Raw genomic sequence first — 57,337 nt, forward strand, 5'->3', positions numbered from 1 at the left:
CTGCCGCGGCAATCGCCAATCGCCGGATCTTGCGTGAGCTGATCACCGCCAACAGCGTCACCGGCCAATAGTGACGGCACATCGCCGACGCCAATTGCCAGAACCCACCCACAAATCCTTGGGCAGTGAGAATCGCCGCGATGCGCGTCGGCTGCGTCAGACCAGTGAACATCTTCCGCAACCGGAACACGGTGAACAGCAAAGCGCCGAGCGCTCCGGCCAACCCCGACTTGGTGAGCGTTGCTGCCGCAACACACGCGAACAGCGTCGAGACCGACATCGCCATGGGCGGCACCGAACCCGGATGGCGTGCAGCCAACGGCGCAGCGCCGGTTCCGTAGAAAGCTCGTCTGCTGAACCATTTGCCGAACTGAACCCGATGGTCATGGGCGACATTGGCAACCGGTTCGTAGCGCAGTCGCCAGCCGGCTGACTGCAGGCGCCAACAGAAATCGACGTCCTCGGCCACCTCGAGGTTTTCGTCGAATCCCTCGCAGTCCAGAGCCACGTCGCGCCGCACGATCATGGCCGCACTGGGTACGTACGACACCGGACTGCCGGACTTGACGGCGGCTTCCTTCCGCCCGAGATCCAGGGAGGAACGCATACTTTCATACCGAGCCAGTGACGTCCCGTAAGGATCGAGGGCCACAATTCGCGGCGCTACCAGCGCCACACCAGGATCACTGAAGTGCCCTAGCATCAGCTCGAGCCATCCCGCTCGCGGAATGACGTCGGAGTCGAGGAACGCCACGAAACATGTTTGTGCCGAACGCAATCCCGTATTACGGGCCGACGAGGGACCACGCGCGTACTCGTGCCGGACAACAGTGACAGTTCCCGTACCCGGGTAGTCCCGCCGCGGATCGAGAGGAACGTCGGACCCGTCGTCGACAACGATCACTGCCAGATCCTTGAGCACCGGCAACAACCGCTCGATGCCGGCAACGTTGTCCTTGACCGGAATCACGACAGTGACGTCAGCCGCCGACGGCGTCGACATGGGCCGAGGATTCGCGACGCCCGAATCGAGCAAATGGCGCGCCACCGCGGCGCTCTGGTGGTCGACAACCTCGAGGAAGCCGTCGCCGATCATCGCCGCTGCTGTCGGAGCCAGTTTGAGCATGCGCGTAGGCGAACCGCCGATGAGCACGCGGCCACCCGAGTACGTGCGAACTTTGGGATCCAACCGAATGCCGAAGCCGTCGGGGAGTCGTGCGGGTCGCATCAGGCGATCGTCAGGGAAAACACCGCGAATCGGTTCGGGTAGATCGCCCGCCCCCCATCGGTAACAACCATCACCGAAGCCTCCCATCCGGGCCCGGACTCCACCGGGCCAGTCCATCCGTCACACGTTGCACCAACTCGTCGAAAATGTGCGCGCCGTCCACGGCACTTGCCTGAACTGGATCACCCAGAACACCGTTATCCGACACAGCGACCATACCGCCCGAACGCAATCCTGGCATCAGGTCTGAGATAGGAGAAATATTTCCTACCTCCGCCAGGTTCATATCCACACATTCCGGCGAAAGGTGCAGTAAGAGGCTGGTTTCTGTCTTGCCCGCATGGGCGTCCGCCCCCGGAACCGCGCAAGGCACCCAAGCTGCATCCCGGCCTTCGTATCGCAACAGCGCCACAGCCTTTGCCAACGCCGGACCGTTTCCACCATGACCGTTGACAAACAGCACCCGCTTCGCCCACCGGAATGCCGACCGTCCGTACTCGACAACCACCATTTCCATGACCTCGGCGCCGATGGAAATCGTCCCGGCAAAACCCTCGTGCTCCCCGCTCGCTCCGTACTCGAGGGCCGGGGCAACCACGACGCCAGGAAGCTCGTTCGACACCGCTCTCGCAATTCGGGTATCGGTGTCCAGCGGCAAGTGCGGGCCATGCTGCTCGAAAGAACCGACCGGAACCACGACGGTGTGCGCAGACCCCTCGAGCCCTGGGCTCGGGATAGCGGACAGTTCACGGGTTTCGGTCATGATGAGATCATATTCGTCGGCCGTTCGAGCATGGGCAGCGCACATGGCCGATTTGTATCAATGTATCGAATATTATTGCAAGTCAACATGTCTCGCGAGAATATTGACGGGAATCTGTCCGATATGTCCCTAGGAATCGAAATTATGTTCGACTAAAATTAGTTCATGGACAGTCGGGAAGCGTGGCAATACGACGGCGAGGGCCTCAAGACCGAGGTACTCGACCTCGCTCGCGCCCGGCACGAGATGCAGTCCCGCATGGTTGTGATGATCACGGAAATGTTCACCCGCGACACCCTCGGCGGCAAAGGATTCCGCGCTATCGCACAGTGGCTGCACCTGTCCACCAATCTCGAGATCGGCGAATGCAGCCAACTTGTCGGCCTGGCGCGGTTATTCATGCTCGAACCTGTTGTCGGACAATCCTTTCACGACGGTGATATCGATGCGTTGAAAGCGCGTCAGGTTGCCCACTTCTGTCAGCACCCGCCCAAGAACATGAGCCTCGCCGACGTCGAGAAAGCCCGCGACATCCTCCTGACCCTCGCCTCGAAGAAGGTCACCGACTGCGATTCCGTCCGCGCGGCCATTAGACGGATCCAGAAGCAGTACGGCAACCGCGCCGACGGAGTGCCGGCCGGTGAAGATTCCGAGCTCAACGAGTTCTACGCCTCCCGCGGTTTGTACGGGCGAGTCAGCGTGAAAGGTGACCTCGACGCCGTCAACGGTGCCCGTCTCATCGCACTACTGTCTGCCCTCTCGGCGCCCACACCGGAGAAGGACGGTGTGAAAGACGAACGCACCCCGGCACTTCGAAGCGCCGACGGGTTCTGCGAAATGCTGCGCCGCTACGAAGCCGCGGGTCTCGGTCCCGTCGAAGGTGGCGTGAAACCGCACCTGACGATCACCGCCACCGCAAAAGACATGACCGATCTTCAGGCCCTCAAAGACATGTTGCCTTCCACCGAGGAACTCGGGTACGCGATCACCAACTGGGCCGGCCCCATCAGTCTCGACACTGCCCGGATGCTGGCCTGTGACTGCGAGGTCACCCGAATCCTTCTCGATAGCAACGGTGTTCCGCTCAATCACGGTATGAAAGCGCGCCTTGCCAGTGTCCCGCAGCGGCGGGCCTTGACGGTGCGAGACGGTGGATGCGCCTTCCCCGGTTGCGGCACTCCACCGGGCTGGTGCGACGCCCACCATCTGATCCACTGGCTCGATGACGGCCCCACGGATCTCGATAATTTGATCTTGTTATGCGGTCACCACCATCGGATGATGCATCACACCGAGTGGCGCGTGGATATCGGAGACGATCGAAAAACCCGGTTCTATCCACCGATGTCCGTGGATCCGTATCAAGTTCCCGTTCCCGGGAACACACCACCAACAGCGGCCTGAAAAACCACCGTGTGCACCGGGGATCAAACACGCCCCGGCGCACATGCCTGCGTGCGCTTTAGAGGCTCACTGCAACCCTGTGACCTTCAATGACGGCACTGTGCGAACGTCTCGGCGACAGAGCATCACCAATTCGGTAGACCTCGAAGGAACTGCCACGCAGCCCATTCCACAGTTCATCCACCGGTTCCTGCTGCGTCGCAAACACAACCCAGTCCGCAGCAACAGACTCGGACACTCCCGTCGGATGGTGCACCAGTTCGACAGTCACTGGACCTTCGCCGTGCACCGCGGTCACCATCAGATCCGTACGCTGAACTATCGACTTCTCATGCGCCCGACGGTTCCAGCCTTCGAAATCCAAAGTGATACTCAAATCTTGGGCCACAACCATCCCGTTGGTGGCGATCGTGACGGCGCACCCGCGATCTGCGAGGAACTCCGCCACCGACGCGCCCTGGTGGAATCCCAGTTCGTCGAACACCAATACGGAACCGCTCGGCAGCACCTTCCCGTCGAGCACGTCGCGAACACCCACAACTCTGCGCAGGTCGCCCGCCCACACCGGGCGCACTGGCTTTGCTCCCGTCGCCACCACCACCACATCCGGGGCCAACTCGATCAGCCTCTCCGCTGTCACTTCAGTATCGAGTTCGATGGCGACTCCGTCTCTGCGGCATTCGGATTCGAGGTTTCGGATCAGATCACCCAGTTCCCGGCGAGCAGGCATCACGCAGGCAGTACGGATCTGCCCACCAAGAACGGCGTCGCGCTCGAACAGCGTCACCCGATGCCCACGCTGCGCGGCGGTAGCCGCTGCCTGCAGACCAGCCGGCCCGCCGCCGACAACAACTACGCTGCGGCCCTGCAACCGCGGCCGGGGTAAAGCAACGGACTCTCGTCCGGCCCGCGGGTTCTCCGTGCAACCCAACCAACGGTTGAGCCCCATCCGTCCGACGCATTCCTGGTTGCAGGACAGGCAGGTTCGCACCTGCGAGGGCTTGCCCGCGCGTGCCTTGTTCACAAAATCCGGGTCTGCGATCTGACCACGCACTACCCCCACTAGATCGCACAGACCTTCGTCCAACGCCTGCTCAGCCTGTTCCGGTGACTTGAATCGGCCGACACCGATGACAGGTAGTGAGACCACTTCCTTGATCGCCGATGGAATGAAGTTCGCGTAACCTTTCGGCACCGCCATCGATGCCTCGATCAAATGCAAAGTCTCTGTGGCCATGCCGATAGCGGTGTTGATGTAGTCGACCTGACCGTCGGCTTCCACCAGCTGCGCAGTCAGGACCGCGTCAGGCAACTCGATACCGCCCCGGGTTCCTTCGTAACCGCTCAGCCGAACTCCGAGAATGCGATCAGGGCCAATGGCGCGGCGAAGAATTCGCAATACTTCCAGGAGGAACTGGGCACGGTTCTCAGTAGCACCGCCGTACCGATCCGTTCGCTGGTTTGTCGACCGCGCCAGAAATGCTCGGACAATCGACGACTGCGACGCCTGCAATTCCACGCCGTCGAACCCGCCGGAGATACAGTTGCGCGCGACCAGCGAAAAGCCGTCGAGAATCTCCGCGATATCGCCGTCGTCAACAGCTTTGGGGACTTCCCGGAACAGTGGATCGGCTATAGCACTGGGCGCCCAGAGCGGGAGCCTCGAATACGTTCCGGCGCCCTGTCCTCCATTGTGATTGATCTGAGCGAGGATCACCGACCCGTGCGCGTGCACGGCATCGGTGATCCGGCGATAGCCCTCGACCACCTCGGGCCTGTATCCGGCGATCATCTTCTCGTACGGTCGATCCGACGGATGAGTCGAATGTTCCTCACTGATGATCAACCCGGCGCCACCTCGCGCCCTCGCCTCGTAATACGCGGCATGCTGCGCCGTCGGCAACCCGTTCTCTGCATAGTTGGTCAGGTGCGCAGAGAACACCACCCGATTACGCAGGGTGAAATCGCGCAGGCGCAGCGGCTCGAAGAGACGAGGATATGACGTCATCAGACCTTGGAGTTACCTTGATCAAGAGCGATGTGGCTTGCCGTCACGGTGCGTGAACCGTCACCGGCCAACCACACGACGGTATCGGAGATCTCGTCGGGCTCGGCAAAAGCCGTCTCCGTGAGAATGGGAGTGAAGTTCGGGAGGTATTGCGGGTAGTTCTGGAACACGGCGAGAGCGCCCTGATCAACACCCATCGGGGTATTGACCCCGTACGGATGGATGGAGTTGACGCGGATCCTGTACTCCCCCAGTTCCTTTGCCGCCGCCTGAGTGAGACCGACCAAACCGAACTTTGCGCTTCCGTAGTGCGCCTGACCGGGCATCGCCTTGAGTCCGGCGACCGAACTGATCACGACGATCGAACCACCGCGGCCACCCTCGATGATGGACGGCACCGCCGCTTTGAGCGTTTTCCACACACCGGTGAGGTTGATGTCGATGAGGGTTTCCCACTGCTCGTCCGACATCTCCCAGAATCGATTCCAGTTGCAGACGCCCGCATTGGCCACCACGATGTCCAGTCGACCGAACTGCTCGACACCGTCCTTCACCACAGCGGCGAGCGCGGCACTGTCTCGAACGTCAGCCTCACGCGCGAGGATCTTGCCGCCCTCGGCTTCGACCAGGCGGACGGTCTCAGTGAAATCTTCCGAGGTTGCCGCGTCGTACGTGTTGTGCTCGGCAACCGCACTGCAGACGTCGATCGCAATGATCGACGCGCCCTCCCTGGCCAAGCGAATTGCGTGTGAGCGGCCCTGACCACGCGCCGCGCCGGTAATGAATGCAACACGGCCTTCGAGTGAACGTACCTGGGTCATGAATCGATCCTCTCCACGGAATTGAAACCTGTTCCAGTAGTAAACCCTGCGCGGCGCCCTTCGTGGATGGATTCGAGAACAGTTCTCGGAGCAATCGTGTCGCCGACACCGGTACCTGCCAAATAGCGCAGGGAGTTGTCAGGCAATCGAGGCGAGCAGTCGATCACGGTCGCGCACCGGATTTCTGCAGCGACATCCGTGTAGACGTTCTCGACGTGCACACAGCCGTCGACAACCGCACGTACCCGCGAGGAGCAGATACGGTTCACGCCAGCCTGCTGAAGTCTGGTGTTCGCGCCGACAAGGTCGCCGCTCATTCCCAACCGGGAACCGACGATTGTGTCAGGTGTGACGATCGAGACCTCGAGTCCGCACAGTGCCAATTCCTCTGCAACTGCAACACCTATCGGCCCACCCAACGGATCCACAAGAACAACAGGGCCTTTGATCGAATCGCCGCCAAGCCTCTGCGCCTGCGCCGCGTCCATCCAGAGCACGGATGTGTCCACGGAGTACGTCGGCGGCCTGGAAATGCTGCCCGACGCGATCACCACGCCTCCATGGCCTCGTGCGTCGTCGATCTCCGGTGGGCTGACTGTGTGCTCGGTCAGCATGGTGACGCCGCTGCGACGGCATTCGTCTTCGAGCCACTGCGCAAGCAAGGAAAATCGACTGCGCCCCTTCCCCTGCGCAAAGGTTCGGATCATCCCGCCGAACCGTGACGATTGTTCGGCAACGGTGACGGCAGCGCCGCGCCCGGCCAGGATTCGTGCAGCTTCCAATCCCGCAGGTCCGCCCCCGACCACAAGCACCGGGCCGGTAATCGAATCCTGCTCGCGCTCATCAGGATCGATCGTCTCGAATCCGGCAGTCGGATTTCCGACGCACGTCACCACCGGATTACGCGGATCGCGCACGAGGCACGTTTGATTGCACAGAACGCACGGACGCGGCTGATCTCCGCGGGCTGACTTCACCACCAGGTCCGGGTCGGCGATCTGCGCTCGGGTCATTTCCACAAAATCCACATGCTCGAGCGCGTCATGGGCGTCCGCGATGTCGACGACGCTCCCCTGCAACACAACCGGAATCGAAACTGCGGCCTTGACGGTTCGGCACAGTTCACGATTGAAGTTCGGTTCTGCGTGAAAGTCCGGACGATACCCCGCGGTCGAGTAGAGACCGCCGCGCACCACAACCAGCAGATCGAGATACCGCTCGAGTTCACTGGCATACCCGACCGCGAGCTCTGGTGTGACACCCGCCCACGGCGCCTGCTCGTCGCACGACAACCGCAGGGAAACCACACGGTTCGCACTGACAGAGCCGCGAACTGCGTGCAGGACTTCCCGCAGCAGCGTCAGCCGATCACGTCCGTACCTGTCCGCGCGCGTATTGGTCAACCCCGAAAGGAACTGCCGCAGAATGCTTCGCGGGCCGGCATCTATCTCGATGCCGTCCATCCCGGAGTTCACCGCAAGCGCTGCCGATGTACGGAAACCCTCGACCACAGCATCGATGTCGTTCTGTTCCATCATCATCGGCAACTCGCGTGTCACCGGATCAGCGACCCTCGACGGCCCCCACAGAACCGCCTGCGAGTAGGCGCTCGATCCCTGCATCCCGGTGTGCCCCAGGCTCGCGAGGACCAGGGTGCCGTGCGGCGCGCATGCCGATGAGATCGCTCGCCAACCCGGCCCACACCGAGATGCCAGCGGCGCACGCTCGTATGGCCAGTCGTTCTCCAGAACCGACGCCGTTTCGGTGACTACGATCCCGGCTCCGCCCTCGGCGCGGCGCTGGTAGTACGCGCGGTGCCGATCCGAGAAACCTCTTCCCACAGCAAGATTGGTCTCGTGCGGACCGAAAACAACCCTGGACCGGACAAGGTGTCCGGCCAGGGTTGTGTGTTCCTGAAGGCTCAACTCACAGCTCGATCAGAGCCAGAGGTTCAGCTCGCGCCCAGCGTGCGGGTGAAGCCCTCCGGAATGACCAGGTCATCTTTGCTGAGCTCGGTGATGGACGAGTGGCCGAGACCCATGAGTCCCGAGTCGATGCCCATACGCATGAGGTCGAGCACGTTCTCGACACCGGCCTGACCGTTTGCCGAAAGGCCCCACAGGTACGCGCGGCCGAGCATGACTGCCTTGGCTCCGAGCGCAAGAGCCTTGACGACGTCGCCGCCGCGTCGGATGCCGCCGTCGAGAACAACTTCCACCTGATCGCCCACAGCTTCGGCGATCCCCGGGAGCACACGGATCGGCGCCGGGGTGCCGTCGAGGTTGTTGCCACCGTGGTTGGAGACGGAGATCGCGGAGACACCGGCGTCGACTGCACGCTTGGCGTCGTCGATACGCATGATGCCCTTGAGCATGAACGGGCCACCCCACTGCTCACGCAGCCACGCGATGTCTTCCCACGTCGGAAGCGGAGTCTGCATCCACTCGCCGTACGCGCCGAAGAACGTCGGTGCCGGCTGGCCGGGAGCCGCGAGGTTGGGTGTTGTCAGGTCCGGGATCTTGCCGGTCTTGGCGAACTCCAACAACCACTTCGGGCGCATGATGCCTTCGGGCGCGAACTGGAACATGGCCTTGAGGTCCATCTTTTCGGGGATGGACGGGCTGCCCCAGTCGCGGCCGTACGAGAAGGACCAGTCGGTGGTGATGATCAGGCCCTTGGCGCCGGCAGCGCGAGCGCGCTCCATACGCTGTAGGAGCACGTCGCGGCTACCGACCCAGTACATCTGGAAGAACACCTGCGGGTTGGCCGCAGCGACCTCTTCGATGGACTTGCTGGCAAAAGAACTCAGGCCGATGGCCGTTCCCCGCGCCGCAGCGGCCCGTGCAACCGCCACCTCACCGTCGGGGTGCACTGCCTGCACACCGGTCGGCGAGATCATCACCGGAAGCGAAATGTCCTGCCCCATAATGGTGGTGGCCATGTTCCGCTCGTTCGGCAATCCGGCCGCGTGCGGAGCGAAACCCAGTTCGCTGTATGCCGCGACATTGTCGTCGACGGTCAGACCCTTTTCGGATCCAGCCACCAGCGCTGCATACACGGACTTGGGCAACCTCTTCTGCGCACGTCGCTGTGCTTCAGCGACGGTCTCGAAGAATGCGTTCTTTGCCATCAATCAAACCTCTCGTATCGCAAGTAGCCAGAAAAGCTACTTACATTCCCGCTAGCGGGTTTTCGTCACAAATCTTGGCGGGGGGACGCATCATCAGTGTCAAGGGCACCGATGCGCGCGGGGTTTTACGTTGACCTGATCGTGAGTGGTCGACGCTGGACTTGGGGATCTCTCCCGCGCCGGCCAACGCCATTTCACCGTTTCCGATGACGCATTCGGGATCGGGTCCGTCCATCGGCAGGCCGGTGAAGAACTTGGCTGCCATGCAGCCGCCGCGGCAGGAGTCATAGTGGTTGCACTTGCTGCACGCACCACCGGTCTGCGGCGAACGCAGTTCCTGGAACAGGTCCGAATGCTGCCAGACATGCTGGAAGCCACCGTCTTTCACGATGTTTCCGGCGAGGAACTGATCGTGAATCGCGAACGGGCATGCGTAGACGTCACCGACCGGGTCGATCAAGCACACAACTCGGCCCGCGCCGCACAGGTTCAAACCGGGCAGTGCATCGCCGAACGCAGAGAGATGGAAGAAGGAGTCGCCCGTCAGGACGCCCTCACCGTTGGCGACCAGCCAGTTGTAGAGCTCACGCTGCTGCTCGGGACGCGGATGCAGATCATCCCACACGTCGGCGCCGCGGCCTGAAGGACGCAGGCGAGTGATGCGCAGGGTCGCGTCGTACTTGTCCGCGAGAGCCTTGAACTCGTCGAGCTGGCTGACGTTGTGCCGCGTGACGACTACGGAGATCTTGGCGTCCTTGAAGCCGGCTTCCTTCAGGTTGGCAAGCGCACGCTCGGCCATCGCGAACGAACCAGGCCCGCGCACAGCATCATTGACCTCAGCGGTGGCGCCGTCGATGGAAATCTGCACGTCGACGTAGTCACTGGCCGCAAGGCGCGCAGCAACCTTCTTGTCGATCTTCACGCCGTTGGTGGAGAACTTCACGCCGACCTGGTGGTCCGTCGCGTAGTCGACGAGCTCCCAGAAATCGGAGCGCACGGTCGGCTCGCCGCCACCGATGTTGACGTAGAAAACCTGCATACGCTGCAGTTCGTCGATGATGGCCTTGCACTGCTCGGTGCTCAGCTCGTTGGGGTCGCGGCGACCCGACGACGACAGGCAGTGCACGCAGGACAGGTTGCAGGCGTAGGTGAGTTCCCACGTCAGGCAGATAGGGGCGTCGAGTCCGAGTTCGAACTGATCGACGAGGCGACCCACCGGTGCCGGCGTGGAGGGATGTTCAAGAACTGAGGTCATGGCTGTGTCCTCGCAAAGAAATGAAGCGGGCGAACGTGCAGAGGGCTGTTCCACACGTGGGAGCGAGCGAGCGACTCAGACAGGCACAATCATGTGCGAGTCGGCGAGAGTGCTCAGCGCGCGGGCATATTGGGGAGCCGCGTCATCTTCGATGCCTTGCGCACGCAGTGCGGACCGGACATCAGGATGGTCTGGCAACGCCTTGACCACCGCAACGATGGTCGTGTTCTTCAGGAACGAGAGCTTGCGCGTTCCGAAGTGGTAGAGCAACGCCCCGAAAGGTTCGGGGCGAAGCGCTACCTGCGGGTGGAGTTTCCACCCCGCATCGAGATTCAAAGCAGGCACGGTCAGTACACGCCGCACATGCCGTCGATCGAAACCTCTTCGACCAGCGATTCTTCGATGAGGTCGTTGTCGAGTGCCTTATTGTCACGATCGGACATGGATTCCTCCTGAATCTGTGGTCACGAGTGGGACTTCACTGTGACTCGGTTCACCACTGTAATGGCATCGAGTGCAGAATGACAGACTGGGAGCAGAAAAAGTATGCGAAGCCGCAAAAACCCGTCCGCTCGGATAGGTCGTCGCCCCTCCACTACCAGGGAGGGGATCAGTACGGTCGGCATCGAACTCTTTTCCACGCTCGGCTTCAACGAGGTCAGTGTCGATCAGATCGCCGACGCTGCCGGAATCGCTCGCCGGACGTTCTTCCGCTACTTTCCGTCCAAGAACGCGGTGCCATGGGGCGACTTCGACGGTCATCTGGCTCAGATGCGTGAACACTTCAATTCGCTGCCCGAGGACATGCCGCTTGTCGACGCCCTCGAATCCGCACTACTGACGTTCAACACGTTTCCCCCGGAAGAGACTGCTGTGCACCGTAACCGGATGGAACTCATCCTCACCGTGCCCACACTTCAGGCATACTCGGTGGTGATGTACGAAGGCTGGCGCCAGGTTGTCGCCGAGTACGCTGCCAAGCGAATGAACCTCGAACCGACCGATCACGGTCCGCGGACTGTGGGCTACCTTCTGCTCGGTGTCGCGATGGCCGCCTACGAACAGTGGCTCACCGACGACGCACTGGAACTACCCGAACTTCTGCGAACCGGAACGCAGTCCTTGCGCACCGGTATCAGCATCTGAGGAAGGCCCACCATGTCAGCACCCGCCGCACCGGTCATGGATTCACTTGCGCCCTCGGCGCCCGGGCGATGGTCGTTCGGCCACGTCACGGTCGAGCGGGTGGCGTCAGGTCCCCTCACTCTCGATCGCAGTGACGGCACACTTCTGGTGCGGCATTCCCTGACTGCGGACGACCTCAGCGAACGGCTCGTCGCGGGCGTGACCGCCTCGATCCAGGACGCCGACTTCGGGCAGGACGAATTCGAACTCACGATGGTGGGACTGGTTCGCTCCACCGTCGACGGAGCCCTCGAATCATGGACCACCTACTACCGGAACTCACTGCGCGAACTCCTGGACGGCAGCGCCGATTTTGCGCCCATCCACGAGAAAGCACACGAACTCGTGCGCGGCTCCGTCCTCGACCTCGGGTCGTGTTTCGGATTCCTGCCGTTGCGACTTGCCGACGCCGGAATGGACGTCACTGCGACGGATATCCTGCCCGGAACCATGATCCTGCTCGACGCGGTTGCCCCAGAACTGGGTATCACGATCAACACACTGATCTGCGACGCCGGTGAGGTACCAACACCCGACAAGAGTGCGGATACCGTCACGGCAATTCATCTGCTCGAACATGTCGACAATGCCGTGGGAGAGAAGGTGATCGCGCAGGCCCTGCGGATCGCCCGAGAGCGTGTTGTCATCGCCGTCCCGTTCGAGGACGAGGCAACTGCATGCCACGGGCACATCCGGACCTTCGACCTCGAATCACTGCGCGCCGTTGGCGAGAAGACCGGCTTGCCTTTCGAGGTGTTCGAACATCACGGTGGATGGCTGATACTCGATGCGCGGTAAGTGCTAGCCGGCATCTTCCTTCAGGGTATGCGCCACTAGAGCATTGGCATGTCCGTGCCCCAGCCCGTGCTCGGACTTCAGCCAGGTGACCAGTTCCATGTGCTTTGTCAGGTCGGAACTGCGAATCAGCTCCTGCCACTCGCTGATCGGTCGTCCGTATTTCTTCTCGATCGACGGAAAATACGACGCTGGGCCTTTCACCGGTTCAGTCATGACCCGGAATCTACAGCCGCCATGCATGCGTCGCGCGTCATTTACGACGATCTCGCGAGGTGCGTCGTCATCGTGTAGTCCTTGCTCGGCCCGGTCACCGTCCACTCGACCGACCACGCAGCCTGCGAGTCTGTTGCGGCTTCCTCGACATCGATGTCGATGCGGCCCCGGTATGTATCTGCGCCGCAAAGATGCTCGACGTCGTCTCCCGGCGCCCAATCGTGAAACTCTCGACCGTCCTCGAAGGTGACTGCCCACTCGCCGTCATGCTGCTCGATGAACAGAGTGCGGAAAACCGGCAACTCCAGGTCGCCGTCGAACAATGTCCCGCTTTCGAACCAGCGCAGTCGGCCGTCACCGGCATCTTCGATGGTGGTTGTTCCCGTGACGCGTTTTGTGACTTCTGCACGGCGGTCGACGATCCTTCGTTCGAAGTTCCACTCCCCTACCAGTGCGTTTGGATCGAGGTGCCTGTCGTTGACCATCTCCCGATTCTAGTGGCTCGGTAGGTGGCGTATGTTCCGAGTACAGGCCTACCCGCAGGAGATCCAGAAGAACATGAACGATTCTGCCGCCCTTCACCATCGCTCCGTCTACGCCGAAGATCTTCGGATCGGCCAGATCATGGAGTTGAGTTCATACACGGTCTCGGAGCAGGAAATTGTCGACTTTGCGACGCAATGGGACCCTCAGTGGTTCCACACCGACAAAGAGGCCGCCGAATCCGGCGTGTTCGGCGGCTTGATCGGCAGCGGAGTACACACTTTGGCAATTTGTCAGAAACTTGTGGTCGCAAGCATTTACGACCGATGGAACGTCATTGCCGGCAAGTCCATGCGCGACGTACGGTTCCTGCGCCCACTCCGTCCCGGCGACACCTTGAGCGGCACGCTCACCGTTGACGACGTAGTACTCGACAAGCGCTCGCGTGGACTGGTGACTACAACCGCCGAATTGGTTGATGCGCAGGGTAATCGCATGTTCCAGGTTGTCACAGACGCGTATCTCCACTGTCGACCGACATCGTGACCGAGCCGCTACATTCGGATGTCTCGGCGTGCAAACGCAGCAATCGCCGACGCACCGAGAGCTAGTGCCAGAGCGGTCAACACAACCAGCGGCAAAGCGGTCACGGCTTCGGCGGGTGCGGTGGGAACGTGAGTGAACGGTGAAAGGTCCAGGACTACTTGGGGAAGCTTGAACAGCACGCCGAATTGCCCGAGAACGATGCAGGCCGCAAAAATACCCCAGGACAGCGACGACGCAATCGCCGGAAACAGTCCGAAAACCAAAGCCACGACTGCAAGAACGACCAGCACTGCCGGCAGATAGGCCAGCGCCGCGCCTGCCATCCGCACAGTGTTGCCCGCGATATCGTCGGTAACCAGACCGAACGCGAACCCGGTGAACACGCCCGCAAGAATGTGCGCGAGCACCACCCCGCCGACAACGGTGCTTACGTGCGAAAGCATCCACTTCCAGCGCGGAAGCGCCGTGGACAACAGCGGTTCCAACCTTCCCGAGGATTCTTCGCCATGCATGCGGAGAACGCTCTGAACCGCATATGCCGCAATGACTATCGACAGGAAACCCAACGCGGTCGCCAGGTAGGAATCGACCAAATCGCCTGATCCCCCACCGAGCTGCTCGAAAAGGTCAGCAGTCTGCTGCGACGAACCCACCAACTGGTCGATCTCGTTTCCGACTGCCCCGTACGAGAATCCGAGAATGACTACCGAGAATAGCCACCAGAACATCGTCACTCTCTGCATGCGCCACGCCAGACCCCACGCCGACGGCAACCAGCGCGCCGCAACCGGTGGCCCCGGCCTCGGCTGGACCAGTCCCGCTCCCTGGTCACGATGGCCGATGAGCACAAAGGCAATCGCGATGTGAACTACGGCAAAACCGAAGAGCAGCAGCAGTATCCACCAGGCGTTGTCGTCGTACGGTCGTATCTGCTGCGCCCACCCGATCGGCGAGAGCCACGACATCCACCCACTGACCACGCGGGTACCGTCGTCGACAACGGTGCTGTCGACGTCGCCGATCGCCCGTAGCATGAACGCAATTCCGATGGCCGCGCCCGCGATACCGTTGGCCGTGCGGGCACCGTCCGTGATTTGAGCCGCAACAGCCGCAACGCCGGCAAACGCGATACCGGTGCCGCCGATCGCCGCTCCCAGCGCCAGCGAGCCGTCCGCCGGAAGCCCGATGGCCACCAGACCGATTGCACTGGCAAGAGCCAGAACGATATTCGCACCGATCGTGACAACAAGTGCCGACGTCAGTAGTGCACGCCTACCGACAACCGCCGCACCGATCATCTCGGCGCGCCCGGTCTCCTCGTTCTGCCGAGTGTGGCGCACCACCGCCAGCGTGCTCATCAATGCCGCTGCCAACGCAAACACCAGAACGCCCTGGCTGGCAACAATCGCGCCCTCGGAGTATCCCGACACGATGCCGTTGGTGGCCAACGCCACGGGTGAGACTGCGGATCCGACTGCAACGGAACGCAATTCCTCCGGAGTGCTGTACAGTCCACCCACGCTGGCAGCGACAAATATCAGAAACACGGTCAGCGAAATCAGCCAGACCGGGAGCTGAATTCGATCGCGTCGCAAGGCAAGCCGAACCAACCGTGATGTACCGGTGAACTGGGTACCTTGGTGAACGTCGACCGGGCTGGTCGTGGCAGTCACGGCCGCGCCCCCGATTCCGCTCGCAGATGCTCCGAACTCTCCTTCGCTCGTTCGTCCCCGTAATGACGAAGGAACAGTTCTTCGAGAGTTGGCGGTGTGGACGTCAGCGCCACGATCCCGAAGCCGACAAGATGTTCCATCAGTGCGCCGAGCCGAACACTGTCGACCTCACACTTCGCGTGATCACCATCTACGAGCACGTCGTACGTGCCCTCGAAGGCGTCGAGTCCGGCGACCGGTGTGCGCGTCGTGACCGATACCGATGTACGGGTCAGATGCCGCAGTTCCGACAGCGTTCCGGACTCCACCGTTTGCCCTTCACGAATGATGCTGACACGATCGCACAGCGCTTCCACCTCTGCCAGAATGTGACTCGACAGCAAAACCGTCTTCCCGGCATGGGCCAACTCGTGAACGCAGTCCTGGAAAACCGCCTCCATCAACGGATCGAGACCGGACGTCGGTTCGTCGAGAACATAGAGTTCGACGTCCGAAGCGAACGCGGCAACGAGTGCCACTTTCTGCCGATTGCCTTTCGAGTATGTTCTCGCCTTCTTTCTGGGATCGAGTTCGAAACGATCGAGTAACTCTGCGCGCGTGGACACATCGATCCCGCCTCGCAGGCCGGCGAGCAGGTCGATGGCCTCACCTCCGGTCAAATTCGGCCACAGATTCACCTCGCCCGGCACGTATGCCAGACGCCGATGCAGGGCGACGGAATCACGCCACGGATCGCCGCCGAGGACCGTTGCTTCGCCGGAATCCGAACGCAGCAGGCCGAGCAGTACCCGAATGGTGGTCGACTTGCCTGAACCGTTCGGCCCGAGAAATCCGTGAATCTCGCCTTCGGAAACCTCGAGATCCAAGCCGTCCAACGCTCGGGTTGGTCCGAACGTCTTGACCAGGTCTTTCACCGAAACTGCGGCACCCATGAATTCGACCGTACGCTGATTTCACAAATGTGTGAAGATAGAAAAACGTAAAGATCGGACACTCCCCGATGACCGACATGACCGCCCGACATGAACCGCCCGACCATCCCGACAAGAGCCGGCAGTTGGTCGAGCGCCTCTCGCTGGTGCTGATCGACATGGGCTTCCCGCCCATGCCGGCACGCGTCTGGGCGGCTTTGATGACCAGCAATCAGCCGTCGTCGACTCCCGGTGATCTCGGTGAGGTGCTCGGCGTGAGCGCGGCAGCCATTTCCGGCGCGGTGCGATACCTGCTACAGGTCAGCCTGATCGAACGCGACGCCGTTCCGGGATCAAGGCGTCAGCACTACCGCGTCAGTGTAGACCTGTGGGCCGACGCGTTTGTCACCAAACAGTCTGCGCTGTACCAGGTATCGGAGGTAGCAGCAGAGGGCATTCGCGTCCTTGGCGAAGGCACACGCGGCGGCGACCGGATGGCCGACCTTCGCGACTTCTTCGACTTCATGGCCGCGGAGATGCCGCGGATGCTGGCCGACTGGCGAGCAACACGCGTCTAGATCAATCCTTGTTTGCTGGCCGCGTAGACTGCCTCGGCACGCCGACTCACCTCGAGTTTTCGCATGATATTGCTGACATGGAACTTCACCGTCGTCGGCGAGATGAATAATCTCTCACCGATCCTGATGTTGGACAATCCATTTGCGAGCAGCCGCAGGACCTCGAGTTCGCGATCCGTCAACCGGTCCTTGGTTGTGGACTGGCCGTTCAACGAGCGCACCACAGCGGAAGCACTGCGCGAGTCGAATGCACTCTCGCCGCGAGATACCGCCCGGATTGCCCGGACCAGTTCGGTGGTGTCGACGTCTTTGACAACGTATCCACGCGCCCCGGCGTGCACAGCGCGAACCACCAGTTGGTCGTCGAGAAATGTGGTGAGAACCAGTAACCCGAGTTTCGGATGCGCCACGGACAACTGCGAGCACAACGTCAATCCCTCGTAGTCCGAACTCGCCGAGAGCTTGAGGTCCATGAGGACGATGTCGGGACTCACCCGATCGACAACCGACAATGCCTCCGGCAACGACGATGCCTCGCCGACAATGCGCAGATCGTTTTCCCTCTCGAGCACCGATCGCAGCCCTTGCCGCAGTATCGCGTGGTCGTCGACGAGCACGATACGAACTACGCGACTCTCGGTGGGCCGGACAGGATCTCTGTGCCCGACGTGGCCGGCGGAGACGGGGCGTGCTGTGGTCATCATTCCTCGATCTCGGTTGCGGGACAGGTATCTTCGGCGCCGGTCTCAGTATCACTGTCAGGCTTGTCGGCGAGCGGCACCCGAACCAACACCTGGACTCCGCCGATCCTCGCGCGACGAACATCGAGCGTGCCACCCAATTCGCGTGCCCGGGACTGCATGTTGGCCAAGCCCCTGTGCCGCCCGTCGAGATCGTTGCTCGCCGCCAGTTTGAGGATCAATCGCATCCGCGCGGGGTCTCCGTCACCGTCGTCCGAGATGGACAAGACCACGGTATCGGTGCGATACGTCAACCGGAGAACTGCCCGAGTGGCGTGGGCGTGAACGGCGGCGTTGAAGAGTGCTTCACCCGCGATCCGCAACAATGCATGTTCGGTTTCACCGGGAAGCTCGGCCGGTGTGCCGCCGACACGAAGACTTACGGCCAACTCGTCAGGCATGTGGACCACGCTGAGTTGCTCGAGCATCTCCGGTAACGAGGTCCGGCCTTCATCCGACGAGTGGTTGAGCGCGTAGATCGCCGAGCGCAGTTGCTCCACGGCCCGCCTCGTCAGATCCTTTGCCAGATCCAGTCTTTCACTTCGCTCGGCGTCGGGAATGTCACTGCGGCACACTTCGATCTGCATACCCGCTGACAACACGGCCTGGGTCACACTGTCGTGAAGTTCACGGGCGATGCGGTGCCGTTCGTCGTCGACTACCTGGTGCCGATGCGCCACCCCGAGTTGACGTTGCGTCGATTCCAGCTCACTGTTTCGCACCGCCAGATCGGCGGCAGTTCGATTGGCCTCCGCAAATGCCTCTTCGGCACGCGCCAGCAGCAGTTGCCCGCGCTGATACAGAGCCGAATTCTGCAGCGCAACAGCCGTTTGACTGGCCAAGATGCTGAGAACTGCGCCGTCGGTGGAATCAAGAGTGCGATTCTGCGGAGTCCAGGCCGCAAAGGCGCCGACCACACCACCCCCGAGCACGATCGGCACAAACGCGTAGTGCGGATCGACCACGGAATTCGATTCGATACTGCCGCACCGAATGTCGTTGAGACAATCCACGACGTCGTCCGGCAGCGGTGGACCCTCGACGTTGTCGACCAGGAATGGAGTCGCGTCCGGTCCGAGAACCAACCGTCGCGGCCCCGCGTCAGGCAAGGTGCCATCGGCGAGCGCAAAGACCACCCACTGCGCACTCAAATGCGCACGCGCGGCCTCGGCAACAGCACAGACCAACGTCTCCGGGCCGTCGACTGTTCTCACCAGCGCCCGCGAAATCAACTCCAATGCATGCACGACGCGCTCGAGTCGTTCAGCCGCGCCGCGGTACTGCGGATAGAAAGTGCTCTTCCCCGAACGTAAGCCGGTGAGCCTCGACAGGTCTGCGGTCATGATCTCGCCCGATTCACAGCGCGCTCCGGAACAAGGCCACCATCTGTTCCTGAGTGGCTTCACGGGGATTGGTGGACATACACGCATCACGCAGTGCAAAACTTGCCAAGCGGCTCAAGTCCTGCTCCCGAACACCCAACTCCGCCAAACCCTTCGGGACACCGACCTCACGGGCAAGCCGCTCGACGCGATCCGCCACCGCCAACGCGGCTTCTTGCGCACTGCCACGTTGCTCCGGAAGGTTCAGCGCCGCAGCAATTGCCACGAACGGCGCCGCGTCGGTCGTGGAATTGAAACGAATGACGTGCGGAAGCAAGATCCCGTTGATGACGCCATGTGGGAGATCCAGCATGCCTCCGACTTGATGACTCATCGCATGAGCCGCGCCGAGAATCGCGTTGGTGAAGGCAAGACCGGCCTCGAGACTCGCCTGAGCCATGACGGATCGCGCTTCCATTTCCATCGGCTCATGAATTGTGCGCACCAGGTTCTCGGTGACCAAGCCGACCGCTCGGAGTGCGTGATGATCAGTGAGCGGATTGTGGGCAAGCGATACGAAAGCCTCGATGCCGTGCGTCAACGCATCCAATCCGGTTGCCGCATTGAGCCACTCGGGCATCGTTGTGAGCAAACGTGGATCGATGACCGTGACATCGGGAACCAACGCCCGCCCGATGATCGTGATCTTCGTACCCCGAGCGGTGTCCGTGACTATGCAGAACTGAGAAACATCTGCTCCGGTACCCGACGTGGTCGGGACCATCACCAGGGGCGGAATCGGCTTGGTCGCCTGATCGACCCCCTCGTAGTCGAGGATGTTTCCGCCGTTTGCGGCCAGAACCGCGACGCCCTTTGCCGCATCGATGACAGACCCACCGCCGAGCGCGATGATGACGTCGCACTCGCCCTCCTGGTACACCTCGAAGCCGGCCGCAATCTCGTAGTCCTTGGGATTGGGAGTCAGCCCAGCCCAGACCGTCGGCAGCAGCCCCTGCTCGGCCAAGTGCGCCTCGAGTTCACTGACCCATCCCGATTCGACCAGGCCGGGGTCGGTAACGAGAAAGGGGCGAAAACCGCCGAATCGGAGAGTTGCGTGAGCGGCCTCGACCAGGGAACCGATGCCGAACACAATTTCCGGAGCATGGAACTTCACCAATCTGGCAGCGGCGCCACGGCGGTGTTCACCTGTGTCATGGCGGTGTTCACCTGCGTCACGGCGGTGTTCACCTGCGTCACGGCGGTGTTCACCTGCGTCAACAGCGTCCGGAACATCCACCGACACGGCTCCCACTCTCCTCTCGCCCGGCGCCGAGTCTGTGATCCACTTAACAAGCGCCGGTTCCGAGACTACGCGGGCATCGACGGACACACACCCGCCCAAGGAGAGGTGAATACCTACCCGATCGGGTAGGTACTGTCTTTATGCCTCGACCGTGCGTCCAGGGAGACCCTTACTCCTGACGAGGACGATCCCGCCCGCCGAACAGCACGAACACGATGCCGGCGAGCAAGCCGACCACGGTCGGTCCGAGGACCAATCCGGAATACAACCACGGCGCAGGCTCTGCGGGGTACAGGTCCATAAAGCTGGCTCCGGTGAACCCAGGCTCGGGATCGAAGTATGCGCCGCCAGTGAGGATGTGCGGTGATGCCAACGATTGCCACCACCACTGGAAGACTCCCAGAGCAACAAGGCCGCAGACCGCACCGACTACCGTCAGCAGCAGTATCGGTTTCCAGCGCAGCGCCGACTTCTCGGCCTTCGTCACCGTCATGGATATCAGTACATCACTACTCTCGGATTACCTGTCGCACCTCAGCGAAGCGCGTGACCCAGTTCCGCCGCCTTGGTCATCAACTGCGCGGCATCGCGAGCCACCACCACCTCGTCACAGATCTTCGAGTACTCCGGCATCGCACACGAAGCCTGGTTCCAGTATCGCTGTGGTTCCGGCGTGATCCAGGCCAACCGATGAACCTTGCGTCGTAATTCCTCGAGCTTCTCCACCTGCGGAGGTAATCCGTTGCACCGCCCGTCACCGACGATGATGACGGACGTTCGTGAGTTCAAGGCGTTGCCGTGCTCGTCCAGCAATTCGGTGAGCACTCGCCCGTAATCACTGCTGGCTTCCAGGTCCAGACCAGGATGCGCCAGGACCGCTGCCAGAGCGCCGTCACCACTGCTGGCGAGCAGGGTGTCCGTGACGTCGACGGGTCGATCGACAAAGGCCAGCACCTCACAGCGGTCGGCGCGCCGGTGCATCGCCTGGGCCAGCCTCAAGGTGAACGCGGTAACGGGCCGGACCGACAGCGAGACGTCGGCGATCAGCAACAACCGAACCCGATCGGGGCGAGGAGCTTTCACCACCAGATGGAAGGGAATGCCGTCAGTCCGCAAACTCGACCGTACCGTCCGCCGCATGTCCAAACGCCCACGGGAGCGTTCGCGCGGTCGCGGTCTCGAGGGGCCTCGCATCCGGCGCAACACTTCGTGGCACGCAAGTTCGACGTCGTTATGTGAGGGGCCTGCGGCCGCCTCACTGTCAGGGGCATCGGGAGCGGACTCCGCCAGGGCAGCGGCGGAGAGCGCCTGAACAAATGCTTCGACAGCTTCGACCAGGCGGTTCAACTGCGCCTGCGTCAGCGGTCCGTCATCGGAAACGTCCGCGTAAGCCTTGCTGGGATCGTAGGCGTCTAACCACGCGAGAATAGACGTCGGATCGTCCCAGGACAGCGAACCCACCACAGCGGCAGCAACACTCGTACTGAGATCACCGACTACGGCCGACGACGCTCTGTCCACGTCCACGGTGTAGCTGACCCCCCGTCGCCCCGTTTCGGAACCGGTATCCACCGACAGTTCAGCATCACTTGACGTCATCGACACATCGTCGTCGTCCTTGTGCGGGTTGAATCCCTTCTCCGCCTCCGGAGTATCGAAGTAGTCACCCACCTCGGCGGCACGCTCGTTGTACTCCGCGTAGCGGCCGACTTCCTGATCCTCGTCGATACCGAGTGCGGTCGGCAGACCGTCGGCCACTTCCGCTCTGGACGCAATGCGATCTGCCGTCTTGCCGTCTCGAATCGGACGGAACAACGCGTCGAATGCCCGATCGAAGCCCGGTTGCTCATGAGAGTACTTGGCGCACACCGACCGCAGGCAGGCACGCAAGACATCACGATCCGATGCCCCGACCATCGCCAACACCCGCCGGACCTCGATGACCTCAGCGGGCGACGCCGATACTCCGGCCGCCCTCAGCAATCGGCCGAAGCTCGCCGACACCACGTCGAGGACAAACGACGGCTTTTCGGCAGCGCTGAGCATTGTCATCGCGACGAGCGGAGTCCGCTGCCACCGCGGACCCCTTGTTGATGCGAATCCCGCCCGCCGGTCCCCCGGAACACCGCTGTCGTCGTGTTCGCGGGCTTGCTTGCGACAGTGGCACGTTCGACTGACTCCCCGCCATTGCGCGACGGCGACTCCAGCGCTGTCCCGTCGAATCGTTCCTTCGCGAGCGTCACATCCGACGAGTACTTGAGTAGCGCTGCCAGCAAGATGTCGCGCACCGTGGCGTCCGACGACGCCCCCAGGCCGCTGGCTGCGAGAACCGTTGCCGCCCTTGCCGCATCGATCACCTCGGAGATCGACGGGCTCTTGCGCAGCGGAAGGTCACGCAGGATTCGAGCCAGTTCGACTACTTCGGAGGCGGTGGCTTGATCAACCTCCGGCGCACGGGCGGTGACGATTTCACGCTCGCGCTCGGACGTCGGGTAGCCGAGATGGTAGTGCAGGCACCGACGCTTGAGCGCCGGCGAGAGTTCACGAGTATCGTTGGACGTCAAGATGACCCAGGGCTGCGACCGGGCCACGAATGTACCGACCTCGGGAATCGTGATCTGCTGCTCGGCCAGAATTTCCAGGAGAAGCGCCTCCATTGACTCCTCGGTGCGGTCCACTTCATCGACCAGAAGCACGACCGGTTCCGGTGACAATATCGCCTCGAGCAATGGCCGGACCGACAGAAAATTCTCGGAATACAAACCGAAATCCTGATCTGCCAGAAACTTCGACGCGTCAGCGACGCTGTCGAACTCGGCCACCTGATCGCTGATCCGGTCACGGAGCATCTGCACGTGCAGGAGTTGCTTTGCGTAGTCCCATTCGTAGAGCGCCCGATTGTCATCCAAACCCTCGTAGCACTGCAATCGCACGAGCTTTCGTCCACCGATCGCGGCCAGCGATTTCGCGAGTTCCGTCTTGCCGACCCCGGCCGGTCCTTCGAGCAGGAGTGGACGCCCCAACGCCGTCGCAAGGTGAACTACCACCGCAAACTCGTCGTCCGCGATGTAGTCCTGCTCGCGCAGCGCATCTTTCACTTCGACGCCGGTGGAGAAAGTGCGATTGGACATGGAACACCTTTCAATGGGGGGCAAAGCCCCACGTGCGCCTTTCTGGTAGCGCGGGCTACCAGAAAGGCGCACGGGGCCGAAGGCCCGTTAGAAGTAGGACTTGTTGATCGCGTGATCGACAACCGGGATCATCGACTCCACGGTGACCTCACGGGGATTGCCCGGGGTGCACCAGTCGTCCTGAATGTGCTCGGAGATGGCGCGCACAGTCTTCTCGTCACCCTTGATGACATCACCACGACCCTCGTACTTCTTGGTGTTCATCTGGTTCTTCGCGTACGAATCGGTGCGCACCTGACCGAAGTTGTCAGGGATACCGACATCCTTGGCCAGACGGATCGCGGCCTCGACGGCAGCGTCGGCGGCCTGCACCGTCGTGAGGTTGCGGGTGTCGACACCGAGAGCTCCCGCCAACTGGGCGTAACGCTCGTAGCGCGAGGGCAGGTTGTACTCCCACACCCGAGGCAGCGCGATGGCATTGTTCAGACCGTGGTGGCTGTCGAAGAAAGCGCTCACCGCATGTGAGATCGAGTGAACGATTCCGAGTCCGCCGGAGTTGAAGGCCTGGCCGGCAATGTACTGCGCGTTCATCATTCCCTCGCGGGCCTTGAGGTTCCGCGGCTCGAAGACAGCCTCGCGCAGGTTCTTCGCGACCAACTCGACCGAGTAGATCGCGTTGCCGAGCGACGGCGCAAAATCCAGGCGAGACACGAAAGGCTCACTGCCGTGGGCAAGTACGTCGAAGCCGCAGTACGCGGTGAAGTGCTGAGGGCAGGTGTAGTAGAGCAGCGGGTCGTCGACCGCGAGGGTCACGATGGTCGCCTCGTCGAAGCCCACCCACTTGTGCGGGTTGTTCATGTCAGACGTGTCGGTGATGACGTACGCCCATGACGTCTCGGAACCCGTACCGGCTGTGGTGGAAACGGCGATGTGCGGAGGGTTCTCCTTGTTCGTGGACTTGGCAAATCCCTCGAACTCGTTGATGTTGCGACCGTCGTGCGCGATCACGACGCGGGCACCCTTGGCGGCGTCGTGGCTCGAGCCACCACCGATCGAGATGATCGAGTCGCACTTCTCCTTCTGGTAGAGCGCCGCGGCCTCCATGACGTTGTAGTCCTTGGGGTTGGACTCCACCTTGTCGTAGAGAACCACCTCGACGCCCTGGTACTCGATCTTGCCGATCAGTTCTTCGATGATTCCCGAGCCGCGCAGACCCGTCGTCATCAACAAGGTGCGCTTGAACCCGAGGTTCTTGGCTTCGACGCCGATGATGTCGTGAGCACCCACACCCATGAGTGCGCGGGGGAACGGATGAAATTCCTTGATCGGGAAGTCCCAGATCTGATTGAGCTCGATTGCCATCTTCTTTGCTCCTCGCGAATGCGTGACTGTGACGGTGGGAGTGATTGAAAGCCGCTTGTTTGTGATCGGCATCTCATCTGCACTCCACTGTGGACCGGCCGACAGCCCGAACCCACAGTTCGCTGCGATTACCGCCCGGACGCCGCCCCCGAACCGCCCATTCGGGCAGGTTGTGACCGCCCCGGCCCGCCAGGCGCCCCCATCACGATCGGTCTGATTCCCGCTGATCGGGAACGTTTTGCCGCGCGACTAGGATCCCCAGTAGCTTTTCATCACTGCTAGCATTGAACTAGAACATGTTCTACCTGCAGCATTTCACTGACCTGCGCATTACCCAGCTTCACGAGAGGACTTGCTTCGCGATGACGACAGTCGAGGTACCGCACAGCTCGCGATCGGCGGTACTCACCGTGTCCGGAGTCGTGGAAGAGACTTCGGACGCCCGGTCGCTGGTATTCGAGATCCCCGCAGACCTGAAGGGCAAGTTCGACTACAAGCCCGGACAGTTCCTCACCCTGCGCATCCCCAGCGACCAGACCGGTTCTGTTGCCCGGTGCTACTCCCTGGCCAGCTCACCGTTCACCGACGACGCCCCCAAGGTGACCGTCAAGCGAACCGTCGACGGCTATGGCTCCAACTGGCTGTGCGACAAGGTTCAGGTCGGCGACACCATCGAAGTGCTGCCGCCCTCCGGTGTGTTCACCCCCAAGTCGCTCGATCACGATTTCCTGCTCTTCGGCGCGGGCAGCGGCATCACGCCGGTGATCTCGATCCTCAAGTCCGCTCTCACCCAGGGCAGCGGCAACGTTGTCCTCGTGTACGCCAACCGTGACGAGAAGTCCGTCATCTTCGGTGCAGAGCTTCGCGAACTCGCAACGAAGTACGCCGGTCGCCTGACCGTCATCCACTGGATCGAATCGGTCCAGGGACTCCCGGTCGTTTCGCAGCTGGCAACGCTGGCCAAGCCGTTTGTCGCCTACGAAGCCTTCATGTGTGGCCCCGGCCCCTTCATGGACGCCGTGCACAACGCACTCGCCGAAGCCGGCATGCCCCGCACACAGGTCCACGCCGAGGTCTTCAATTCCCTCGCCGGCGACCCGTTCAAGGACGTCGAGCTCGCCGAGGTCACCGACGAGGAAGCTGCCGACGCCGCCACGGTCGAGGTCGAATTGGACGGCGAAACCCACACACTCGTCTGGCCGCGCAAGCAGACCCTCGTCGACATCATGCTCGCCAAGGGCCTCGACGTGCCGTACTCCTGCCAGGAAGGCGAATGCGGCTCCTGCGCCTGCACCGTCACCGAAGGCGAAGTGCAGATGGACAACTCCGAGATCCTCGACGCCGAGGACATCGCAAACGGGTACATTCTCGGATGCCAGGCAAAGCCTGTCTCCGACAGCCTCAAGATCGAGTTCTGACACCGGATTCTTCGATACTGTTCGGCCCCTGAGTCCCTTCGGATTCGGGGGCCGAACCGTTTTCCCCGAACACCGAATTCTCCCCGAACACAGTGTCCGGGCGTGGCCGCATCTGCCACAAAGCAACAATTGCCGCGGCGCTGACCAGGATGAAACCCTCCCGCAAGATCGCACCGACCGGCACGAGCAGCACCGACGCGTCCATCAACTGCTGTCCCATACTCGGTCCGCAATAGACCACCACCAGAGCTGCAACAAAAACCGCGACACCACGACGCGAACGCAGCCGGAACAGTATCGTGACCGCCGCCGGGATCAGGTACACCCAGTGATGAATCCAGCTGATCGGCGACAGAATCGGCGCGCTCAACCCGATCACCAGTGCCGCGTCGACGCTACGGCCGTCGAGGTATATCCGCCTCGCAATCCACAGTGCCGCTGCGCCGACCAGCACGATCAACGGCATCACCACCGCATCCGTCCAGGAACCCAGCGCAGCCAGAGTGCCCTGCAGCGAGCCGTTACCCGAACTGGCAATCGCCTCGCCCGTAAGATCCACGCGGCCACTCAAACTCCACACGACTTCGGTCCAGAAGGTTCTGCTCAGCGCCGGATCAACCAGTGCGGCAGCAACAGTGGCAGCGGCCGCACCCACTGAACTCCAGATCGCCAGTCGCCATTGCCGTGTCACCACGAAGTAGACGACGAACAACCCCGGAGTCAGCTTGATCGCGGTCGCAACGCCGATCAACAGTCCACGCGGGAAATACCGGCCGAGAATCGAATTGTCATCTCGAGTGATGTCGAACAGCACCAGTGCCATCAACAACAGATTTACCTGACCGAATGAGATGTGCGCGCTGACCGTCGGTGTCACCGACACCCCGATCAGAAGTGCCGCCATCACCAACGGCCGCAAGCGAACCCACCTCGGAGTGAAGCGCGCAACCGTCCACGCCACCAACAGAATGCACAGAAGCGACCACAGAAGGTACGCAGTCCACCAGTCGAAAAACGCTGTCGGCCACAACAACAACACTGCAAACGGCGTGTAGGTGAACGGCATTCCCTCAGGCTCGATCATCGGACCGAACAAGTTCCCGGAATAGATGTCACCGCCACTGGCAAACTTCTCGACAGCGTAGCGATAGACGAGGAAATCGACAGGTTCGACGGCTCGCACGACGTACACCAGATATGCCAGCACCACGCATGCTGCCGCGAGCATCGACGCGATGGTTGTCGCTGTAACTAGTCGAGCTGAGGAGGCCTGCACCTCTCGATCGTGTCACAGACCCTTACGGCAAAGTCTCACACCGGCGCACGGAGCGACCGAAAATGCGTCCGCTCCTCCGCACTGAGGTGCTCACACGCATAGCTCAATGCGGTACGACCCATGTCGTGCGCATGCAGCTCCAGGAACCCGGTCAACAAACCCCGGTCGACGCGTTTGCCCACCTCACGCAGCATCCAGCCCATCGCTTTCTGCGTCAGATCACGACGATCGTCGAGGACGGACGCCGCGAGCTCGAGAGTTGTCGACGCGTCGCCCCGCGTGATGAAGCCGTACGTGGTCAACAGCGCCACGCGCCGACGGCACAGGTCGCCCGAATCCGAGAGCTCGAACACCAGGCTTCGGTTCCGCTCGAACAACCATCCGCCGAGAATCTGACCGGCCGACGAATCGACCAGGTCCCAGTTGTTCACCCGCCCACGCTCCACCGCGTCGAGGTAGAACTCGGCGATCGTGCGTCGGGCTTCGTCGTCGAAAGACCGCTGCTTACTTGACTTCTCGAACTGCGTCACCAGAATCAACAGGCCGGCGAGACGATACTCGTGAACGTCGCTGTCGAGCAGTACACGCACTTCGCTCAACTCGAGACCGCCGAACCGCTTGACCACGGTCCGTGTCTTGGGCACCCGAACACCGATGAAGACGTCGCCCTCGCCGTACTCCCCCGGCCCGGTCTTGAAGAACCGCTGAAGGTGAACAGCATCCTTCGGATCGGACAGGTCGGCCAATGCCTCGCCCACCGCACGAGCACTCAGATCACCCATGTCGACACGATCTCACAACTCACAGCGTCCTCACATCTAACGCCCCAGGTAGGCACAGCCTGGTCGGCAACACTGAAACCATGCTCACAACTGCACTGGCCTTCACCACACTCACGCTGATGGCGCTCTCCGGCCACATCGCAGCCACCGCCCCGCGCGGCCTGGTCGCGGCCCGCACCCCTGATCACAAATCTTGAAACAAAGTCGAACTTGACCGGACGTGGAAAGTAGCCGGCTCCGACACCGCGTGAAATCTAATCCTGTCTGGTTGGATACCGGGATGGAATACAAGTTTGTCGGGCCGAAGGCGTGGCGCGCGATCACCAAAGCGATCCAGACTGCAGGTCCGCGGTATGCGGCGGTGGCATTTCTGGGCAGCGATGCGCCCAAACTGATGCCACTGACACTCGGGGACGTGCTGGTGACAAATGCATCGGATTCTGCCGTCCGCTCGCACTCCACCAGCCCCCAGGCCATCGAAACGTACCTCGCGGCGGGCGTAGAGGTGTGGTCCTCAGGGGCATTGCACGCCAAGGTGATTGCCACCGCAGAGCGCGCAGCGATCGGATCGGCGAATGCTTCTGCTCGCTCCTCGCGGCGAACGAACGAGGCTTCGGTCATCTCCGGTACCGACGCGATGATCGCCTGGACACGTGCCTTCGTCATTGCTGAGAAATCGGCATCAGAACAGGTCACTGCGCAGGATCTGCCTCGCCTGAACGCGCTGTGGGCTGACGGGGCAGATCAAGACAACGACCGTTTTGGCGTTCCGGGAATCAACACCTCCGCCGACGAACTGGTCACCACGTCGGATGCACGGTTTTTCGTATGCAACTACGGCGAGGTCGATGTCGACGAAGTCGCCAGCAAGGAAATGAACCGGATTGTCCGGCGCGCGCATCGCTCGACAAATTTCGGCACGGACTGGCTCGTCTTGGAGGACGGAGACGAGTTCCGGATCGATGACGTGCTTTTCCTCTGGGACGATGACGGCCTCGAAGCCCCTGTTGTCTTCATAGACGTACCAAGAGATCAGGCTGACGGAAGCCGGTACCAGGCATACCGATACCGCACTGATCTCGACTGGAAATCGTGGGACGAACTGGAGGAGGCACTCGATTCGTCAAACTACCAACGACTCCTCCCTGACGACCTGTACATCGAAGGAGATTTGTCGTACTGGAATGCCGATCTCGCACGTGCGTTGCTCGATGTGTGGGACTTGACTGCTCCATTGCCGACACCACGAATCGTCTACGACCCCGAACTTGTGCCTGCCGGCCCAGCATCGCGATCGGATGCGATCCCACACCGTGCACCCCGGTTTCGAAAGATCGCACGGCTCGCACCCGAGTCGCACCTATGATCACAAATCTTGATACAAACCGGCTCTGCCTGCGGGTAACTGCAACCCGAATGCAATTGTCGGAGAGTTGAACTCGACCTCAGGAAGGCGTCTACTCGAGAGTGAAAGAATCTTTTCGCTCGAGGAGGTTTCGCCATGAAGTCGTGGAATCGAATGCAGGATGCCGTAGCCGTGGTTCTCGGTGTCTTTGCCGCACTGTCGCCGATCTGGTTGACCACCAACGACCGGGCTATGTGGTCACTGATCGTCCTGGGTGTGCTCGTTGCACTCGCCGGCCTGGCTCACATGGCACGACCGGACATGGCCGTCGCCGACTACGCGATGGGTGTCTTCGGCGTTCTGATGTTCATCTCCCCCTGGGTCATGAACTTCCACGCCCTCGAAGGCGCAGCCTGGACAGCCTGGGTTGTCGGAGTCCTCACCGTAGTGGTGGCAGTGAGTGCGATGCCGATGATGGCCGCCAGAATGCATCACGGCGACCACGGAGTGGCCGCCCACTGAGTACTCAGGCCCTGATTGCTCCCAACAACCGTCCGGCGTCGAATGCTTCAGCACTGGACGGAAGGCTGCCGGGGCGTCCGCTCACGAACACCTCGACCGTCCCGGAACCAACTGAAGTGTCCATCTCAGCTGCGTCGATACGGCGCAGTGTCTGCCTTGCGACGGCCTCGGCGCTGTCGAAGAGCAAGACGCCTTCGGGCAGCGCGGCAACAATCTCGTCCCGCAACAACGGGTAATGGGTGCAGCCAAGAACAACACCTTGCACACCGTCTGGTGTCCGGGCCGCGGCGTCGCTGATCGCGGCCAAGGCGCCCGCTCGGTCGCCTCGGTCGATGGCGTCGGCGAGGCCGTGGCACGCGACGCCGACTACCTCGGTTCCATCCGCGAATTCCGCGATCAGATCTGCTTGATAGCGGCTGGCCGTGGTTGCCGCCGTAGCCCAGATCGCCACCGACTCACACACGGCAGCCGCTGGTTTGATTGCCGGTACCGTCCCGATTACGGGAATACCAGGCCCGACCAGCTCGCGGACATGCTCGAGCGCCGTCACACTCGCCGTATTGCATGGCAGCACGATGACCTCGGCGCCCCGGTCGAGACTTCGCGCCGCAGCACCGAGCACCCGGTCGATCACCCACGGCGCAGGCTTCGGCCCCCATGGTGCGCCGTCAGGATCCAGGGACAACACCAGATCCAATTCGGGACGCAGGCGGCGAAGCCAAGCGGAAGTCGGGAGCAAACCTAGACCCGAGTCGATGAGCGCAACGATCACCGAACAAATCTAGCGTCCCGAACCCGACCGAGCCGCATCAGCTCGCCCGCCTGTCCATCAACTCACACTGCTGCGGCTTCCAACACTTCGGCGATCGGAGTACCCGCAGCGATCTTCGCGCGCATCTTCATCACCGCCGCAGGACTGCCACAGCCGACTACAGCTGCCAACACTCCGTCACGCTCGTAGTAGGCGACAAACTTGCGGCCGTCGTCCTTGACGATATGCACCTGATCAGTGGACGACACCGTTCCCAGCGCCTGAATCTTCACGTCGTATTGATCGCTCCAGAAATACGGAACCTGCGCGGGCGCATTCGCGTCACCGGTACCGGTCAACGCCCCGGCAAGAATCTTTGCCTGATCCCCGGCGTTGCTCCAGTGTTCGACGCGCTTGCGCGCTTCCCCGATCGTCCATGCGGCCACGTCACCGATCGCCCACACGTTCTCGACACTTGTCCGGCCCACCGCGTCGCACAGCACTCCGTTGCCAAGTTCGATCCCGGAATCTGCAAGCCAATCCGTCACCGGCAATGATCCGACGCCGATGGCGACCACGTCGACGGCAATTTCGGAACCGTCACCGAGAACAGCGGTGTCGACGACGCCGTCGCCGGACAGAGTCTCGAGCCCGACGCCAACCCGGACGTCGATGCCCGCGTCTCGGTGCAGTCGCTCCACCAGAGCACCGACCGTCGTGCCGAGTACCGATGCAAGCGGTGTCGGTTGCGGTTCGAGCAGAACGACGTCAACTCCGTGCGACTTCATGCTCGACGCCAATTCACAGCCGATGAAGCCGGCACCGACGATCAGCGCTCGCTTGCCCGGCGCAAGGTCCGCGCGCAGAGCGAGTGCTTCCTCGATGGAACGCAGGACGTGCACGCCTGAAAGCTCAGGCAGACCGCCGATGCGCCTTGGGGTCAGTCCCGTGGCGATGATCAGATCGTCGTACGTCAGCTCCGAACCGTCGGCAAACGCGACGGTCTTGGATGCGGTATCCACCGAGAGTGCTGGTGAACCGAGCTTCAGGTCGATCGCGTTCTCGGTGAAGAACTCCGCCGGACGCAGAGTCGTCTCGTCCTTGTCTCCCCGGATGACTTCCTTCGACAGCGGCGGACGGTCGTACGGCAGATGCGCCTCACCGCCCGCGAGGACTATCTCGCCCTCGAAACCGGCGCGCCGCAGCTCCTCCGCGGCTCGTAGCCCCGACAAACCTGCGCCCACGATCACAATCCGTGCCACCACACACCCACCCGTCTGATCTTGCGTCACTATCGGCGCCCACTATGAGAGCCGTCACGTATTCACGTCAGACTCTGTCATACCAAATTCGGACGTAGGTGTGGTGCACCCGCTGGGAAGCAGCGGTTGTCACTAGAGTTAATGACAGGTGAGACGCACACACTGAAACTCGAGCAGGGAGCACCGCATGACCAGCGATTCCAGTGGAAGCAGCAGCGTCCAGTTCGGCGCGGACGGTGGCGCCGCGCTCCACAGCACGCAGGGCAAAACGATCATTGCGGACGCCGTGGTCGCCAAGATCGCCGGCATAGCCACCCGCGAGATCAACGGCGTGTACGACGTCGGCGGCGGTACCGCACGCGCTGTCGGCGCACTCCGCGACCGCATCCCTGGTGCACGCGTCAATCACGCGCAGGGCGTGGCCGTCGAGGTCGGCGAGAAACAGGCCGCGATCGACATCGGAATCGTCGCCGAATACGGCGTCGCCCTCCACGAGTTGGCACTCGGAATCAGGCGCAACGTCATCGCGGCCGTCGAAAGAATGACCGGCCTCGAAGTCACCGAAGTCAACATCACCGTCTTCGACGTCATGCTCTTCGGCGAATCCGAGAACCCGGGCACCGAAGCGGAAGCGAAGCCGAGAGTTCAGTGAGCGGTCCCGAACGGATCGATCTCGGTATGGCAGCCGAAACCGTCGCCGACGCCGCGCTGGCGGTTCACGGTGTCGCCGCACTGCACGGCGGCGAGTTCGGCGAAGTCGGAACCTACCTCCCGGGCAAGCGCGTCACCGGCGTGGTCATCGACGAAAACGGTTGCAACGTACACATATCCGTCGCTTACCCGGCAAACGTCATAACTGTCGCGCAGCACGTCCGCGACGCGGTCGGGCAGGTCGTCGACGTACCGATCACGGTCACCGTAGGCGACGTCAGCCACCCTGACGATGACCGCGCACCCCTCATCGAAGAAAGGAACTGATGTGAACAGCACGACAGTCGGCCTGCTGGTCGGTCTGCTCCTCGCCCTCGCCGGAATCCTGGGCGGGTTCAGCGGATTCCTTTTTGCCGTCCTACTCGGAGCAGCCGGTATGGCGATCGGCGCGCACCGCGACGGTCACCTCGACCTCGGCGCCATCCTCCGAAGCCGTGGCCGTGGCTGAGTCCACCACACCCACCCCCTCGATGCCGGGCACATCAAAACCCGGTCCTGTCGAGCCTGAGGTCGATCCCGGCCTTCGCGGCGTACTGGTCATCAAGGACCGCGCGATGTCGAAAATCGCCACAGCCGCCGCGATCACGGTCCCCGGAGTTGTCCGGCAAACCGGCGGACTGAGCAAGTTGACCGGACGGGAACTGCCGCGGGCAGACATCGCGATGGGGTCCGACGCCGTATCCGTCAATCTCTTTCTTGCGGTCAACTGGCCGTGCTCTGTTGTCGAACTGACAGGTCGCGTGCACAACGAGGTCGCCACGAGTGTCGAATCCCTCACCGGCTACCCGCTGCACGAAATGAACGTTCTGATTGCGGCAACCACGGTCCCCGAAGAGGGCGCCGTACCGGGCATCAGCATTCCCGAAGACACTGCCGAGCAACCGGTTTCGCAGTGGACTCCCCCTCGCACGCCTGCCGCCGCACCCGCCGCAGCGGTATCGGCAGTAGTGATCGCGTTCGGACTGCTCGCGCTTGCTTTTGTGGTCTCACGTGAATGGTTCATCAATCGCGGCACCTTCGAATCTGCGCCGTGGATCGCGAACTCCGTTGAATGGGCATCACGATTGCACTGGCAGACGTGGCTACTACCGACGGCAATCGCAGCGGTAGTCGCCGGGGTCGTCCTGATCATGACGGCGATGAAGCGACGTGCTAAAACCCATGTGCCACTAGGGAACCCGAATGCCGGTACCGTCTGGATGCGCCCGACCGACATTGCCCGCATGTGCAGCGGACAAGCCGCAACGGTGCCCGGCGTCGAACGCGCCCACACCACCGTCGACCGCAAACACGCCAAGGTCCATATCGATACCGTCGGCGGGGATCGCGACGCACTGATCACGGCCGTCGAAACAGCAGTTCAACCGCACCTCGACGTCCTACAGCGCCCCGTCCGTCTGACCGTTCTCGCCCGAGAAATCGCAGCAAAGCAGAAGGTCGAATCGTGAACCGCTACATAGCCGCGCTCGACCGAATCGTTGTGCTGATCATCGGCATTGCTCTCGTCGTCGCCGGTGCGTACATCATCGCCTGGGATGCCGGCGTCCGTCTGATCCGGACGTGGGTGTCACGGCTGGATCGACCGACACTCCTCGGAATTCCCGAGCAGCCCTGGTGGCATTGGGTTCTCACCGGAACTTTTGTCTTCTGCGTGATTGCCGGCTTCGGCTTGCTGTATCTCAATCTTCGGCTGCGCCGCGCCCGAGCAATAACGCTCCGACATGCACAGTCCGGCACCGAAATCAGTGTTGATCTCGGTCCGATCGCCGATGGTGTTGCAGCTGAACTCGCACATTTGCCCGGTGTCCGTGCCGCTAAGGGACGAGCCACCGTAGACCGTGGGCTCCCGACACTCTCCGTAGTGGTCAACGCCGATCCCGGAATCAACGTCGTCGACTTCACCACCCGCGCCGAGGACATCGCGTCGACAACGCGCCGCAACCTCGACGGTTCTGATGTTGCGGTGCAGGTACTACTGCACCTAGATCGAGTGGACGCCGCGCAGTAGGTCTGGCTCCGGTTCCCGAGCAGGCAGACCACCACCGCAAAACAAGTACAACAACAAGAAAGGCGCTCACTCCCCGAAGGGAATGAGCGCCTTTCTGTGCGGAGCTATGAATCAACTAGCAAGACAAGAGTCTCACTTGATGATCTTGGAAACCTTGCCGGCGCCGACCGTACGGCCGCCTTCGCGAATTGCGAAGCGCAGGCCCTCGTCCATGGCGACAGGCTGGATGAGCTTGACGGACATCTCGGTGTTGTCACCGGGCATGACCATCTCGGTGCCCTCAGGCAGCGTCACGACGCCCGTAACGTCCGTGGTACGGAAGTAGAACTGCGGGCGGTAGTTGTTGAAGAACGGGGTGTGGCGGCCGCCCTCGTCCTTCGACAGGATGTATGCCTGGCCCTCGAACTCCGTGTGGGGAGTCGTGGTGCCCGGCTTGACGACAACCTGTCCACGCTCGACATCTTCGCGCTTGATGCCACGAACGAGCAGTCCGACGTTGTCGCCGGCCTGGCCCGAGTCGAGCAGCTTGCGGAACATTTCGATGCCCGTGACGGTGGTCTTGGTGGAGGTCTCCTTGATGCCGACGATCTCCACCTCCTCGTTCACGTTGACAACGCCACGCTCGATACGACCGGTGACAACGGTGCCACGGCCGGTGATCGTGAAGACATCCTCGACAGGCATGAGGAAGGGCTTCTCGGTCTCACGAACCGGAGTCGGGATGGACTCGTCGACTGCAGCCATGAGGTCGAGGATGGACTGGGTCCACTTCTCGTCGCCCTCGAGTGCCTTGAGTGCCGAGATCGGGATGACCGGGGCGTCCTCGTCGAATTCCTGAGCGGCCAGCAGTTCGCGGACCTCCATCTCGACGAGCTCGAGGATCTCTTCGTCGTCAACCATGTCGGCCTTGTTCAGGGCGACGAGGATGTACGGAACGCCAACCTGGCGAGCGAGCAGGACATGCTCGCGCGTCTGGGGCATCGGGCCATCGGTGGCTGCAACGACGAGGATAGCGCCGTCCATCTGAGCCGCGCCGGTGATCATGTTCTTGATGTAGTCGGCGTGACCCGGTGCATCGACGTGCGCGTAGTGGCGCTTGTCCGTCTGGTACTCAACATGCGAGATGTTGATCGTGATGCCACGAGCCTTTTCCTCGGGAGCCTTGTCGATCTGATCGAAGGCCGAAGCCTCGTTCAGGTCGGGGAAAGCATCCGCAAGCACCTTGGTGATGGCCGCCGTCGTCGTGGTCTTGCCGTGGTCGACGTGACCGATGGTGCCGATGTTCACGTGCGGCTTCGTCCGCTCGAACTTCGCCTTCGCCACTTTTGTCCTCCTGGACTGATAATTGCTTGCCGTATGCAGCAGTGCGGTTGGTTATTACTTGGTCGTGCTTCGTGCCGAAAGCAACCGAGGTTACTTACCGGCGCGGGCTGGGGAGCTCGCAGTACTTACTACTTACTCGCCCGTCGCCTTGGCGATGATTTCCTTCGAGACGTTCGCGGGAACCTCTGCGTAGGAATCGAACACCATGGAGAAGTTCGCCCGGCCCTGGGTCCTGGACCGCAGGTCACCGATGTAACCGAACATCTCCGAGAGCGGAACCAGCGCCTTCACGACACGGGCACCACTGCGTTCCTCCATGGCCTGAATCTGGCCACGGCGGGAGTTGATATCGCCGATCACGTCGCCCATGTACTCCTCGGGCGTTGTGACCTCGACAGCCATAAGGGGTTCGAGAATGACGGGGCCGGCCTTGCGGGCGGCTTCCTTCAGCGCCTGCGAACCGGCAACCTTGAACGCCATTTCCGAGGAGTCGACGTCGTGGTAAGCACCATCGAGCAGCGACAGCTTCAGGTTCACGAGCGGGTAGCCGGCGAGAACACCGTACTGCATCGCGTCCTGTGCGCCTGCATCCACGGAGGGGATGTACTCGCGCGGGATACGTCCGCCGGAGACCTTGTTCTCGAATGCGTAGGTAGCACCGTCTTCGCCCACGAAAGGCTCCAGAGCGATGATGACCTTTGCGAACTGGCCCGAGCCACCCGTCTGCTTCTTGTGGGTGTAGTCGTGCTTCTCGACCGTCTTGGTGATGGTCTCGCGGTACGCAACCTGCGGCTTGCCGACGTTGGCCTCGACCTTGAACTCGCGACGCATGCGGTCGACGAGGATGTCGAGGTGGAGCTCGCCCATGCCGCCGATGACGGTCTGACCGGTCTCGTCGTCGAGTTCGACCGAGAAGGTCGGATCCTCTTCGGCAAGCTTCTGGATCGCGACGCCCAGCTTTTCCTGGTCGGACTTGGTCTTGGGCTCGATGGAGACCTGGATGACCGGTGCGGGGAACGACATCGACTCGAGGACGATGGGGTTCGCCTGATCGCACAAGGTGTCACCGGTGGTGGTGTCCTTGAGGCCGATCATCGCGTAGATGTGGCCGGCTACGGCCTCTTCTACCGGGTTCTCCTTGTTGGCGTGCATCTGGAAGAGCTTTCCGATGCGCTCCTTCTTGCCCTTGGTTGCGTTGAGCACCTGTGCGCCCGGATCGATACGACCCGAGTACACGCGGACGAAGGTCAGCTTGCCGAAGAACGGGTGAGCAGCGATCTTGAAGGCGAGAGCCGAGAACGGCTCTTCCTTGCTCGGCTTGCGAGTGATCTCTACTTCTTCGTCATTGAGCTTGTGTCCGACAACCTCGCCGATATCCAGCGGGTTCGGCAGGTAATCGATGACTGCGTCGAGCATGGGCTGAACGCCCTTGTTCTTGAACGCGGAGCCACAGATAACCGGGTACAGCTCGGAAGCGACCGTCATCTTGCGGATGGCGCCCTTGATTTCCTCGACCGTGAGCTCTTCGCCGCCGAAGTACTTCTCCATGAGAGCTTCGTCGGACTCGGCAACGGTTTCGAGCAGCTTCTCGCGGTACTCTGCAGCCTTCTCGACGAGATCCGCGGGGATCTCTTCGATGGTCGGCAGTGCACCGGTCGGAACTACGCCGCGCCACGTGATGGCACGCATCTCGACCAGGTCGACGACGCCGTCGAAGTCGTCCTCAGCGCCGATGGGCAGCTGGAGAACGAGCGGCTTCGCGCCGAGACGGTCGATGATGGTCTGCACGGTGAAGTAGAAATCCGCGCCCATCTTGTCCATCTTGTTGACGAAGCAGATACGCGGAACGTCGTACTTGGCAGCCTGACGCCACACCTGCTCGGACTGCGGCTCGACACCCTCTTTACCGTCGAACACAGCAACTGCGCCGTCGAGCACGCGCAGCGACCGCTCCACCTCGACCGTGAAGTCGACGTGGCCGGGGGTATCGATGATGTTGATCTGGTTGTTGTTCCAGAAGCAAGTCACGGCGGCAGACGTGATCGTGATGCCGCGTTCCTTCTCCTGCTCCATCCAGTCCGTCGTCGACGCACCGTCGTGCGTCTCACCGATCTTGTAATTGACACCGGTGTAGAACAGGATGCGCTCGGTGGTGGTGGTTTTGCCGGCATCGATGTGCGCCATGATGCCGATGTTGCGGACCTTGTTCAGGTCAGTCAGCACTTCCTGTGCCACAGGTTTCTTCCCCGCTCGTTGCTTGGTTTTTCGGGTGTCGGCCGTATCCGGTGTGTTCCACCGTCAAGGCCATGGTCTTTCAATTATGTCTCTGCCGCGGCAACCCGACCACCTCTGTCCGGAATTAACCGGCCGATGTGATCAGGTCGCCAACGGCGACAGCGTCGGAGCACCCACCCGATGGCAGTTGCTCCGACGCTTACATCACCAGCGGTAGTGGGCGAATGCCTTGTTGGCTTCGGCCATCTTGTGAGTGTCTTCGCGACGCTTCACAGCTGCACCGAGGCCATTGCTGGCATCGAGGAGCTCGTTGGCGAGACGCTCGACCATGGTCTTCTCACGACGTGCACGCGAGAAGGTGACCAGCCAGCGCAGTGCCAGCGTGGTGGAACGACCGGGACGAACCTCGACCGGCACCTGGTAGGTAGCGCCACCAACGCGGCGGCTACGAACCTCGAGTGCAGGCTTGACGTTGTCCAGGGCGCGCTTGAGCGTGACGACCGGATCGGTGCCGGTCTTCTCGCGTGCCTGCTCGAGAGCCTGGTACACGATTCGCTCTGCGGTGGACTTCTTGCCGTCCAGCAGGATCTTGTTGACGAGCTGCGTCACCAACGGGGAACCGTAAACCGGGTCGTTGATGAGCGGGCGCTTCGGAGCGGGGCCCTTACGTGGCATTAGCTCTTCTCCTTCTTGGCGCCGTAGCGGCTGCGTGCCTGCTTGCGACCCTTGACACCCTGGGTGTCGAGGGAGCCGCGGATGATCTTGTAACGGACACCCGGGAGGTCCTTCACACGACCGCCACGGACGAGCACCATGGAGTGCTCCTGAAGGTTGTGGCCTTCACCGGGGATGTACGCGGTGACCTCGACCGAAGTCGTCAGGCGAACGCGAGCGACCTTACGGAGAGCGGAGTTCGGCTTCTTGGGGGTGGTGGTGTACACGCGAGTGCACACGCCACGACGCTGCGGGCTGCCCTTGAGGGCTGCCGTCTTGACCTTGGCGGTCTTGTCGCGGCGACCCTTGCGGACCAGCTGGTTGATGGTTGGCATTTACCGGCTTTCTACGTCGGAACAGACTGCTCGAAGCAACCTTGGCTGTTCTGAAATTAGGGATCTAGCAGTTGGAGCAAGATAGCTGCTGCTCCTCACCCACCTCTGATACTGCTGCGCTGCGCAAATGCGCCTCGCTCTGCACCCGAGGTCGGGCGTGTCGCATACCCCCACACAGGCAGCCGGATGCTCGTTCTGAAGCAGTAACTGCTCGAACGTGCGCACGGCAATACCTAGCTAGGCACACAGATCGGCCCGGGCATGCCGGACACGACCCATAACGATACCTGCCAGCGTGCTATGTGGTCAAAATGAGCCTGAAGTGATACGGAACTCACAGCAACGACCAGGTTCGACAGCAGGTTCAAATACTGACGTTGAGCGTCAGTTCTCCAAGTTTAGTGACTCCCGCGCACGCATCCATGCCGCCGACCGGCTGGCGCACCCACCAACCGAACACTCCCCCGGCCGGAGCGCCGGCGGTGATGCCACAGCTTTGTGGATCCGCCGGTTGCCGCACGAGGTAGGCGTCACTGCCCTTGACGGTGATCTTCTCGACCACATATCCGAGATGCTCGAATGCGGCGACCTCGTGATCGGTGGTGCCGGTCTCGAACCAGTTGAACGTGACATGGACCGGACCTGCGCCGCCAACCCCGTCCCACCGACAGATTGCCCCGTAGAACCCACGGTCGACGCCGTCGGCGCCGATTGCCGCCGCGATCTGCGGGTCGGACACCGCTTCACATTCCTGCAGGATGTTGGCGAACTTCTCGCTGCCACTGCCCTGATAGCCGCCCTCGGCCAGCGGCGTTCCCGTCACTGTCGAACCGCACCCCGTCAGCAGGATCAACGACGCGCCAAGCGCCGCCGCCCGGGCGCGACTCACTGTGCCCTCGAGACAGTGAGTTCCATCAGGCTCTTCCCGACAACACACGGATCGGCAGGCGGGGCGACAAGCCCGGAGTTCGCGGAGCCGTAGTTCACCGACCAATGGACAAAATCGCCCCCGAAGGAAATACCCAACTCGCACAGAACGCCTTCTCGCGACGCGATGAAACCGGAGTGGCCCTCGATCGTGATGTCGGCGGCAGGTCGACCGAGAAGGTCGGAACCGGCGCGCTCGCGGCCGATCGGGCTGCCGCGGTACCAGGAGAACGCGACGCTTGGTCCCAACGAACCGGCAACCGTCCATTCACAGCCGACACCGTTTCTGGTGACATCGGTGAACGCGAGCCCGAAAGCCGCGACCACCTCCTCATCCGTCACCGATCCGCATTCTGCGAACATCGGACCGGGATCGGTTGCTGCCTGGGCGGTGGGCGCTGAACCTGTGGACTGTTCCGCTGTGCCGTCGTCGGCCCCACAGCCGGTAACCGACACCAGCACCGCAGCAGCGACCACCAACGGGGTACTGAAGGACAGGGCTCTGCGGCGCGGCATGCAGGTGACTGTACTTCCGGGATCAGAGCTGCGCGATCACGACACCGGCGCTGACACACGCACGAGAGTCGAGTCGAGTTGCGCCGCCCACGTTCTGACCACCTCGGACCGTCGACGCGAGTCGTCGGTCAAGACATCTGCCAACCCCAGCCCTCTGGCAAGGTCAAGGGTCGCCTGCACCAGACGGTGCGTCGTCGGATCTGCGTCGTCGGCGCCAAGACTCTCGACGGCCATGCGGTGCGCGATGCGCCCGAACCGTTCCTCGAGTGGCAACACTCGCGCTCGCAAGTCCGGGTCGGAAGCTGCCGCCGTCCACACCTGAAGTGCTGCCTTGAACAGAGTGCCGGTGTAGTACTCGACCAATCGGGAGATGATCGCCTCGGTTCGACCGGCACCCGCGGGAAGGTCGGTGGACTCTTTGCGTGCCTGATCCATTCGGGCGTCGAACATCACCTCGAGTGCCGCGGTGATCAGGTCCTCACGCGTCGGGAAGTGGTGCTGCATGGCACCACGGGATACCCCGGCCCGCTGCGCGACGACACTCATCGTCGTTGCACCCCATCCGAGTTCGGCGAGACACTCCACCGTCACTTCGAGCAGGTGGGAGCGCGTGACTCGACTTCGGTCCTGCTTGGGTTCTCGAGTCATCGCGCCGCCATCCCTTCTACTGTGCGTTCTGTTGTGCCCAGGCTGCTGGACGCTTCTGCAAGAAAGACATCATGCCCTCACGAGCCTCGTCAGAGGAAAACAGCCGCGCCGACTGCGCGATCATCTCCTCGCCGTCTCGGTCGAATCCGGCCAGGACCTGCCTGGTCGTGAGCCATTTCGATTCGGCCAGCCCCTGTGGCGAGCACTGACGCAATGTGACCAAGAGTTCAGTGATCGACTCAGCGGTGCCCTGCGACGCTTCCGTCACCAGCCCGATAGCGTGGGCCTCGTTCGGTCCGAACTTCTCTCCGGTGAGCAGGTACCGGCTCGCAGATCGCTGGCCGAGCCTCGGTAGGACCGTGAGCGAGATGATGGACGCGGCCAACCCCAATCGTGATTCCGTCACCGCGAAGGTGCTCGCCGGTCCGGCGACGACGATGTCGCACGCCCCGACAAGACCCATACCCCCGGCCCGGACGTGACCGTCGATGCGCCCGATCACGGGCTTGGGCAGCTCGAGAATGCTGCGCAAGAGCGTCAGCATCCCCCGCCCACGCTCTTTGACTGCCTCCTCCGGAGATACGGACGACCCGGATGCTTCACTGAGATCGGCTCCCGCACAGAATGTTCCACCGGTGTGGGTGAGCACCACTGCTCGAACTGCCGGATCAGCGGCCGCCGACGTCAGTCCAGCCTGCAACTCCGTGACCAACCGCGTCGAAATCGCGTTGCGGTTGTGTGGTGAGTCGAGAGTGATCGTGGCCGCACCACCGGATACTTCGTACCGTACGTATGGCTTGTCCTCGTCCGTCATGCTTCGCCCTTTCCAGTGAGACCGTCTAGTAAGACCGAGGCAGACCGAGAGAATGCTGCGAGACGAAGTTGAGGATCATCTCGCGGCTCACCGGCGCGACACGGGCGATACGAGCCGCGCCGAGCATGGCGGCCAGTCCGTATTCCTTCGTCAGACCCGCCCCGCCGTGCGTCTGGATCGCCTGATCGAGTGCCTTGATGCTGGCCTCGGCAGCCGCGTACTTCGCCATGTTCGCGGCTTCGGCAGCACCGAAATCGTCACCACTGTCGTAGAGGACCGCGGCCTTCTGCATCATCAGCTTGGCGAGCTCGAGTTCGATCTTCACCTGCGCGAGGGGATGCGAAATACCTTGGTGGGCACCGATCGGCGTCTTCCACACCGTGCGCTCGTTGGCGAACTTCACCGCGGCGTTCAGGGCGTAACGGCCCATTCCGATGGCCATCGACGCACCCAGGATGCGCTCGGGGTTGAGACCGGCGAACAACTGCATCAGGGCGGCATCGGCTTCGCCGACCAGAGCGTCGGCCGGCAGCCGTACATCGTCGAGGAACAAGATGAACTGGTGGTCCGGCTCGATGATATCCATCTCCATCTGTGTCTTCACGAATCCGGGAGAATCCGTGGGGACGATGAACAGAGCGGGCTTGAGCTTGCCGGTCTTGGAGTCCTCGGTGCGCGCGACGATGAGCACTGCGTCAGCTTGATCGACGCCCGAGATGTAGATCTTGTTGCCGCTCAGGATCCAGTCTTCGCCATCCCTGCGTGCCGTCGTCGTGATCTGGTGTGAGTTCGAACCCGCGTCGGCCTCGGTGATTCCGAACGCCATGATCTTGGAGCCGTCGGCGAGGCTGGGCAGCCACTGCTGCTTCTGCTCCGCAGTGCCGTACTTGCCGATGATGGTGCCGCAGATGGCCGGCGAGACGACAACCAGGAGCAGACCGGCACCCTGCGCCGCCAATTCCTCCTGCACCAGCGCGAGTTCGTAGATGCCGGCACCGCCGCCGCCGTATTCCTCGGGCAGGTTGACGCCCAGGAACCCGAGTTTGCCCGCCTCGTTCCACAATTCGGTGAGCGGCTCACCCTTGCGCGCCTTGGGCAGCACGTAGTCGACATAGTTGAAGCGCTCACCCAGTTTGGAAACGGATGCCCGCAGTTCCTTCTGCTCTTCGGTTTCGATGAAACTCATCATGCGTCCTCTTCTGTAGCGGGTTCTTCCACACGTGCGAGTACCGATCCGACCTCGACCTGCTGGCCGACGGCGACCGGAAGTTCTACCAGGACACCGGCTGTCGGCGCGGTGACGGTGTGTTCCATCTTCATGGCCTCTAGCCACAGAATCGGCTGGCCGGCAGTGACTGTGTCACCGAGTGCTGCGCCGAGGCGAATAACTGATCCCGGCATCGGAGCGAGCAACGAACCGGCGGCGACTTCCGCCGACGGATCGACGAAGCGCGGTGCTGCCGTCAACGCGACGGGCCCGAGCGAGGAGTCGACAAAAATCTCACTCCCGTAGGCCGCCACGTCGAACGAACGCCGAACTCCGCTCTGCTCGAGCACTACCCGGGTCGCAGTTGCCGATACCAGGCTCACGCCGTCGAACCCTTCTGCACTCAGCACGCCGCTTCGGCTCAGGGAGTAGCGGACGTCGTAGTCGCCCGACGCAGTGGAGTAACTCTTGCTCTGCGGCTGTGACGGGAGGTTGCGCCACCCGCTGGGCAAGCGGCCGATGACGCGCGCCGACGCCCGGTTGTGCGCGGCATCGGCAAGTGCCGCCGCCAGCGCCGAAAGCCTTTCGGCGTCGGTGTCGGCCAGAGGCGTTGACAACTTCTCGAGGTCATGGGTCTCGAAGAACGCCGTATCGGTATCCCCGGCAATGAAGGCCGGGTGAGCCAGGACATTGACGAGCAGATCGCGGTTGGTCCGCAGACCGTGAATCCTGGTGCGCGCCAGCGTCGACGCGAGCAGCCGGGCAGCTGCGTTCCGCGTCGGCGCGTACGAGATGACCTTGGCCAACATCGGGTCGTAGTGGACGCCGACAACACTGCCGTCGACGACGCCGGAGTCGAGGCGAACGCCCTGCTCACGCAGAACACTGAATTCTTGCGGGTCACCGGGCAACTCGATGTGGTGAACGGTTCCGCTCTGCGGTTGCCAGTTCTTGGCGGGGTCCTCGGCGTACAGGCGCACCTCGATGGAATGTCCGCGAATCTCCGGCTGCTCGTCCGGAAGCACTTCACCTGAAGCGACCTGCAATTGCAGTTCCACCAGATCGAGTCCGGTGGTGCACTCGGTGACGGGATGCTCCACCTGCAGGCGAGTGTTCATCTCCAGAAAAAAGAAGTCACCCTTTTCGTCTGCCAGGAATTCAACGGTTCCCGCACCCTCGTAGCCGATGGCGTTGGCTGCGAGCCGCGAGGCGTCGAACAGCTTGTCGCGCATGGCGGGGATGCGTTGCACGAGCGGCGACGGTGCCTCTTCGACCACCTTCTGATGCCGACGCTGGATCGAGCACTCGCGCTCCCCCACCGCCCACACCCCGCCGTGGCGGTCGGCCATCACCTGGACCTCGATGTGACGACCGGTCTCGAGGTAGCGCTCACAGAAGACAGTCGGGTCACCGAAGGCGGACTGCGCCTCACGCCGCGCTGCTTCCAGTTCGCCTTCCAGCGCCGACAATTCACGAACGACACGCATTCCGCGTCCGCCGCCGCCCGCCGACGCCTTGATCAGCACTGGCAGATGAGCTTCGGTCACCGCAGCGGGATCGAGTTCGGAAAGCACCGGCACTCCGGCGGCGTCCATGATCTTCTTGGACTCGACCTTCGACCCCATGAGCTCGATGGATTCGACGGGTGGGCCGATCCACGTCAGCCCCGCGTCGATGACGCTGCGCGCGAACTCCGCGTTCTCGGAGAGGAATCCGTATCCGGGGTGAATCGCGTCGGCGCCCGAAGCCTTCGCGGCGGCGATGATCAACTCGCCCCGCAGGTAGGTCTCGGCAGGCGTGTTACCCGGCAGGCGAACCGAAGCATCGGCTTCGGCGACGTGAGGGCTGTCGGCATCTGCGTCGGAAAATACCGCGACCGTGCCGATTCCGTTCTTCCGACACGTTGCGAAGACACGGCGGGCGATTTCGCCACGATTGGCGACCAGTACTGAAGTGATTGTCACGGCGTGCCTCACATACGGAAGACGCCGAAGTTCTCGGTGCCTTCGATCGGGGCGGTGGCAATGGCCGACAGGCACATTCCCACCACGGTGCGGGTGTCTCGGGGATCGATGACGCCGTCGTCATAGAGACGCCCCGACAAGAACATCGGAAGTGACTCGGCCTCGATCTGGTTCTCGATCATCGCTCGCATGCCGGCATCAGCCTGCTCGTCGAAGACCTGGCCGCGGGCCTCGGCAGCAGCGCGTCCCACGATGGAGATGACGCCGGCAAGCTGCGCACCGCCCATGACGGCGGACTTGGAACTGGGCCAGGCAAAGAGGAATCTCGGATCGAATGCCCGTCCGCACATGCCGTAGTGACCGGCGCCGTACGACGCTCCGAGCAAGATCGAGATGTGCGGAACCTTGGAATTGGCTACCGCATTGATCATCATCGATCCGTGCTTGATCATTCCGCCCTCCTCGTATTCCTTACCCACCATGTAGCCAGTCGTGTTGTGCAGGAACAGCAACGGTGTGTTGGAGCGGTTGGCGAGCTGGATGAACTGCGTGGCCTTCTGAGACTCTTCGCTGAATAGCACTCCACGTGCGTTGGCCAGGATGCCGATCGGGTAGCCGTTGAGCTCGGCCCAGCCCGTCACGAGGGAGGAACCGTAGAGCGGCTTGAACTCGTCGAAGTCGGAACCGTCGACGATACGGGCGATGACCTCACGCGGATCGAACGGAATCTTCAGGTCGGCCGGAACGATGCCGAGCAACTCTTCCGGATCCTCGAGTGGTTCGATGATTTCGGCACGAGGCGCCGGCCCCTTCTTGGTCCAGTTGAGGCGCTTGACGATCGAGCGCCCGATGCGGATCGCGTCCTGCTCGTCGGCTGCGAAGTAGTCGGCCAGTCCCGACTTGCGGGCGTGCATTTCGGCGCCGCCGAGTGCCTCGTCGTCGGATTCCTCACCGGTGGCCATCTTGACCAGCGGCGGGCCTGCGAGGAACACCTTGGAGCGTTCCTTGATCATCACGACGTGGTCGGACATGCCGGGGATGTACGCGCCGCCTGCAGTCGAGTTGCCGAAGACCAGTGCGATGGTGGGGATACCGGCGGCGGAGAGCTGTGTGAGGTCACGGAACATACGCCCGCCCGGGATGAACACCTCCTTCTGCGTCGGCAGGTCTGCTCCACCGGACTCTACGAGGGAGATCACCGGAAGGCGGTTCTGCATGGCGATGTCGTTGGCGCGGAATCCCTTACGCAGCGTCCACGGATTGCTGGTGCCACCGCGCACGGTGGGATCGTTGGCAACGATCAGGCATTCGACACCTTCGACAACGCCGATACCGACCACAGTGCTGGCGCCGACCGGGAAGTCACTCCCCCACGCAGCGAGGGGACACAGTTCGAGGAACGGCGAATCCTGATCGAGCAGGAGTTCGATCCGCTCGCGTGCCAGGAGCTTTCCCCGCTTGTGGTGCCGCTCGGTGTACTTCTCGCCGCCACCGGCAAGCGCTTTGGCGTGCTCGACCTCGATCTCGGCGAGCTTGGTGTTCATGGTCGATGTTGCGGTCTGATACACCTCGGAATTGGTGTCCAGCGTTGACCGGATGACACTCATGACTGATACCCCAATCGCTTGGCCGCGAGGCCGGTGAGGATTTCGGTGGTTCCGCCACCGATTCCCAGAATTCGCATGTCCCGGTACTGCCTCTCCACTTCACTTTCCTGCATGTATCCGAGGCCGCCGAACAGCTGAACGGCTTGGTTCGCAACCCATTCGCCCGTCTCGACTGCCGTGTTCTTGGCGAAGCACACCTCGGCGATCAGATCGCCGTCACCGGCCATGTGCCGTTCGATCACCGAGTGCGTGTACACCTTGGCGACGTCGATCTTGCGGGCCATCTCGGTGACGGTGTTCTGCACGGCCTGCCGGCTGATCAGGGGGCGACCGAAAGTCTCGCGGGCGCGGCACCATTCGAGGGTCAGCTCCAGGCAACGCTCTGCACTGGCATACGCCTGCGCGGCGAGCGCGACCCGCTCGGAGACAAATGCCTGCGCGATCTGCGCGAAGCCGCTGTTCTCTGCGCCGACCAGATTCTCCACCGGAACCCGGGCGTCGACAAAGGACAGTTCCGCTGTATCCGACGCGCGCCAGCCCATCTTCTCGAGTTTGCGCGAGACGGTGAATCCCGGTGTGCCCTTCTCGATCACGAGCAGTGAGACACCACCCGCACCGGGGCCACCGGTGCGGACGGCGGTGACAACGAAGTCGGCGCGAACACCAGAGGTGATGAACGTCTTGGCCCCGTTTACGACGTAATGCTCACCGTCGCGCTTGGCCGTTGTCGTCAGGTGCCCGACGTCGCTGCCTCCGCCGGGCTCGGTGATGGCGAGCGAGCCGATCTTGTCGCCGCGCAGAGTCGGCTTGACCCACTTCTCGATCTGCGCCTCGTCGCCGGCCGCAATCAGGTGCGGCACCGCGATGCCGCAGGTGAACAGCGAAGCGAACAGCCCGCCCGACGCACCTGCCTGATGCATCTCCTCACAGATCACGATGGAGTCGACGGCGTCGCCGCCCTCACCACCGGCCGATTCGGGCGCACTGGCCCCAAGGAGCCCGAGAGCGCCTGCCTTGCGGTGCAATTCGCGGGGAATCTCGCCGTCACGCTCCCACTGCGTCAGGTGCGGCAGAATCTCCTGGTTCACGAATCCGCGTACGGTCTCGCGAAGCGCAAGCCTTTCCGGTGTGGTCCACACGGTCACCGTGAATCCTCTTTCTCGTCAGTTGTGGGGAGTAGCGAAATCGGGATGTCGATGTGGCGCGAGCGCAGCCATTCACCAATTCCCTTGGCCTGCGGATCGAACCGCGCCTGCGAGGCAACACCCTGACCGAGGATTCCCTCGATCACGAAGTTGACGGCACGAAGGTGCGGAAGCTGGTAGCGAGTGACGGTAAGCTCCGCCGCCTCGGGCAGTAGTTCCTTGAGTTTCTCGACGGACAGAGTGTGCACCAACCACTTCCACTGGTCGTCTGTACGAACCCAGACGCCGACGTTGGCGTTTCCACCCTTGTCGCCACTACGGGCACCGGCGATCGTGCCGAGCGGCACCGAGAGCGAAGACTGTGGCGGCAACGGCTCCGGACGCTCAGGTTCGTCGACAGGTTCGAGGTCCTGCGTCAGCGTCGACGGAGCGATGTCCACCCGCGTGCCGTCTGGCAGTACGGCCACGTGAGGCACCGATCCCGCGTCGACGTAGCCGGGGGTGAACACTCCGTACGGTTGTCCGTTGCTCGGCGGCGCGGTCAGCGAGAAGCCGGGGTAACTGGCGAGTGCCATTTCAACCGCAACCGCGGAGAAGGGGCGACCGATCACCTTGGGGTCGGAATCGCGAACCACGCAGCGCAGCAACGCACTCGCTGTTTCCTCGGTGTCGGAATCCGGGTGATCTGTGCGAGCGAGAGTCCAGACCAGTTCGGCGGGCTTCTTCGTCAGCCAGGATTCGAGTTGAGTCTTCGCCAGATCGGCCTTGGCCTCGATGTCGAGACCCGTGAGGATGAACGTGGCCTCGTTGCGGAACCCGGCCAGCGTGTTGAGTGAGACCTTGTACTGCGGCGGCGGAGCCTCGCCCGTGACTCCGCTGATCAGCACCCGATCCGGGCCTTCCTGGGTGAGCACCGCGTTGTCGATACGGGTGGTCACGTCCGGGCCTGCGTAGCGTCCGCCCGTGATCTCGTACAACAGCTGGGCCGTCACCGTGCCGACGCTCACCTCGCCGTCCGTTCCGGAATGCTTGGTGATGACCGAGGATCCGTCCGCGTTGATCTCGGCGATCGGGAAGCCAGGACGGCCCAGATTGGGAATCTCGGTGAAGAACGCGTAGTTGCCGCCGGTGGCCTGGGTTCCGCACTCGATGACGTGGCCAGCCGCGACAGCACCGGCCAATTGATCGAAATCATCTCGCTTCCAACCGAAGTGATGAGCGGCTGGACCGACGATCACCGACGCATCGGTGACACGACCGGTGACCACGACATCGACGTCCGCCGACAAGGCTTCGACTATGCCCCAGGCGCCGAGGTACGCATTGGCCGTCAGCGGGGAGCCGAGTCCGAGTTCGTCTGCCCGAGAGATCAAATCGTCACCCTCGACGTGGGCGATCTTCGCGTTCAACCCCAGCTTGGTGTTGACCTCGCGCAGCGCGTCCGCCAGTCCGGCCGGGTTGAGGCCGCCGGCATTCGCAACGATCTTCACGCCCTTGTCGAGCGCGAGGCCGAGGGTGTCCTCGACCTGTCGCAGGAACGTCTTCGCGTAGCCGAGCGACGGGTCCTTCATCCGGTCCCGGCCGAGGATCAGCATCGTCAGTTCGGCCAGATAGTCGCCGGTCAGGTAGTCGAGTTCGCCGCCCTCGAGCATCTCGCGCATCGCCGAGACGCGGTCGCCGTAGAACCCGGAGCAATTACCGATCCGTACCGAACTCATCTGTCCACCTTCGCTTCTCGTCCCTCACCGCTCGCTCCGATGGCGGCTCGCCCCTCGCCGCTGGGTCCGGCAAATGCCTGCGCAAACCCCAACCACTCGTCCGCGTCGGCGCCAACGGCAACCAGATCGAGATCGGCGCGATTGGCGCGCTGGGTGACCAGCAGGCAGAAGTCCAACGCCGGCCCGGTCACCTTCTGCGGCGCATCTTCCGGCCCCCAGGTCCAGAGCGAACCGTCCGGCGCCGTCAACTCCACCCGGAAATCGTCGGCGGGCGGCGTCTTCTCGTTGACCGAGTACGCAAAGTTCCGCGTCCGCACACCCAGATGAGCGATGTTCTTGATGCGCGCCGTCGGAGCGCGTTCGACGCCGAGTGTGTCGGCGACGTCCTGCCCGTGCGCCCACGTCTCCATCAATCGCGCGGTTGCCATGGAGACACCGCCCATGGGCGGGCCGTACCAGGGGAACTTGGTGCCGGCCGGGGCAGCGGTGAGCGCCTCGACGAGAGCAATGCGCCCCGCCCGCCAATCGGCGAGCAACTCTGCGGGCGGGCGGGCTGCCTGCTCGGCAGCACCGTCGTCGACAAATCCCGCCGGATTCACGAACGCCGCCTTCAACTGCTCCGCGAACCCGTCCGGGTCGGTGACAGCCAGGATCGCAGCACTGTCCGTCCAGTGCAGGTGCCCGATCTGATGCGCGATGGTCCACCCTTCCGCGGGCGTCATTGTCGCCCACTTCTCCTCGGGCAGATCCGCAACCAGGGCGTCGAGGCTCTCGCCTTCGGCCCGCAAGTCATCGATGAACGTCTGAAGTTCGGCCATGCGACCAGCATCACACCCGGGTCCATAAAAATCAAGCACGAATGATTGTTATTTGGAAATCTCGCGATGAGAGACTGAGCTCAACTGCCATCGACTATCAGGAGCACCCATGAGCGACGCCGTACTGATCTCGCGAACCGGCGATGTGGTCACGTGGACCCTCAATCGCCCGGACACCCGCAACGCCATCTCCGAGATCGACATGATCGAGGCCCTCGAAGACGCGGTCACCGCAGTCAACCGAGATCAGAGTGTGCGCGCAGTCATCCTCACGGGGGCCGGGTCGGCTTTCTCCTCCGGCGGCAACGTCAAACACATGCGAGACAAGGAAGGCATGTTCGGTGGTGCTCCCGGCGAGATCCGCCAGGGCTACCGGCACGGCATCCAGCGCATTCCGCTCGCGCTGTACACGTGTGAGGTGCCGACCATCGCAGCCGTCAACGGCCCTGCCATCGGAGCGGGCTGCGATCTCTCCCTCATGTGTGACCTCCGCATCGGGTCGACGGCGGCGGTCTTCGCCGAGAGCTTCGTCAAGGTGGGACTCATCCCGGGCGACGGCGGAGCCTGGCTGCTCCCCCGCGCGATCGGCAACGCCCGCGCCGCCGAGATGGCGTTCACCGGCGAACCGATCGACGCGACCAAGGCACTCGACTGGGGTCTGGTCTCGCAGGTGACCGAGCCCGAAGAATTGCTTCCCGCAGCGCACGCTTTGGCAGCGCGAGTAGCCGCCAATCCCCCGCAGGTGCTCCGCATGACCAAGAAACTGCTCCGCGAGGGCCAGCACCAGAGCCTCGAGAGTTTGCTCGAACTCTCGGCCGCCATGCAGTCGATCGCCCATCACACTCGCGATCACCACGAAGCCGTCGCCGCGATGCTCGAGCGTCGAAGTCCTGAGTTCACCGGAGAATGAAGGCCGGCAGTCAGCTACTGCCGGTCGGCGCAGTCCTCACCTCGATACTTTCGCTCCAGTTCGGAGCGGCATTCGCGACGACCCTGTTCTCGCAGATCGGGCCGGCCGGTGCCACGACGCTTCGGCTGACGATCGCCGCGATCATCCTCGGAGTCATCGTCCGCCCACGATGGAGCAGGTGGTCGAACCGGCAGCGCAAGGGCATATTTGCGCTCGGCGTTTCTCTGGCCGTCATGAACGGGGCCTTCTACATGGCCCTCGACACGGTGCCCATCGGAACGGCCGTCACCATCGAATTTCTCGGGCCACTCACACTTGCCGCGGTGCTGTCGAAGCGCTGGGCCGACTTTGCCTGGGTGCTGCTTGCCTTCGGCGGAGTACTTCTCCTCGGATTAGGTGATCACGGGGAATCGGGACTCGACGTCGTCGGCGTGATCTACGCACTCGTTGCGGCCGCAGCCTGGGCGGGATACATCATCGCCGGTTCACACCTCGCCGCAACACTTCCGAGTGCCGACGGTCTGGCCGGTGCCACGATTGTGGCAGCCGTCCTCACCCTGCCGTTCGGTGTGGTCTCCGGAGGATCCGAACTGCTCGATCCGAAAATGCTTGCCGCCGGCGCGGCGGTAGCCATCCTCTCGTCCGTCATCCCGTACAGCCTGGAAATGTGGGCGCTGCGATCCTTGGCCAAGAAGGTCTTTGCCGTCCTCATTGCGCTCGAACCGGCAGCAGCAGCGTTGGCCGGCGTGGTCATCATCGGACAGGCACTCGACTCCATGACCCTTGTTGCCATCGGACTTGTGGTCGTGGCGGGCATCGGCACCGTTGTCATGAATCGAAAGCCCACCCCGAAATAGTCCAGGTACCGTCAGAGCACGTTCATTCCAACGCACAGGAGAACCATGACCAACCCGATCATCGCCACCGTTCTCGGACGCACCCCGCAGATCGACGAGAGCGCGTTCATCGCACCCAATGCCACCGTTGTCGGCGCAGTGACCATCGCTGCCGGCGCCAGCATCTGGTACGGCGCGGTCATTCGCGGCGACGCCGAATCGATCTCCATCGGCGCGGACACCAACATCCAGGACAACTGCACGGTGCATGCAGACCCGACGTTCCCCGCAGTTCTGGGCGAGCGGATCTCGGTCGGCCACAACGCGGTACTGCACGGGTGCACCGTCGAAGACGACGTGCTGGTCGGCATGGGCGCAGTGGTGCTCAACGGCGCGCACATCGGTTCGGGATCACTGATCGCGGCCGGCGCCGTCGTCTCGCAGGGGATGCAGATCCCGCCCGGATCACTGGTCGCCGGCGTACCGGCAAAGGTCAAACGTGAACTCTCCGAAGGTGAAAAGGCCGGGATCAGCGCCAACGGCGCCGGTTACATCATGCTCGCCAAGGCCCATCAGGACATCGAACAGGCCTGATCGACACGACGCTTGCGGCCGGAAGCAGCAAGAGACGCGGCTAACCTCGGGGCCGCAACGTACTGTTCGGCAACTCGGGTGCCGGGAGCGCCGGACCGTCGTATCCCGGCACTACGCCGAAACGTTGATCAGGGACGCTGCCGTCGAATCCAGAGGCCAGTTCGGCCTGCCACTTGCGTCGATACTCGACGATCTCTTCGTGCGTGCGGCCCATGAAGTTCCACCACATGATGACCTGCTCGCCCAACGGCTTGCCGCCGAGCAGCAGGACCCGAGCTGGTTCGGAACCCGGATTGCGTAATGTCAGCTTCCCGAAACCCGGTGCTTGATAACCCAACTCTGCCCAGCCGACGGTGGTGCCACGCAGCACTACCGATCCTTGATCGACGATCACACCGTGTTCGTGCGAACGATCGACGTCGAGCGCAATGTCAGCGCCCGGATCGAGAACTATCTCGGCACCGAGCAATTCGGTGAAGGTGGATACCGGCGATTTCTCGCCGGCCAACGAGCCGAGGAACACGCTGAGCCTGGCGCCCCCAATGGTCACTGGTTCCGGTCGATAGTGAACAAACGCGGGGGCGGTATCGCGAGCCGCGTCCGGGAGAGCCACCCACAGCTGCATGCCGTGCAGAACCTTCGTGTTCGGCGTCGAGACCTCCGAATGCGCGATCCCGCTACCGGCCGTCATCAAGTTAAGTTCGCCCGGGCGCACCATCGCGTGAGAGCCGATGCTGTCGCGATGCTCGATCTCTCCCGTGAACAACCAACTGACCGTCTGCAAACCGGTGTGTGGATGCGGCGGCACATGCATGCCGGGCCCCGAGCCGACGTCGTCCGGCCCGTAGTGATCGGCGAAGCACCACGCCCCGATCAGCGAACGATCACGCTGCGGCAATGTGCGCCGCACCCGCATTGCCCGCGGGCCACCGAGCGGAACATCCCGCGGGGTGAGGATCTGAATCTCGCTGTTGTCAGGTTTGCCTTCACATTCCTGCTCTACGGGGTGCATGTCGAGGTTGCTCATCTCTTCATCCTGCCTCGGGTTACTCCGGGGCGCCTAGGACCTATGCCGATACCGCGCTGTTGTCACGGGCGGCCTTCATCGACGCGTGGGTGGGCGGGTTGTCCGGGACATGCGCCGGACGACGGGCTGCGAATTCACGACGCAGAACCGGTACAACTTCCTCGCCGAGAAGATCGAGCTGCTCGAGCACCGTCTTCAGCGGAAGACCCGCGTGATCCATGAGGAACAGCTGGCGCTGGTAGTCGCCGAAGAAATCCGCGAACGCGAGGGTCTTCTCGATGACCTGCTCCGGCGAACCGACTGTCAGCGGCGTCTGCTCGGTGAACTCTTCGAGCGACGGTCCGTGACCGTACACCGGCGCATTGTCGAAGTACGGGCGGAATTCCTTGACGGCGTCCTGACTGTTCTTACGCATGAAGACCTGACCGCCCAGCCCGACGATCGCCTGATCGGCGGTGCCGTGTCCGTAATGCTCGTAGCGCTGACGGTAGAGGTTGATGAGCTCGATGTAGTGCTCCTTGGGCCAGAAGATGTTGTTCGCGAAGAACCCGTCACCGTGATAGGCCGCGATTTCCGCGATCTCAGGACTGCGAATCGAGCCGTGCCACACAAAGGGTGCGATGCCGTCGAGCGGACGTGGTGTGGACGTGAAACCTTGCAGCGGAGTGCGGTACTCCCCTTGCCAGTTCACCACTTCCTCGTCCCAGAGCCGGCGCAAGAGCTGATAGTTCTCGAGGGCCAACGGAATACCCGCGCGAATATCCTTGCCGAACCACGGGTACACGGGCGCCGTGTTGCCACGCCCCATCATGAGGTCGACGCGACCCTCCGCGAGATGCTGGAGCATCGCGTAGTCTTCGGCGATCTTCACCGGATCGTTGGTGGTGATCAGCGTCGTTGACGTGGACAGCGTGATCTTCTCGGTCTGTGCAGCGATGTAGCCGAGCATCGTGGTCGGTGACGACGGCACAAACGGCTTGTTGTGGTGCTCGCCTGTTGCGAAGACGTCGAGTCCCACGTCTTCGGCATGCTTGGCGATAGTGGTCATCGCCTTGATGCGCTCGTGCTCGGTGGGCGTGACCCCTGTCGTGGGGTCTGTGGTGACGTCACCGACTGTGAAGATTCCGAACTGCATGGCTACTCCTGTTCAGGGCGTTGATCCCTACGACTGCATGTAGATAATTTAACATTCAATCATCTGGGGCTATTCCCGCACCCTGAACAGCGCTGAGGGCGGTAGGCACACCATGTGCCTACCGCCCTCAGCGCAAAAGAATACGTGTCAGTGCATCATGATCGGCGCCGCTGAATCACCCTCGGCTACAACTCGCGTCGTCTTGCTACGCGGCAGGAAGAATGCCGGGATGAAGGTCAAAGCAATCAAGACGGTAGCAACAAGGAACGTGTTGCCGAATGCGTCGGCGGCAGAACTCAGAATCGAATCGACCGTCGACGGATCCGGTCCCACCGGCGGCGGAAGGTGCGCCATGCCGACTTCATTGCTTGTCAGATCGCGATTGAGCAACTGGTTGGTGAGAACCACGGACATCACAGCGGTACCGATAGAGCCGGCGGTCTGCTGAACGATATTCATGAGTGTCGAACCGCGAGCGATCTGCTCGTTGGACAGCGTCACGATCGCGGCCGTCATCAGCGGCATCATCGTGCAGCCCATACCCATACCCATCACGAACAGGGCAGCCATCAGCATCCAGGTCGGGGAATCGGAAGCGACCTGCGTAAAGACACCCATGCCGATCAGGATCAACGGCAGACCCGTCAACACGATCTTGCCTGCGCCCATCTTGTCCACGAGTCGGCCGGCGATCGGCATGGTCAACATTGCGCCAAGCCCCTGCGGAGCCATGAGGAGGCCGGCCTCGAGGGTCGTGTGGCCACCCACCTGGATGAAGAAACTCGGGAACAACAGACCCGCGCCCATGAACGCCACGATGAACAGTGACGTCGTGATCACGGCGACCGACAACTGCCGGTTCTTGAACAAGCGCAGGTCGATCAGCGGATGATCCTTACGCAGCGCATGGAACACAAACGCGATGATCAGAACCAAACCGATACCGGCGGAAACCAAGACCCTGGCCGACGCGACGGTCCCGACCTCGGGGATCGAGGACACACCGAAGAGGAACAGCGCCAGGCCCGGCGACAGCAGCACCATGCCGAGGAAGTCGAACGACTCCGAAGGCTGGGGCTTGTCCGAAGGCAGAATCTTGAACGCTGCCGCCAACGCAATGGCACCGATCGGCAAGTTGATCAGGAAGATCCAGTGCCAGCTTGCGACCTCGATCAGCCAACCACCGAGGATCGGTCCACCGATGGGGCCGAGCAGCATCGGAATACCGAGCACAGCCATGACACGACCGATCCGTTCCGGACCAGCGGCCTTGGTCATGATCGTCATACCGAGCGGCATCAACATGCCGCCGCCAAGACCCTGCAGAACTCGGAAACCGATCAACGACGTGATGTCCCACGCCATCGCACAGGCAACCGAACCCAGCACGAACAGCACGAGCGCGGTCATGTACAGCCGTTTGGTACCGAAACGGTCCGCCGCCCAACCCGTCACCGGGATAACTGTTGCGAGAGCAAGCGTGTACGCGGTCATCGTCCATGCAACGGTGGCGTAGGACGTATCGAATTCCTCGGCAAATGTAGTCAGCGCGACGCTGACCACGGTCACGTCGAGAATCGACATGATGGCACCGAGCACCACCACGGATGCGATTTTGAGTACCGCACCGTCTAACTTGTCGGACGCCGGTGCCGGCGCGTTCGGCGATGTCATCGCGAAGTCTCCTGGGTAGATGCTCGCAGGTAGTCACCCGCGAGAATGGGCTCTAGCGCCTCGACAAGTCGAAGCCGTTCCGGCGCGGGCACGCGCGACGCAAAATCACGAAGCTGTCCACGCTTGCATTCGATGTGATTGGACGTGACCTTAACGCCGGCCTCCGACAGGGAAACCCGTTTGACGCGCCGGTCACGTTCGTCCTCACGCCGCACGACCAACCCCATCTGCACGAGGTGGTCGATATTGCGACCCGTCGCC

The 57,337-nt window shown here is 62.3% G+C and carries 58 protein-coding genes (2 of these 58 only partly in view); 16 read left to right on the forward strand and 42 right to left on the reverse strand.

Annotated elements, in window-relative coordinates:
• Together mftF and mftE are read right to left on the reverse strand one after the other, a co-directional pair.
• Positions 1-1,228, reverse strand: the 5' portion of a protein-coding gene (gene mftF / locus R4P64_RS27640; RefSeq protein WP_033236971.1) for a mycofactocin biosynthesis glycosyltransferase MftF. It extends 170 nt beyond the left edge of the window; the window shows 1,228 of its 1,398 coding nt (coding positions 1-1,228); the start codon lies at positions 1,226-1,228; its stop codon lies off the left edge, out of view.
• A gap of 70 nt (positions 1,229-1,298) precedes the next feature.
• Positions 1,299-1,991 (reverse strand): mycofactocin biosynthesis peptidyl-dipeptidase MftE, encoded by a 693-nt coding sequence (gene mftE, locus R4P64_RS27645; RefSeq protein WP_033236972.1) that lies wholly within the window; start codon positions 1,989-1,991, stop codon positions 1,299-1,301.
• A gap of 165 nt (positions 1,992-2,156) precedes the next feature.
• On the opposite strand from mftE, the gene R4P64_RS27650 reads away from it, so the two are divergent.
• Positions 2,157-3,395, forward strand: a complete 1,239-nt coding sequence (locus tag R4P64_RS27650) for an HNH endonuclease signature motif containing protein (protein WP_317823427.1) — start codon at positions 2,157-2,159, stop codon at positions 3,393-3,395.
• Positions 3,396-3,453: 58 nt separating this feature from the next.
• On the opposite strand, the gene R4P64_RS27655 is transcribed toward R4P64_RS27650, so the two are convergent.
• The 7 genes from R4P64_RS27655 to mftA all read right to left on the reverse strand — a co-directional run bounded on the left by R4P64_RS27655 (position 3,454) and on the right by mftA (position 11,052).
• On the reverse strand, positions 3,454-5,403 hold the full coding sequence (locus R4P64_RS27655) for a mycofactocin system FadH/OYE family oxidoreductase 2 (RefSeq protein WP_317823428.1): 1,950 nt from the start codon (positions 5,401-5,403) through the stop codon (positions 3,454-3,456).
• Positions 5,403-6,224: a mycofactocin-coupled SDR family oxidoreductase gene (locus R4P64_RS27660; RefSeq protein ID WP_033236396.1), complete on the reverse strand. Its 822-nt coding sequence runs from the start codon at positions 6,222-6,224 to the stop codon at positions 5,403-5,405. Before R4P64_RS27660 ends, R4P64_RS27655 begins: the two co-directional genes overlap by 1 nt.
• Positions 6,221-8,149 (reverse strand): mycofactocin system FadH/OYE family oxidoreductase 1, encoded by a 1,929-nt coding sequence (locus R4P64_RS27665; protein ID WP_317823429.1) that lies wholly within the window; start codon positions 8,147-8,149, stop codon positions 6,221-6,223. Before R4P64_RS27665 ends, R4P64_RS27660 begins: the two co-directional genes overlap by 4 nt.
• A gap of 26 nt (positions 8,150-8,175) precedes the next feature.
• Positions 8,176-9,354, reverse strand: coding sequence for a pre-mycofactocin synthase MftD (gene mftD / locus R4P64_RS27670; protein WP_045070891.1), 1,179 nt, complete (start codon positions 9,352-9,354; stop codon positions 8,176-8,178).
• Between the two features lie 40 nt (positions 9,355-9,394).
• Positions 9,395-10,609, reverse strand: a complete 1,215-nt coding sequence (gene mftC / locus R4P64_RS27675) for a mycofactocin radical SAM maturase (RefSeq protein ID WP_033236399.1) — start codon at positions 10,607-10,609, stop codon at positions 9,395-9,397.
• Between the two features lie 75 nt (positions 10,610-10,684).
• Positions 10,685-10,972 (reverse strand): mycofactocin biosynthesis chaperone MftB, encoded by a 288-nt coding sequence (gene mftB, locus R4P64_RS27680; protein WP_033236400.1) that lies wholly within the window; start codon positions 10,970-10,972, stop codon positions 10,685-10,687.
• The gene (gene mftA / locus R4P64_RS27685; RefSeq protein ID WP_072782308.1) at positions 10,957-11,052 is read right to left on the reverse strand and encodes a mycofactocin precursor MftA; all 96 of its coding nucleotides are present in this window, start codon (positions 11,050-11,052) and stop codon (positions 10,957-10,959) included. Before mftA ends, mftB begins: the two co-directional genes overlap by 16 nt.
• Before the next feature lie 103 nt (positions 11,053-11,155).
• On the opposite strand from mftA, the gene mftR reads away from it, so the two are divergent.
• Together mftR and mftM are read left to right on the forward strand one after the other, a co-directional pair.
• Positions 11,156-11,755, forward strand: a complete 600-nt coding sequence (gene mftR / locus R4P64_RS27690; protein WP_033236401.1) for a mycofactocin system transcriptional regulator — start codon at positions 11,156-11,158, stop codon at positions 11,753-11,755.
• A gap of 12 nt (positions 11,756-11,767) precedes the next feature.
• Positions 11,768-12,592: a mycofactocin oligosaccharide methyltransferase MftM gene (mftM, locus tag R4P64_RS27695; protein ID WP_317823431.1), complete on the forward strand. Its 825-nt coding sequence runs from the start codon at positions 11,768-11,770 to the stop codon at positions 12,590-12,592.
• A gap of 3 nt (positions 12,593-12,595) precedes the next feature.
• Here the strand turns inward: mftM and R4P64_RS27700 are convergent, their stop codons facing one another.
• A complete protein-coding gene (locus R4P64_RS27700; RefSeq protein WP_033236403.1) occupies positions 12,596-12,805 on the reverse strand; it encodes a DUF4287 domain-containing protein in 210 nt (69 codons plus the stop codon).
• Positions 12,806-12,846: 41 nt separating this feature from the next.
• The gene (locus R4P64_RS27705) at positions 12,847-13,290 is read right to left on the reverse strand and encodes a DUF6314 family protein (RefSeq protein WP_141484705.1); all 444 of its coding nucleotides are present in this window, start codon (positions 13,288-13,290) and stop codon (positions 12,847-12,849) included.
• A 73-nt stretch (positions 13,291-13,363) separates the two neighbouring features.
• Between R4P64_RS27705 and R4P64_RS27710 the strand changes: the two genes are divergently transcribed.
• Complete coding sequence (locus tag R4P64_RS27710) at positions 13,364-13,834, forward strand: MaoC/PaaZ C-terminal domain-containing protein (protein WP_233366483.1); 471 nt, start codon at positions 13,364-13,366, stop codon at positions 13,832-13,834.
• Positions 13,835-13,842: 8 nt separating this feature from the next.
• Here R4P64_RS27710 and R4P64_RS27715 read toward each other — a convergent pair whose 3' ends face one another.
• Both R4P64_RS27715 and R4P64_RS27720 read right to left on the reverse strand, forming a co-directional pair.
• The gene (locus R4P64_RS27715) at positions 13,843-15,507 is read right to left on the reverse strand and encodes an anibiotic ABC transporter (RefSeq protein WP_317823432.1); all 1,665 of its coding nucleotides are present in this window, start codon (positions 15,505-15,507) and stop codon (positions 13,843-13,845) included.
• Entirely contained in the window at positions 15,504-16,439 is a 936-nt protein-coding gene (locus tag R4P64_RS27720) for an ATP-binding cassette domain-containing protein (RefSeq protein WP_033236405.1), read from the reverse strand. The genes R4P64_RS27715 and R4P64_RS27720 overlap by 4 nt, the downstream gene beginning before the upstream one ends.
• 68 nt (positions 16,440-16,507) lie before the next feature.
• Between R4P64_RS27720 and R4P64_RS27725 the strand changes: the two genes are divergently transcribed.
• The gene (locus R4P64_RS27725) at positions 16,508-16,996 is read left to right on the forward strand and encodes a GbsR/MarR family transcriptional regulator (protein ID WP_245006060.1); all 489 of its coding nucleotides are present in this window, start codon (positions 16,508-16,510) and stop codon (positions 16,994-16,996) included.
• On the opposite strand, the gene R4P64_RS27730 is transcribed toward R4P64_RS27725, so the two are convergent.
• From R4P64_RS27730 to mdo, 7 genes are all read right to left on the reverse strand, one after another.
• On the reverse strand, positions 16,993-17,697 hold the full coding sequence (locus tag R4P64_RS27730) for a MadR family response regulator transcription factor (protein WP_045071244.1): 705 nt from the start codon (positions 17,695-17,697) through the stop codon (positions 16,993-16,995). The two genes, R4P64_RS27725 and R4P64_RS27730, sit on opposite strands and share 4 nt — an antisense overlap.
• On the reverse strand, positions 17,697-19,082 hold the full coding sequence (locus tag R4P64_RS27735; RefSeq protein WP_317542492.1) for a MadS family sensor histidine kinase: 1,386 nt from the start codon (positions 19,080-19,082) through the stop codon (positions 17,697-17,699). The genes R4P64_RS27730 and R4P64_RS27735 overlap by 1 nt, the downstream gene beginning before the upstream one ends.
• Positions 19,083-19,092: 10 nt before the next feature.
• Entirely contained in the window at positions 19,093-20,235 is a 1,143-nt protein-coding gene (locus R4P64_RS27740; RefSeq protein WP_202026135.1) for an iron-containing alcohol dehydrogenase, read from the reverse strand.
• Between the two features lie 295 nt (positions 20,236-20,530).
• The gene (locus R4P64_RS27745) at positions 20,531-20,854 is read right to left on the reverse strand and encodes a hypothetical protein (protein ID WP_317823433.1); all 324 of its coding nucleotides are present in this window, start codon (positions 20,852-20,854) and stop codon (positions 20,531-20,533) included.
• Positions 20,855-20,895: 41 nt separating this feature from the next.
• On the reverse strand, positions 20,896-22,413 hold the full coding sequence (madC, locus tag R4P64_RS27750; RefSeq protein ID WP_317823435.1) for a MadC family VWA domain-containing protein: 1,518 nt from the start codon (positions 22,411-22,413) through the stop codon (positions 20,896-20,898).
• A complete protein-coding gene (locus R4P64_RS27755) occupies positions 22,410-23,492 on the reverse strand; it encodes a MadB family AAA-type ATPase (protein WP_095886683.1) in 1,083 nt (360 codons plus the stop codon). The genes madC and R4P64_RS27755 overlap by 4 nt, the downstream gene beginning before the upstream one ends.
• 87 nt (positions 23,493-23,579) lie before the next feature.
• On the reverse strand, positions 23,580-24,854 hold the full coding sequence (gene mdo / locus R4P64_RS27760) for an NDMA-dependent methanol dehydrogenase (RefSeq protein WP_033236488.1): 1,275 nt from the start codon (positions 24,852-24,854) through the stop codon (positions 23,580-23,582).
• A 362-nt stretch (positions 24,855-25,216) separates the two neighbouring features.
• On the opposite strand from mdo, the gene R4P64_RS27765 reads away from it, so the two are divergent.
• Positions 25,217-26,272 carry a ferredoxin--NADP reductase gene (locus tag R4P64_RS27765; RefSeq protein ID WP_092801912.1) on the forward strand — a complete coding sequence of 352 codons (1,056 nt, stop codon included), beginning with the start codon at positions 25,217-25,219 and terminating at the stop codon, positions 26,270-26,272.
• Here the strand turns inward: R4P64_RS27765 and R4P64_RS27770 are convergent.
• Both R4P64_RS27770 and R4P64_RS27775 read right to left on the reverse strand, forming a co-directional pair.
• Positions 26,256-27,500 carry a glycosyltransferase family 87 protein gene (locus R4P64_RS27770; RefSeq protein WP_317823438.1) on the reverse strand — a complete coding sequence of 415 codons (1,245 nt, stop codon included), beginning with the start codon at positions 27,498-27,500 and terminating at the stop codon, positions 26,256-26,258. The two genes, R4P64_RS27765 and R4P64_RS27770, sit on opposite strands and share 17 nt — an antisense overlap.
• A gap of 83 nt (positions 27,501-27,583) precedes the next feature.
• Positions 27,584-28,330 (reverse strand): DNA alkylation repair protein, encoded by a 747-nt coding sequence (locus tag R4P64_RS27775; protein ID WP_317823440.1) that lies wholly within the window; start codon positions 28,328-28,330, stop codon positions 27,584-27,586.
• Between the two features lie 280 nt (positions 28,331-28,610).
• Here R4P64_RS27775 and R4P64_RS27780 point away from each other — a divergent pair, with 280 nt between their 5' ends.
• A complete protein-coding gene (locus R4P64_RS27780; RefSeq protein ID WP_317823442.1) occupies positions 28,611-29,696 on the forward strand; it encodes a phospholipase D family protein in 1,086 nt (361 codons plus the stop codon).
• A gap of 135 nt (positions 29,697-29,831) precedes the next feature.
• Complete coding sequence (locus R4P64_RS27785) at positions 29,832-30,197, forward strand: SPW repeat protein (RefSeq protein WP_033236413.1); 366 nt, start codon at positions 29,832-29,834, stop codon at positions 30,195-30,197.
• A 4-nt stretch (positions 30,198-30,201) separates the two neighbouring features.
• On the opposite strand, the gene R4P64_RS27790 is transcribed toward R4P64_RS27785, so the two are convergent.
• Entirely contained in the window at positions 30,202-30,969 is a 768-nt protein-coding gene (locus tag R4P64_RS27790; protein WP_033236414.1) for a glutamate racemase, read from the reverse strand.
• Positions 30,970-31,031: 62 nt separating this feature from the next.
• The gene (locus tag R4P64_RS27795; RefSeq protein WP_233366456.1) at positions 31,032-32,210 is read right to left on the reverse strand and encodes an NAD(P)/FAD-dependent oxidoreductase; all 1,179 of its coding nucleotides are present in this window, start codon (positions 32,208-32,210) and stop codon (positions 31,032-31,034) included.
• Between the two features lie 187 nt (positions 32,211-32,397).
• On the opposite strand from R4P64_RS27795, the gene R4P64_RS27800 reads away from it, so the two are divergent.
• Genes R4P64_RS27800 through R4P64_RS27820 form a run of 5 tightly spaced genes read left to right on the forward strand, consistent with a single transcriptional unit; the run spans position 32,398 to position 34,929 of the window.
• Positions 32,398-32,862, forward strand: a complete 465-nt coding sequence (locus tag R4P64_RS27800; RefSeq protein WP_045070913.1) for an Asp23/Gls24 family envelope stress response protein — start codon at positions 32,398-32,400, stop codon at positions 32,860-32,862.
• Between the two features lie 26 nt (positions 32,863-32,888).
• Positions 32,889-33,188: a hypothetical protein gene (locus R4P64_RS27805; protein WP_317542494.1), complete on the forward strand. Its 300-nt coding sequence runs from the start codon at positions 32,889-32,891 to the stop codon at positions 33,186-33,188.
• 1 nt (position 33,189) lies between these two features.
• Positions 33,190-33,369 (forward strand): hypothetical protein, encoded by a 180-nt coding sequence (locus tag R4P64_RS27810; protein ID WP_033236416.1) that lies wholly within the window; start codon positions 33,190-33,192, stop codon positions 33,367-33,369.
• Positions 33,356-34,369, forward strand: coding sequence for a DUF6286 domain-containing protein (locus R4P64_RS27815; RefSeq protein ID WP_317823446.1), 1,014 nt, complete (start codon positions 33,356-33,358; stop codon positions 34,367-34,369). Before R4P64_RS27810 ends, R4P64_RS27815 begins: the two co-directional genes overlap by 14 nt.
• Positions 34,366-34,929 (forward strand): hypothetical protein, encoded by a 564-nt coding sequence (locus R4P64_RS27820; protein ID WP_033236418.1) that lies wholly within the window; start codon positions 34,366-34,368, stop codon positions 34,927-34,929. The genes R4P64_RS27815 and R4P64_RS27820 overlap by 4 nt, the downstream gene beginning before the upstream one ends.
• Before the next feature lie 132 nt (positions 34,930-35,061).
• Here the strand turns inward: R4P64_RS27820 and tuf are convergent, their stop codons facing one another.
• The 14 genes from tuf to R4P64_RS27890 all read right to left on the reverse strand — a co-directional run bounded on the left by tuf (position 35,062) and on the right by R4P64_RS27890 (position 50,900).
• On the reverse strand, positions 35,062-36,252 hold the full coding sequence (tuf, locus tag R4P64_RS27825) for an elongation factor Tu (protein WP_033236419.1): 1,191 nt from the start codon (positions 36,250-36,252) through the stop codon (positions 35,062-35,064).
• A gap of 132 nt (positions 36,253-36,384) precedes the next feature.
• Positions 36,385-38,487, reverse strand: a complete 2,103-nt coding sequence (gene fusA, locus R4P64_RS27830; RefSeq protein WP_033236420.1) for an elongation factor G — start codon at positions 38,485-38,487, stop codon at positions 36,385-36,387.
• 204 nt (positions 38,488-38,691) lie between these two features.
• Positions 38,692-39,162: a 30S ribosomal protein S7 gene (gene rpsG / locus R4P64_RS27835; RefSeq protein WP_003941856.1), complete on the reverse strand. Its 471-nt coding sequence runs from the start codon at positions 39,160-39,162 to the stop codon at positions 38,692-38,694.
• Positions 39,162-39,536 (reverse strand): 30S ribosomal protein S12, encoded by a 375-nt coding sequence (rpsL, locus tag R4P64_RS27840; protein WP_003941908.1) that lies wholly within the window; start codon positions 39,534-39,536, stop codon positions 39,162-39,164. Before rpsL ends, rpsG begins: the two co-directional genes overlap by 1 nt.
• 364 nt (positions 39,537-39,900) lie before the next feature.
• Positions 39,901-40,425, reverse strand: coding sequence for a DUF3558 domain-containing protein (locus tag R4P64_RS27845; RefSeq protein WP_317823448.1), 525 nt, complete (start codon positions 40,423-40,425; stop codon positions 39,901-39,903).
• The gene (locus tag R4P64_RS27850) at positions 40,422-40,979 is read right to left on the reverse strand and encodes a DUF3558 domain-containing protein (protein ID WP_219112160.1); all 558 of its coding nucleotides are present in this window, start codon (positions 40,977-40,979) and stop codon (positions 40,422-40,424) included. The genes R4P64_RS27845 and R4P64_RS27850 overlap by 4 nt, the downstream gene beginning before the upstream one ends.
• A gap of 36 nt (positions 40,980-41,015) precedes the next feature.
• A complete protein-coding gene (locus tag R4P64_RS27855) occupies positions 41,016-41,627 on the reverse strand; it encodes a TetR/AcrR family transcriptional regulator (RefSeq protein ID WP_033236422.1) in 612 nt (203 codons plus the stop codon).
• A gap of 16 nt (positions 41,628-41,643) precedes the next feature.
• Positions 41,644-42,441 carry an enoyl-CoA hydratase family protein gene (locus R4P64_RS27860; protein ID WP_033236423.1) on the reverse strand — a complete coding sequence of 266 codons (798 nt, stop codon included), beginning with the start codon at positions 42,439-42,441 and terminating at the stop codon, positions 41,644-41,646.
• A 25-nt stretch (positions 42,442-42,466) separates the two neighbouring features.
• Complete coding sequence (locus tag R4P64_RS27865; protein WP_033236424.1) at positions 42,467-43,627, reverse strand: acyl-CoA dehydrogenase family protein; 1,161 nt, start codon at positions 43,625-43,627, stop codon at positions 42,467-42,469.
• Positions 43,627-45,612 (reverse strand): acetyl/propionyl/methylcrotonyl-CoA carboxylase subunit alpha, encoded by a 1,986-nt coding sequence (locus R4P64_RS27870; protein WP_317823449.1) that lies wholly within the window; start codon positions 45,610-45,612, stop codon positions 43,627-43,629. Before R4P64_RS27870 ends, R4P64_RS27865 begins: the two co-directional genes overlap by 1 nt.
• Positions 45,613-45,620: 8 nt before the next feature.
• Entirely contained in the window at positions 45,621-47,219 is a 1,599-nt protein-coding gene (locus R4P64_RS27875; RefSeq protein WP_019744291.1) for an acyl-CoA carboxylase subunit beta, read from the reverse strand.
• Positions 47,216-48,364, reverse strand: coding sequence for an acyl-CoA dehydrogenase family protein (locus R4P64_RS27880; protein ID WP_317823450.1), 1,149 nt, complete (start codon positions 48,362-48,364; stop codon positions 47,216-47,218). Before R4P64_RS27880 ends, R4P64_RS27875 begins: the two co-directional genes overlap by 4 nt.
• Positions 48,361-50,082 (reverse strand): acyclic terpene utilization AtuA family protein, encoded by a 1,722-nt coding sequence (locus tag R4P64_RS27885; protein ID WP_317823451.1) that lies wholly within the window; start codon positions 50,080-50,082, stop codon positions 48,361-48,363. The genes R4P64_RS27880 and R4P64_RS27885 overlap by 4 nt, the downstream gene beginning before the upstream one ends.
• Positions 50,079-50,900, reverse strand: coding sequence for a TIGR03084 family metal-binding protein (locus R4P64_RS27890; protein ID WP_317823452.1), 822 nt, complete (start codon positions 50,898-50,900; stop codon positions 50,079-50,081). The genes R4P64_RS27885 and R4P64_RS27890 overlap by 4 nt, the downstream gene beginning before the upstream one ends.
• Positions 50,901-51,009: 109 nt before the next feature.
• Here R4P64_RS27890 and R4P64_RS27895 point away from each other — a divergent pair, with 109 nt between their 5' ends.
• The 3 genes from R4P64_RS27895 to R4P64_RS27905 are packed head-to-tail and all read left to right on the forward strand — an operon-like array spanning position 51,010 to position 53,240.
• Entirely contained in the window at positions 51,010-51,810 is an 801-nt protein-coding gene (locus tag R4P64_RS27895; protein WP_116101697.1) for a crotonase/enoyl-CoA hydratase family protein, read from the forward strand.
• Positions 51,807-52,667: an EamA family transporter gene (locus R4P64_RS27900; protein ID WP_141484722.1), complete on the forward strand. Its 861-nt coding sequence runs from the start codon at positions 51,807-51,809 to the stop codon at positions 52,665-52,667. Before R4P64_RS27895 ends, R4P64_RS27900 begins: the two co-directional genes overlap by 4 nt.
• Positions 52,668-52,712: 45 nt before the next feature.
• Positions 52,713-53,240, forward strand: coding sequence for a gamma carbonic anhydrase family protein (locus R4P64_RS27905; RefSeq protein ID WP_033236431.1), 528 nt, complete (start codon positions 52,713-52,715; stop codon positions 53,238-53,240).
• 40 nt (positions 53,241-53,280) lie between these two features.
• On the opposite strand, the gene R4P64_RS27910 is transcribed toward R4P64_RS27905, so the two are convergent.
• The 4 genes from R4P64_RS27910 to R4P64_RS27925 all read right to left on the reverse strand — a co-directional run.
• Complete coding sequence (locus R4P64_RS27910) at positions 53,281-54,267, reverse strand: pirin family protein (protein WP_092801827.1); 987 nt, start codon at positions 54,265-54,267, stop codon at positions 53,281-53,283.
• Between the two features lie 40 nt (positions 54,268-54,307).
• Positions 54,308-55,402 (reverse strand): LLM class flavin-dependent oxidoreductase, encoded by a 1,095-nt coding sequence (locus R4P64_RS27915; RefSeq protein ID WP_317823453.1) that lies wholly within the window; start codon positions 55,400-55,402, stop codon positions 54,308-54,310.
• Between the two features lie 147 nt (positions 55,403-55,549).
• Positions 55,550-57,076: a DHA2 family efflux MFS transporter permease subunit gene (locus tag R4P64_RS27920; protein ID WP_033236434.1), complete on the reverse strand. Its 1,527-nt coding sequence runs from the start codon at positions 57,074-57,076 to the stop codon at positions 55,550-55,552.
• Positions 57,073-57,337, reverse strand: the 3' portion of a protein-coding gene (locus R4P64_RS27925) for a MarR family winged helix-turn-helix transcriptional regulator (protein WP_033236435.1). Its footprint extends 206 nt past the window's final position; 265 of the gene's 471 nt are visible here — the last part of the coding sequence; its start codon lies off the right edge, out of view — the gene reads right to left on this strand; it ends in the stop codon at positions 57,073-57,075. The genes R4P64_RS27920 and R4P64_RS27925 overlap by 4 nt, the downstream gene beginning before the upstream one ends.

It is taken from the genome of Rhodococcus sp. IEGM 1366, assembly GCF_033142425.1.
Lineage (GTDB): Bacteria > Actinomycetota > Actinomycetes > Mycobacteriales > Mycobacteriaceae > Rhodococcus_F > Rhodococcus_F globerula.

Coding starts and splice junctions, on each gene's coding strand:
- mftE (WP_033236972.1), bottom strand. CDS start 1,991: ATGACCGAAACCCGTGAACTGTCCGCTATCCCGAGCCCAGGGCTCGAG.
- R4P64_RS27650 (WP_317823427.1), top strand. CDS start 2,157: ATGGACAGTCGGGAAGCGTGGCAATACGACGGCGAGGGCCTCAAGACC.
- R4P64_RS27655 (WP_317823428.1), bottom strand. CDS start 5,403: ATGACGTCATATCCTCGTCTCTTCGAGCCGCTGCGCCTGCGCGATTTC.
- R4P64_RS27660 (WP_033236396.1), bottom strand. CDS start 6,224: ATGACCCAGGTACGTTCACTCGAAGGCCGTGTTGCATTCATTACCGGC.
- mftD (WP_045070891.1), bottom strand. CDS start 9,354: ATGGCAAAGAACGCATTCTTCGAGACCGTCGCTGAAGCACAGCGACGT.
- mftC (WP_033236399.1), bottom strand. CDS start 10,609: ATGACCTCAGTTCTTGAACATCCCTCCACGCCGGCACCGGTGGGTCGC.
- mftA (WP_072782308.1), bottom strand. CDS start 11,052: ATGTCCGATCGTGACAATAAGGCACTCGACAACGACCTCATCGAAGAA.
- mftR (WP_033236401.1), top strand. CDS start 11,156: ATGCGAAGCCGCAAAAACCCGTCCGCTCGGATAGGTCGTCGCCCCTCC.
- mftM (WP_317823431.1), top strand. CDS start 11,768: ATGTCAGCACCCGCCGCACCGGTCATGGATTCACTTGCGCCCTCGGCG.
- R4P64_RS27700 (WP_033236403.1), bottom strand. CDS start 12,805: ATGACTGAACCGGTGAAAGGCCCAGCGTCGTATTTTCCGTCGATCGAG.
- R4P64_RS27705 (WP_141484705.1), bottom strand. CDS start 13,290: ATGGTCAACGACAGGCACCTCGATCCAAACGCACTGGTAGGGGAGTGG.
- R4P64_RS27710 (WP_233366483.1), top strand. CDS start 13,364: ATGAACGATTCTGCCGCCCTTCACCATCGCTCCGTCTACGCCGAAGAT.
- R4P64_RS27720 (WP_033236405.1), bottom strand. CDS start 16,439: ATGGGTGCCGCAGTTTCGGTGAAAGACCTGGTCAAGACGTTCGGACCA.
- R4P64_RS27725 (WP_245006060.1), top strand. CDS start 16,508: ATGACCGACATGACCGCCCGACATGAACCGCCCGACCATCCCGACAAG.
- R4P64_RS27730 (WP_045071244.1), bottom strand. CDS start 17,697: ATGACCACAGCACGCCCCGTCTCCGCCGGCCACGTCGGGCACAGAGAT.
- R4P64_RS27745 (WP_317823433.1), bottom strand. CDS start 20,854: ATGACGGTGACGAAGGCCGAGAAGTCGGCGCTGCGCTGGAAACCGATA.
- madC (WP_317823435.1), bottom strand. CDS start 22,413: ATGACAATGCTCAGCGCTGCCGAAAAGCCGTCGTTTGTCCTCGACGTG.
- R4P64_RS27755 (WP_095886683.1), bottom strand. CDS start 23,492: ATGTCCAATCGCACTTTCTCCACCGGCGTCGAAGTGAAAGATGCGCTG.
- mdo (WP_033236488.1), bottom strand. CDS start 24,854: ATGGCAATCGAGCTCAATCAGATCTGGGACTTCCCGATCAAGGAATTT.
- R4P64_RS27765 (WP_092801912.1), top strand. CDS start 25,217: ATGACGACAGTCGAGGTACCGCACAGCTCGCGATCGGCGGTACTCACC.
- R4P64_RS27770 (WP_317823438.1), bottom strand. CDS start 27,500: ATGCTCGCGGCAGCATGCGTGGTGCTGGCATATCTGGTGTACGTCGTG.
- R4P64_RS27775 (WP_317823440.1), bottom strand. CDS start 28,330: ATGGGTGATCTGAGTGCTCGTGCGGTGGGCGAGGCATTGGCCGACCTG.
- R4P64_RS27780 (WP_317823442.1), top strand. CDS start 28,611: ATGGAATACAAGTTTGTCGGGCCGAAGGCGTGGCGCGCGATCACCAAA.
- R4P64_RS27785 (WP_033236413.1), top strand. CDS start 29,832: ATGAAGTCGTGGAATCGAATGCAGGATGCCGTAGCCGTGGTTCTCGGT.
- R4P64_RS27800 (WP_045070913.1), top strand. CDS start 32,398: ATGACCAGCGATTCCAGTGGAAGCAGCAGCGTCCAGTTCGGCGCGGAC.
- R4P64_RS27805 (WP_317542494.1), top strand. CDS start 32,889: ATGGCAGCCGAAACCGTCGCCGACGCCGCGCTGGCGGTTCACGGTGTC.
- rpsG (WP_003941856.1), bottom strand. CDS start 39,162: ATGCCACGTAAGGGCCCCGCTCCGAAGCGCCCGCTCATCAACGACCCG.
- rpsL (WP_003941908.1), bottom strand. CDS start 39,536: ATGCCAACCATCAACCAGCTGGTCCGCAAGGGTCGCCGCGACAAGACC.
- R4P64_RS27850 (WP_219112160.1), bottom strand. CDS start 40,979: ATGCCGCGCCGCAGAGCCCTGTCCTTCAGTACCCCGTTGGTGGTCGCT.
- R4P64_RS27855 (WP_033236422.1), bottom strand. CDS start 41,627: ATGACTCGAGAACCCAAGCAGGACCGAAGTCGAGTCACGCGCTCCCAC.
- R4P64_RS27860 (WP_033236423.1), bottom strand. CDS start 42,441: ATGACGGACGAGGACAAGCCATACGTACGGTACGAAGTATCCGGTGGT.
- R4P64_RS27865 (WP_033236424.1), bottom strand. CDS start 43,627: ATGAGTTTCATCGAAACCGAAGAGCAGAAGGAACTGCGGGCATCCGTT.
- R4P64_RS27875 (WP_019744291.1), bottom strand. CDS start 47,219: ATGAGTGTCATCCGGTCAACGCTGGACACCAATTCCGAGGTGTATCAG.
- R4P64_RS27885 (WP_317823451.1), bottom strand. CDS start 50,082: ATGAGTTCGGTACGGATCGGTAATTGCTCCGGGTTCTACGGCGACCGC.
- R4P64_RS27890 (WP_317823452.1), bottom strand. CDS start 50,900: ATGGCCGAACTTCAGACGTTCATCGATGACTTGCGGGCCGAAGGCGAG.
- R4P64_RS27895 (WP_116101697.1), top strand. CDS start 51,010: ATGAGCGACGCCGTACTGATCTCGCGAACCGGCGATGTGGTCACGTGG.
- R4P64_RS27900 (WP_141484722.1), top strand. CDS start 51,807: ATGAAGGCCGGCAGTCAGCTACTGCCGGTCGGCGCAGTCCTCACCTCG.
- R4P64_RS27905 (WP_033236431.1), top strand. CDS start 52,713: ATGACCAACCCGATCATCGCCACCGTTCTCGGACGCACCCCGCAGATC.
- R4P64_RS27910 (WP_092801827.1), bottom strand. CDS start 54,267: ATGAGCAACCTCGACATGCACCCCGTAGAGCAGGAATGTGAAGGCAAA.
- R4P64_RS27915 (WP_317823453.1), bottom strand. CDS start 55,402: ATGCAGTTCGGAATCTTCACAGTCGGTGACGTCACCACAGACCCCACG.
- R4P64_RS27920 (WP_033236434.1), bottom strand. CDS start 57,076: ATGACATCGCCGAACGCGCCGGCACCGGCGTCCGACAAGTTAGACGGT.